The organism is Peribacillus sp. TH27 (assembly GCF_016650915.1).
Taxonomy (GTDB): domain Bacteria; phylum Bacillota; class Bacilli; order Bacillales; family DSM-1321; genus Peribacillus; species Peribacillus butanolivorans.
Genome location: NZ_JAEKEV010000002.1, coordinates 1903158 through 1960651, shown reverse-complemented (window position 1 = coordinate 1960651; position 57494 = coordinate 1903158). Strand labels below are relative to the sequence as shown.

The following is a 57494-nucleotide window of genomic DNA, read 5'->3' as shown; positions in this document are numbered from 1 at the left end:
ATTGTGAATCTACCTATGTCACGATGGAAAACATATTCGGCCCAACAGCTTGCCGTAGCATTTTATATTGCAAAGCATGTAAAAATCCGTTCGAAGCGATGAAACCTATGATAAAAACTATCTAAATATGGAGGTATTCAAATGGTAAAGTTAATAGCCCTATACAAACAGCCTGAAAATAAGGAAGCGTTTGATGAGCACTATTTCAATGTACACGGTCCAATCACGGAAAAAATCCCTGGTCTTCAAAAAATGGAAGTCACTAAAATAGTCGGAACTCCAATGGGCAAAGACTCTGAATATCACATTCTATGTGAAATGTATTATGAAGACCATGAAGCACTTCAACAAGGAATGCGTTCTCCTGAAGGAAAAGCATCAGGAAAAGACTTAATGGGCTTTGCAGGGAAACTTGTAACGATGATGATTGGTGAAGAAGTAAAATGAATGCGCTTCAATTTATTGAAACGTCAATTGAGGACGGAATTGGCTATATCTTTTTAAATCGCCCGAAGCAATTGAATGCATTGAATCGACAAATGGTCAGCGAAATTGTTTCTTCTATGGAAGCATTTGACCGCGATTCCCAAGTGAAGGTGATTTTGCTGACGGGCAATGGAAAAGCATTCTCTGCTGGAGCAGACATTGATGAGATGGTGAATGACAATCCAATCAGTATGGAGTTAACTAATCAATTTGCTGATTGGGACCGAATGGGTCTAGTTAAAAAGCCCGTGATTGGTGCGGTAAAAAGTTTTGTATTCGGCGGCGGTTTTGAACTTGCTTTATCCTGTGACTTTTTGATCGCCGCTAGTGACACACAGTTTTCCTTTCCTGAAGTTACTCTTGGAGTCATGCCTGGTGCAGGCGGAACACAAAGACTAACGAAATTGGTAGGCAAAACGAAGGCACTTGAATGGATATTGACTGCCGAAAGGATCAATGCAAAAACAGCATTACAATACGGCTTTATTAATAAAATTGTTGCACCAGAATTGTTGATGGAGGAAACGGTTGATTTTGCTAGAAAGATAGCCAAACAACCCCCGCTAGCAGTTAGGATGATTAAAGAATCCGTAAATAAAGCCGTTGATTATTCCTTATATGAGGGAATGCAATATGAACGGAAGAACTTCTATATTCTTTTTGCATCAGAGGACCAAAAAGAAGGAATGAAAGCATTTGTTGAAAAAAGAAAGCCTAATTTTACAGGCGAATAAGGAGTGCTCTATGTACGAAACAATCACATATAGGGTTGAAAACGGAGTGGCATGGCTTACTTTAAACCGTCCTGATAAACTAAATGCCTTTACGTCCCAAATGAATAGGGAGATACAAAAAGCGATCAAAACATCGGCGAGCTCTGATGAAGTACGTGCCATTATCATTACTGGTGAAGGCAGAGCCTTTTGTTCAGGACAAGATTTATCTGAAGTGGATGAAGGTGTAAATTTAGGGCAAATGCTCCGGGAAGATTACAGCCCGATGATGCAGCAACTAGCAAGCTGTGAAAAACCAATTATTGCAGCCGTAAATGGAGTGGCTGCAGGGGCTGGCTTCAGTCTGGCACTGGCATGTGATTTCCGTCTTGTTTCCGAGAAAGCCAGTTTTTTAAATGCTTTTGTCAACATTGGTTTGATTCCTGATTCAGGAAATCTATATTACCTTTCGCGAATTGTTGGTCATGCAAAAGCATTGGAATTATCCGTATTTGGAGAAAAGGTACCTGCAGCTGAGGCGAAAAACATGGGTCTAGCTACAAAAGTAATCAGTGTGGAAGAATGGAACGAGCAAGTGAAAGCCTTTGCAGAAAACATCGCAAGCAAACCTACGAAAGCAATTGGATTAATCAAAAGATACTTAGAGGCATCTTATCACCTTTCATTAGAAGAGTATTTAAAAGAAGAAGCAGAAGGTCAGCGAATTGCTGGCTTAACGATAGATTATTCTGAAGGTGTAACAGCCTTTGCAGAGAAAAGAAAAGCTCAATTTATTGGGAAATAATAAAAAGGGGAGTGGGATTACATGGTTAAAGTTCAAGAAACAGTATTTGAAAAAGCAGAAACGAAGCGTGATTATTACCACCTAATTATTAACGGCGAAAGAGTGGAAAGTTCTAACGGAGCTACTATTGATGCCATTAATCCTGCGACTGGTGAAATCATTGCCAAGGTTGCAAAGGCTACTAAGGAAGATGCAGAAAAGGCAGTACAAGCTGCACGTGAAGCATTTGATAATGGCAAATGGAAAAAAACACCGATCAATAAGCGGTCTCGTGTATTAAACAAAATTGCGGCTATTATGCGTTCACGCTTCAATGAATTAGTAGAATTAGAGGTTTTGAACAGTGGAAAATCCATTTCTGCAGCGCAAGGTCAAGTTATGCAGGCGATAGAAGACTTCGAGTTTTATGCGGGAGCGTTAGTTGGACATCGTGGATCAGTCAATAATGTTCCAGGACAATTCCATAACTATACGGAAAAAGAACCTGTGGGAGTATGTGCGCAAATCATTCCTTGGAACTATCCAATGATGATGGCAGCTTGGAAAATTGCACCGGCCATTGCAGTGGGCTGTTCTGTCATTGTTAAGCCAGCATCTTTAACTCCACTTACTGCCATTGTATTAGGTGAAATTTGTATGGAAGCAGGCGTTCCTTCTGGGGTAGTCAATATCATTCCTGGTCCTGGATCTGATGTAGGGAATTATCTTGTTGAACATCCGAAAGTGAATAAAGTAGCTTTCACAGGATCTACGCCAATCGGAAGAGACCTTATGGGCAAAGCCTCGCAGACATTAAAAAGGGTAACATTGGAGCTTGGCGGAAAATCTCCTAATATTGTCTTTGAAGACGCGGACATTGAAGCAGCTATTGATGGATCCCTATATGGTATTTTCTACAATACAGGTCAATCTTGTGAGGCGAGATCACGTTTATACGTACATGAAGATATTTACGATGAGTTTGTCACTAGATTCGTAGAAAAAACGAAAAAACTGAAATTAGGCAATCCATTAGATAAAGAAACGCATGTAGGTGCAGTCATTGATCAGGGACAATTGGATGTTATCGAAAAATATGTTCAATCTGCTATTGCTGATGGAGCAGAAATCCTAGCGGGTGGAAAACAAGCTGTTATTGAAGGCTTTGAAAGTGGTTATTGGTATGAGCCGACAGTCATTGCGAATGTTAATCATGACATGGATGTCGTTAAAGAAGAAATATTTGGTCCAGTTGTCGTTATCATGAAGTTCAAAGATGAAAAAGAAGCCATTAGACTAGCGAATGATACGGAATTTGGTTTGGGCTCTGCCCTTTGGACAAAGGATGGCGGCCGCGCAACTCGTGTGGCAAATCAAATCGAAGCAGGGATTGTCATGGTCAACTGTCCATTCTCAGCTTTTCCAGGAACACCTTTCGGCGGCTATAAACAATCAGGATTCGGCCGAGAACTTTGTATTGAGACATTGGATCTTTATACAGAAACAAAAAGTATCATTTCCTATCATGGAAGCCGTCCATTAAATCCTTTTGGTATTAAATAAAAACATTGAATAGGAAGCTGGCTGAATAATCTGTCAGAAAAGTAATTCAGGTATAGTTGAATGCTGATCTGATTCATTGCAGCCAGCTTTATCTATTTTAAAGGAGAATGATCGAATGATTAGAAATATAGTGGTTGTAGGTTCTGGAGTTATGGGCAGAGGTATAGCCTATGTAGGGGCAACGGGAGGCTTTGACGTAATATTGGTAGATGTGAATCCAAATGCATTGGAAAGTGCAAAGAAAGAGATTGAAACGATTTTCGAAAAAGGTGTGCGCTACAAGAAAATTACCCAAGAAGAAGCGGCTGCAGCAAAAAACAGATTTTTATATTCTTCCAATTTAGAAGAAGCGGCTGCAAAAGCTGATCTAATTATAGAGGCAGTTCCAGAACAGACAGAAATTAAGAAATCCGTTTTTGAAACAATCGAAGAACATGCACAAGAAAACTGCTATTTTGCTACTAATACTTCCACTATGAGCCCGACTGAAATTGGTTCTTATGGAAAGCGTCCTGAAAAAACGATAGCGATGCATTTTTTCAATCCTGTACAAAAAATGCCATTAGTAGAAATTGTTCGTGGACTTGAAACCAGTGATGAAACGGCAGCGGTAATAAAAGAGGTTGCTGAGAAAATGGGGAAAGAGACAGTAGTCATTAACGAATTCCCTGGTTTTGTAACAAGCAGAATTAGCTGCCTGGTTGGAAATGAAGCGTTCTATATGCTTCAAGAAGGATTAGGTACACCTGAAGAAATCGATAAGGCAATAAAACTTGGACTGAATTATCCAATGGGACCATTTGAACTTGGGGATTTAGTGGGACTGGATGCCCGTTTAAATAATTTAAGATATTTACATAGTAAACTTGGTGAGAAATATCGTCCGGCACCGCTCCTTGAACAGTATGTAAAAGCAGGCCGGCTCGGTCGCAAGTCTGGTAAAGGTGTATACGACTATACTAAAAATGAAGAGGCGGTGGAAAAATGAGAGAAGTTGTGATTATAGATGCTGTTAGAACGCCTATTGGTAGATATAAAGGGGCCTTAAAAAGCGTACGTCCGGATGATCTTGGTGCAATTGTAATAAAGGCGCTAACAGAGCGGAATCCTGGTCTGCCGCCGGAACAAATTGAAGATGTCATTTTCGGAAATGCAAATCAGGCAGGAGAGGACAACCGTGATGTGGCGAGAATGTCTGCACTTTTAGCAGGTCTTCCAGTGAACGTAGCAGGAACAACCATTAATCGTTTGTGTGGCTCCGGACTTGATGCTGTTATGTATGCTGCACGCTCGATAGCAGTCGGGGAAGGGGATATTTACGTCGCAGGTGGGACTGAGAGCATGACTAGGGCGCCGTATGTCATGGCCAAACCTGAGAGTGATTTCCCGCGTGGGTCGATGGAGCTTCAAGATACAACGATCGGCTGGCGTTTTACGAATAAAAAGCTTGAGGAAATGTATGGTGCAGATTCCATGCCGCAAACAGCAGAAAATGTAGCCCAACGCTTTAAGGTTTCAAGGAAGGAACAAGATCAATTCGCGTTTCAAAGTCAGCAAAGAGCGAAAAAGGCAGTGGAAAATGAGCGTTTTGTTAATGAAATTGTACCTGTTCGATATACGGATCGGAAAGGGAATGAGGTCATCATCGATAAAGATGAACATCCGCGTCCAGACACGACAATTGAAAAGCTAGAAAAACTCAATCCAATTTTTAAAGATGGTACTGTAACGGCTGGTAATGCTTCAGGTGTAAATGATGGAGCTTCAGCATTACTATTAATGAGTGCAGAAAAAGCTAGGGAACTTGGGTTAAAACCTCTGGCGAAATATGTTGTAGGTGCAGTAGCGGGCTTAGAGCCGTCGGTTATGGGCCTTGGTCCTATTTATGCAACAAAAAAAGCGTTGGATAGAGCAAATTTATCTATTGAAGACATCGGGCTAGTTGAATTAAACGAAGCCTTCGCTTCTCAATCTGTTGAATGTATTCGCCAATTAAAATTGGATCAGGAAAAAGTGAATGTAAACGGAGGAGCGATAGCGTTTGGTCATCCACTTGGAGCGAGCGGCGCACGTATATTAACAACACTGGTACACGAGATGAAAAAGCGAAAGGTCCGATTCGGGCTTGCTACGATGTGTGTCGGTGTAGGCCAGGGGATATCCGCTATTATAGAAAATATTGAGAATGATTAATAGAAAGCCCTTATTAGCTAGTCTACATAAGGGATAATTTTAAAATAAAGGGGGAGAGAACGTATGTCTAATGTTATTTATAAAGTGGAAAATCATATCGGCTATATTACAGTGAATCGTCCAGACGTATTGAATTGTTTTGACTATGTGACCCTTATTGAGTTGCAGGAAGTCATAAATAAGGTATATGCAGACGGGGATATCCGCGTTGTTATTTTCACAGGTGCAGGAGAAAAAGCATTCAGTGCAGGAGCGGATCTAAAAGAAAGAAAGACTTTAAATGAAGCAGAAGTACGAAGAAACGTTAAAGCAATTCGCGATGTATTTAATAGTATCGCAGGTCTTCCTCAGCCAACTATAGCTGCCGTAAATGGATATGCATTGGGGGGAGGGTTTGAATGGTTGCTGTCGTGTGACTTTGCCATTGCATCCGAAGGTGTATCGTTGGGACTTACTGAAACAAGTTGGGCAATTATCCCTGGAGCAGGTGGTACACAGCGTTTGCCGAGATTAATTGGTGAAATGAAAGCGAAGGAATTAATTTTCACTGCTAAAAAATTGACAGCAGAAGAGGCTTATGAATTAGGGATTCTTTTGAAAGTGGTGCCGCGTAACCTCCTGATATCTGTTTGTGAAGAATTTGCAGCAGATATTATGAAGAACGGGCCGGTCGCAGTCAAACAAGCAAAGTATGCTATCACTCAAGGGATGAATACAGACTTACAAACAGGGATGGCCATCGAGGGAAAAGCATATGAATTAACGATTCCAACTGAAGACAGATTGGAAGCTCTCCAAGCATTTAGCGAACGGAGAAAAACACAATTTACAGGTAAATGATATTGCGGTTTCATTTTAAAAAGATATAATAATAATTATGTGTTCCGTGTGAAATCGGTAATAATGCTTAATGGATGAGGTGAGAAATATAGGTACAAATACACAATCCATGATTTTTACGATATACGGAGACTATATCCGTAATTATGGAAGTAAAATCTGGATAGGTAGTTTAATACGTTTATTAAAAGAATTCGGTCATAATGAGCAGGGTGTACGTGTAGCCGTTTCGCGAATGGTAAAGCAAGGTTGGATTCAGTCCGAAAAGCAAGGAAATAAAAGTTATTACTTTTTGACTGATCGCGGCGTGAAGCGAATGGAAGAAGCGGCAAATCGTATTTATAAGATGAAACCAAATGAATGGGACGGTAAATGGCGTATTTTAATGTATACGATACCTGAAGATAAACGGCAATTACGCGATGATCTTCGTAAGGAATTATTATGGAGCGGATTTGGCAGTTTTTCTAACGGTTGCTGGATTTCACCTAATAATTTGGAGAAAGAAATAAATCTTTTAATCGAGAAATATGACATCGGTGAATATGTGGATTTTTTCATTTCAGAATATAAGGGTCCACAGGAAAATCAGTCGCTTGTCGAGAAAAGCTGGCCATTAGCTGAGATTGAAAGTAAATATGAAGATTTCATTGAGAAATACAGTAAACAATTCATCGTTCATCAAAGCATCATTAGCAGAGGAGAAATGTCAGATGCGGATTGCTTTGTAGAACGAACAAATTTAGTTCATGAGTATCGTAAGTTTTTATTTATCGATCCGGGTCTTCCTAAAGAACTTTTGCCTTCAAAGTGGAACGGTAATCATGCAGCATTATTATTTAGTCAGTACTATCAAGTCTTGGCTGAACCAGCAAGCCGTTTCTTTGAAAGCGTATTTCAGGAAAACAATGATTTATGTAGGAAAGATGAAACCTATGATGCAAAGGATCATCCTCTTATTATTAAGTGAAAAAGAGCTGCAGAAAGTCACTAATGACAACTTACTGCAGCTCTTTTTTGTAATATAGTCTTTAAAGTAAATGGAGAAATCTCAGAGAATGTGGCAGCGCATACAATTAATCAAGAATTTCTTTAAAATCCTTTCCTTTTTGTACATATGTATCAATGGAAAGTTGAATTAATTCTAGATCTTTATCATTCAATTTGCGAACCACTTTCCCTGGAGAACCGATAACAAGCGAACGTGGAGGTATACTTTTACCAGCGGCAATCAATGTATTTGCCCCAATAATACATTCTTCGCCAATTTCGACATTATCCAAAATTGTAGATCCCATACCGATAATAGAACGTCTACCCACTTTACAGCCATGTAAAATAACGTTATGACCGACTGTTACTTCGTCTTCAATAACAACAGGACAACCTTCAAATAAATGAATGGTGGAGTTATCTTGAATACTGCACTTTTCTCCTATGGTAATTGAATCTTCATCGCCACGCAGTACAGAGTTAAACCAAATAGTAGATTCTTTCCCAATCGTAATATCACCAATTAAATGAGCACTAGGCGCTACAAAAACAGTTTCGTCAAATGAAGGCTTTTTATTGTTGTATGGAATAATCATATTATCGCTCCTTGTGAAAAGTCAGAATTGTTTTTCTATTAAATATAGTATAACATTAAATAGATAGGGAGGGTTAAAAGTGAAACATATTTGTGAGTTTTTTTCTATAAAATATCCAATAATACAAGGTGGTATGGGGAATATTAGCAACGCAAGTCTTGCGGCTGCTGTTTCTAATGCTGGGGGTCTAGGCACAATAGGGTGCGGTACAATGAATCCTGAACAGGTAGAAACTATTATTCTTGAAACAAAAGAAAAAACTAATAACACTTTTGCGTTGAACATCCCGATAAATGTTAGTCCATATACAGATGAGTTAATCAATCTTGTTTTTAAGCATGATATACCTATAGTATCTTTATCAGCAGGAAATCCTGCTCCTTTCATACCACTTTTACATAAAAAGAATATAAAAGTGATTGCTATTGTTGCGTCGGTCAAACATGCTCAAAAAGCGCAAGCCGCAGGGGCAGATGTATTAGTTGCGGAGGGGTTTGAAGCTGCCGGAATTAACTCTAATCTAGAATTAACAACATTTACACTTATCCCGCAAATTAGCAAGAATGTTACGGTACCGGTTTTTGCTGCAGGAGGAATTGGCAATGGACAGGGGTTAGCTGCTGCATTAATGCTTGGAGCTTCAGGCGTCCAGTTAGGAACCAGATTGATTGCTACAAAGGAAGCACCGTTTCATCCATCATATAAACAGAAACTACTCAAAGCAATTGATAATGACACGTGCATATTGGGACGATCCGTTGGTCAGGTTAGAAGAGTATTGAAGGACCCATACACAGTGAAAGTTTTAGATTTGGAGAAAAAAGGTCTGTCACCTGTGGATTATCGTGAAATGACATCAGAGGAACATCATATTAATGGTGCAATACACGGAGATGTTAAAAATGGTTTTATGAACAGCGGACAGGTGGCAGGATTGATTGATGATATTCCCACGGTTAAGGAATTACTTGATGGGATGATGAATGATGCGAAAAAACAAATGGAGGACAAGTTGAATAGTCTTTCCATGACCTTTACTCAAATGTAAAGCCATAGAAATCTAGCGGATGGATACCATCATTGCTAGTGGTTGATGTCTCGAGTAACTAGAAGTAAAGGGGAGAAGATTCCTATAAACGACGTATTGATATCACAGGGGAAAATCAAGGCGGAATTGCACTGATTGTCAACTGGTTCATTATGAAGACATGGAAACAAAAAGTAAATCAATAACAAAAAAGGCGCCGTAAGCAGGCGCCTTTTTATTATTATTTATTATCAGAATCCACCGAATCCCCAACTGCAGCCAATGATGATTAACAGGATAAATAACACAATCAGTAATGCAAATCCGTTATCGAAACCGCCACCATCGTCACAACATTCATTTCTGTGTCCACCCATTTAATTGTTCCTCCTCATACATATTATGAATTACATACCTAGTAAAACATCTTTACTGGGAATACTTCATACTATGTATTCTAGGCCGAAGTGTTTGCTTATTCATTGAAAATAGGCGTTGGCGTATGAAAGGAATAAGCCCGAATATTTTTTTGATGGCGTTTGAAATGTTATAATATACCATGTAGATTTTAAGAGAAGGGAGCTGAACTTAGTCATGAAAGTTGCCATTATAACGGATGTACATGGTAATGCTTCAGCGTTAAAAGCCGTTCTTAGGGTTATTGATGAAAGGGATGAGATTGATCATATCTATTGTTTAGGAGATATGGTTGGGATAGGTCCTGATACAAATGAAGTCCTGGATCTTTTATTTTCAAGAAATGATTTATCAATGATAACCGGAAATCATGATGAAGCAGTCCTGGCCATCATTAAAGGGGAACCGCATCCAGATGGTCACATTCATGTCAAAGAGCATCATGAATGGATAGCGGAAAGAATGAATCAAACTTTTATATCCAAACTGGAAAAATTGCCTCGCACCATACAACATATGATTAACAATTACTCCTTTTTCTTCACTCATTATCATATGGACCCGAAGAAACTAGATGAACACATAAGTCAAAATCCATTTAGTAAAATCGTTGAACCGAATCTAAATAACTTAGAAAGACTATTTAAGAATCAGTTTCACCATTTAATTGGATTTGGACATCATCATCCCATACATCATTTTAGAAATGACCAAACTATATACTTAAACCCAGGTTCACTCGGATGTAATAGTGAACCAGTTGCACCTTATGCCATTGTTTCGATTGAAGACAGCGGTATTCAGGTGAATCTTGAAAAAGTCACATATGATAACTCATTGTTTTTATTATCGTATAAGAACTTACAAGTTCCTGAACACGAATTCATTATACGTGCTTTCCATGGGAATCAGAGAGTTTAGGACGTTAATAAATTATAAAAAATGGGAGGATATTCAGCATAAAGGTACATGCATGGGGATACGATAATAGGCAAAACATGATTCTTTTGGAGGTAAGGCTATGAAAGAAAAAGTACGAGATATAAATCTTCAGGGACAAGAAGAGATAGAACAACACAGTCTTGTCTGTAATAATGAACTGTTTAATAAGGACCTTCTAGCCATTGTAGATGATACAATGCAAGAGGAAGGATGACGGGGCGGAACACGCTGAAGGAATTTAGTTTGCAACGTTTATTTAGCTTTAAAATGGCGAAGACCAACTGCATTTCGAAATCAAATAATCTCTCGGATTTTTTCATGCACTATCTCCATAATTGTACAGCAGAAAATGAGAAAGTGAATCATTTGAAACCATTCTGAATTTATCCCATACTATATATAAGCTTTAAATCCGAGAGGAGGGATAGCATGGGACATCAGCATGGTCACTCTCATGATCATGGACATCACCATCATCATTCTGAAAATAAAAAAGCTTTGTTGGCATCTTTTTTACTGATTTCCACATTTATGGTCGTCGAAGTAATAGGAGGATTTATGACAAATAGTCTGGCTTTATTGTCAGATGCAGGTCATATGCTAAGTGATGCGGCTGCACTAGGCCTAAGCTATACAGCGATAAGATTGGGTGAAAAAAAAGCAACACAGACTAAATCTTATGGATATAAGCGATTTGAAATCATTGCTGCATGTTTGAATGGTTTGACCTTGATTGTTATATCAGTATTTATTTTCATCGAGGCGATTAGAAGGTTTGTGAATCCTCCTGAGGTGCAAAGTCTAGGAATGTTAATGATTTCAATCATTGGCTTACTGGTGAATATCATTGCAGCATGGATTTTAATGAGCGGAGATAAAGACGATAACTTGAATGTACGGAGTGCCTTTTTACATGTAATTGGCGATATGCTTGGTTCAGTGGGTGCAATTGCGGCAGCACTCTTGATTTATTTCTTCGATTGGGGAATCGCAGACCCGATTGCAAGTGTTGTTGTAGCGATTTTAATTATTATCAGCGGCTTTAGAGTAGTGAGGGATTCTTTCCATATCTTGATGGAGGGGACACCCGATCAAGTAGATATGGAAGAAGTGAAAACTTCATTGAAAGAATTGCCGAATGTGTCCGATGTCCATGATCTCCATATCTGGACGATTACATCTGGGTTTTTGACGATGAGCTGTCATGCTGTTATTGATGAAAACGGCAATCACGATACAGTTTTAGCAGAAGCGCAAAAGCTTCTTCATGATCAATTTGGTATTGAACACAGTACAATTCAAGTGGAAAGACAGGAAGTGGGCTGTCCAAATCCCCACGAGACATGTAATTGAAAAGAGGTTGGCTCAAGTGTCAGAGCCAACCTCTTTAAGGTGTTAGTAAAAGGGAAATCCTCAGAAAGCACAAGCAACAATTTTATTTCTCAGTGTTAGACTAGAGAGAACGTTTAAAAAAAAGGAAGAGGAGCAGAGGTAATAGAAATACTATGTAGAAAAAGCATCCGCGAATTTTACTGCGAACATAATCCTGACACATTAAAAGGGTATGATGGAGAAAAAATGCCTTGCTGACTTGAATGGTTGGCGAATGCAAAATGATTCCACTATAATTCAGGAAGGAGGAATCCCTTAATGAAGAAAATTCTTGTCGTTGAAGATGAAATTGCCATTTCTATGGTATTGAAAGCATATTTAGAGCGTGAGGGTTTTGATGTAGTCCAAGTATATGATGGGCTAAAGGCTGTTCCTATTTTTGAAGAAACGAACCCAGACCTTGTGCTACTTGATGTAATGCTACCTGGTAAGGAAGGTTGGGACATCTTGAAGGAAATTCGGGAGAACGATATGTGCCCGGTTATTATGTTGACTGCGCTGAACGATGTTGATTACCGATTATCTGGATTTAAGTCAGGCGCAGATGATTATATCTCTAAACCTTTTGTTGCCGATGAAGTCGTGGCCAGGGTACATGCCGTTTTAAGAAGATCCTCGACGATTGTTGGTGAAGAAAATCATATACATCAGTTTGGTAGTTTATCCATTGATGATCAATCCTATATGGTGAAATTAAAAGGGGAAGAGATAAACTTGACGCCTCGTGATTTGTCGCTGCTCATTTTTTTCGCTAAGCATCCGAATCAGATTTTTACTAGAGAGCAGCTACTCGATCAAGTATGGGGCATGGATTATGATGGAAGTGACCGCGCCGTGGACCTGGCGATCAAACGAATAAGAAAGGCAATCGATTCATGGCCTTCTTGTGAAGGGGAAATTAAAACATTGCGTGGATTGGGGTATCAATTTAGTGTCTATGAAAACTAGAAAAAGAACCACTTTGCAGCGCTATTGGACGAAGAGATACGTATTGACCCTGATTTCGGGATTGGTATTATTATCTATTTTTTCATTGTGGTGGATGGAAAAAACCGCATTAGAATATAGGTTAAGCCTCCTTAAGTACTTAGCTGATGAAACATCTGACCGTGCGATAAAGGCAAATGGCCAGATTGTCGTTGGGCCTATCCTTTCGGAAATCGTTGAGGAAAGGGAAAAAATCCTTCACTTGAACCAGCAGCCAATTATCTATATCGTCGATCCCGATGGCAGCATCATTTATACGATGCCTCAATTATATATCGATGCAGATGAAAATAAGCTTCCTAACGTTATTATGAAAAATGCTGAATTAATTCAGAAGGTCAAAATTTCGGACAACAAAGTATATGTCGTCAAATCTCCTATTACCTTTAATGATGAGACTAAGGGGTGGGTAGTCATTGCCCAGGAAGAAGGGGCATTAAAAGAAATCAACCAGGACCATGGCTTGTTGGCAATCATGATTGGAGGCCTCCTCGTGCTGGGCACAGGAGTCATTTATCTACTTTCGAGACAGATTTCGAGGCCAATCCAAGACGTCGCTAACGCTGCTGTTCAGGTTCGTGAGGGCAACTATGACATCCATTTCAAAGAGGAAGAGGAAATAAGGGAAGAAGAAATTTATGAACTAATAGAGTCATTTAAGGAAATGACCAATCGTTTAAAGGTCATGGAAAAATTAAGGGCGGAATTGCTTGCCGGTGTCACCCATGATTTGAAAACGCCGGTTACTTCCATTAGCGGACTAATCCAAGCAGTTAAGGATGAGGTTGTTACCGGAGAGCAAAGTAAGGAATTCTTGGATATTTCCTTAAAGGAAACACAACGCTTGCAAGGAATGATAGAGGATTTGCTTAATTATAATGCTATTTCGGCAGGTGCCTTTAAAATTCGAGTGCAAAAAGAAAATATTAATACATTCATCCAGGAAATCGCCTATCGTTGGCAAGTCACCCAGGATGATCAAGAGTTTAATCTGGACATAAAGGTTCCTGAAGAACCTATTTTTGGCCAAATTGATTCCTTGCGGATGCAGCAAATTGTCATTAACCTTTTAAATAATGCCAGGCATTCACTTGATGGCATAGGGAAACTAGAGATTAATCTTTATGAGAAGGAAGACAATAGGATATGTATTGATGTGCAGGACAGTGGCCGAGGAATTCCTGTACATGAACAACAGTATGTATTCGAACCGTTTTATCGAGGTGAAGACAAAAAGCTGAAGATACGTGGTTTAGGATTAGGACTGCCATTCAGCAAGATGCTTGCCAAAGCGCAAAAGGGAGATCTTGTGCTGAAAGAAAGTAATGAACAAGGGACGACGTTTACAATTATTGTAGAGAAAGCAAATCAGATATAAAAAAGGGTTGTCCGCTTTAATTGACAACCCTCTAATTAAGCACCGATGTGGGATGGTTGATAATCCAGTTGGCTGATTGCGCGCCATAATTGAACATGACGTACATTTCTAGGAAGGAAGCGTCCCATTTCTTCTTCGTTATAACCGGCATGTAAATTCTTATGGTCAAAAATAATTGGTCGGCGAAGTAAATCCGGGTTATCTTGAATAAGCTTACAAAGATCATTTAATGGTGTATTATTTATATCGATATTTAAGCTACTGAATTTTTTAGAACGGGTTGAGATGATTTCATCTGTACCGCCTTCTGTTTTACGTAAAACCTCTTTAATTTCTTCTATAGAAAGCGGTTGTGAATATAAATTACGTTCATTGTAGGGAATTTCGTTTTTCTTAAGCCAAGCTTTTGCTTTACGACAGGCTAAACTGCTTGGAGTAGTATAAATTGTTACCATTTAAAATCGACTCCTTCAAAGTGTTAAAGTTTATGGAATGAATTATTTTTGTATTTGTTATACTCTTACTTTAACGTTTCTTTGTGTCAGCAATATGTCAAGAAAATAAACTTAAAAGTTATTTTAATTCCTGTACATGAACAACAGTATGTGTTCGAACCATTTTATCGAGGTGAAAACAAAAAGCTGAAGATACGTGGTTTAGGTTTAGAGTCGCCATTCAGCAAGATGCTTGCCAAAGCGCAAAAGGGAGATCTTGTGCTGAAAGAAAGTAATGAACAAGGGACGACGTTTACAATTATTGTAGAGAAATCAAATTAGATATAGAAAAAAGGGTTGTCCGCTTTAATGGACAACCCTCTTATTATGCAACTGAATGTAGGATGGTTGATTAAGCCAATTGGCTGATTGCACGCCATAATTGAATATGACGTACTTTTCTAGGAAGGAAGCGCCCCATTTCTTCTTCGTTATAACCGGCATGCAAGTTCTTATGGTCGAAAATGATTGGTCGGCGAAGTAAATCCGGGTTATCTTGAATAAGCTTACAAAGATCATTAAGTGGTGTATTATTTATATCGATATTTAAGCTATTGAATTTTTTAGAACGGGTTGAGATGATTTCATCTGTACCGCCTTCTGTTTTACGTAAAATCTCTTTAATTTCTTCTATAGAAAGAGGTTGTGAATATAAATTACGTTCATTGTAGGAAATTTCGTTTTTCTTAAGCCAAGCTTTTGCTTTACGACAGGCTAAACTGCTTGGAGTAGTATAAATTGTTACCATTTAAAATCGACTCCTTCAAAGTGTTAAAAGTTTATGGAATGAAATTATTTTTGTTTTTGTGATACTCTTACTTTAACGTTTCTTTGTGTCAGCAATATGTCAAGAAAAATAAACTTAAAAGTTATTTTGAAAAGAAAGGGAGAAAATGAAATGCAATCTGCCTTTAATAAAGAAAACAATGATAGTACGCTGCCATATAATTTTGATTCTTTAGTGCGGCAACAGCAGCAAATTTTCAATGTTACACCGGTTAATTTGTTTAATTCAGCGGATGAATCTCCATTTAATTGCATAGTGAATGATTGGATCATTAACGACTGCATTGATTTTATAGGCAATAAAACCATAATGGCATTACATAAGGATGAAGATAATAAGTCGAAAGCAGAGAAGACAGCTACGAGCAACACACCAAAAATTGTTAAAGCCGGGCAATATGTGATGGAATCGTTCGATTCAATGCAAGTAACGAACACAGTCCAAGATACGCTCGTTTTTTCTAAGGATGTGTGGATAGTATCATGACAGCAGATTTTTGGTCACCAGTCAGACTATCGATCCAGGTAGCGGGACTCGCAGGTATCATTGTTTTTATTTTAGGAATTTTCCTTGCACGAATAATGGCTAAAAAGCAATTCAGAGGAAAAATCCTATTGGAAACCGCATTTTTATTACCACTTGTTTTGCCTCCTTCTGTCGTCGGCTTTTTATTGATTGTGATTTTTGGGAAAAACGGAAAGCTGGGTGAATTCATTGAAAGGGTTTTTAATCAGCCCTTAATGTTCACATGGTGGGCAGCGGTTATTGCATCTACCGTTGTCGCTTTTCCACTTATGTACCAATCCGCTAAAACAGGTTTTGAAGGTATAGATGAAGAAATCGAGAATGCAGCAAGAGTTGATGGGGCAGGCGAGTGGAAGTTGTTTCTGCTAGTATCCCTTCCATTGGCGGTTAAATCAATCGTCACAGGTGCCATATTGAGTTCTGCACGGGCTTTGGGTGAATTCGGGGCGACGCTTATGTTTGCCGGAAATATTCCCGGACAGACACAGACAATTCCTACCGCTATTTATATCGCCATGGACTCCGGAAATATGACATTAGCCTGGCTATGGGTCGGTGTAATCATTGCTATTTCATTCATCATGCTCTTTGTCGTGACGTTCATTAAATGAATGATTTTTTTCATATAGGCTAATAAAAAAATGAGGTGCGGCTTCTACATCTTTTGTATGCGTGAAGCCGTTTTTTTCGTACAGTTTTCTTGCAGGCAGGTTCATTTTACCGGTAGAAACGGATAGTTTTTCCCATTTACAAGTAAATTGAAGATGATTCAGCAGTGTTTCTGCTATTCCTTGTCGAAAATAATCTGGATGGACGACAATTCGGCAAATCTCCATATGCATAATTTCTTTTGTATAGGATATTGCTCCAGCTAATGTATCGGCCTTGAAAAAGCCGATAAACGTTTCATTACAATTTAAAAATTGGTCATAAGTTTCTAATAATGGGGGAATATCGGTAAATTCAATAATATCTGCTTCTATCTGATAGGCTTTTTTCTGAAGCATAAAAAGCTGTTGTCCATAATTAGAGTCTAGAACTTGAATTTTTTTTATCAAATAATCACATCCTTTAGTTACATTATAATAGATGATGACGAGGAAGATTATTGTTTCTAATCAGTCTATGTTATAATCGACAAACAATATGAACTAATGAAATGAGGAAGAAATTTGTTAACATTTGAAGAAAAATTGAGCATTATTGAAACTTTTCCTGAATTACAGAGGAAAGATGTTTCACTGGGCCGTGTGAATTTCCACTATCTAGAAAGTGTCCAAGAGAAAAAGATCGTCGTTCAGCACCTGCATCCAAATGGAAATGGATTCGTATACGCAGGGCATATGAGAAAGAAAGAAACTGACCGTAAAGGATTTATCAATATACGTGACTATACTGAAGAGGAATTAAAAGATTTGATTCAAAAAAGCATAGCTTATCTATCCGAACCTCCGATTGAAATCGAAGAAGAAGAAGTAAACGAGTTCGCTAGGTTGGAAGGAACATGGATTGGACTTGAAAAGCAGGAGCTTTCGCTTGTAAGAGAAGATCAACTCTGGAACGTATACTCTGGATCGAATTTGGAGGAGTGTTTCGAGAGCCCGATTGAGGCAGAGCGCTATTTACTGGACGAAGGTTTCCGCCAAAGCAAGAAGAGAAAAATGTAGAATTTTAGGATAATTTGTCGTTGGAATTACAGCGATAATCTTGTTTTTTTTTGATTTTCCATGATATAATATAAGTAATTATTTTTGTTCGGAATAAGTTTGATAGATGGATTTACCGTTATAGGATTCCTCTTGAAACATTATCCAGAACCAAAAATAGTAATAAAATGGATTTTTCCAAACACAGGAGGAACTATCATGGTACAAGGTAAAGTAAAATGGTTTAACGCAGAAAAAGGTTTCGGTTTCATCGAAGTTGAAGGCCAAGACGATGTATTCGTACATTTCTCAGCTATCCAAGGCGAAGGCTTCAAAACTCTTGAAGAAGGCCAAGAAGTTTCTTTCGAAATCGAGCAAGGCGCTCGTGGACCACAAGCAGCTAACGTTCAAAAATAATTGAACGCTTATAAAAAAAGACTCCGATTCTGGAGTCTTTTTATTTTTCCTCTGAAAAGAAAAAATTTTTAATCCCCTTTTCTGTTGGCTATTTCCTTAAGTAATTTATCCAATTTTTCTTTGATCCGTTTAGAACGATTAAAATGCTGGGACAGGTTAATTACTAAAAATATTAAGATTACTGCAAACAATAGCATAAAAAGTATGGGGAGTAACTGAGCGATAGTATCAGCCATAGGATTTCTCCTTTTTTCTTCATTATATACCATTATTATCCTTAGTATGATGCAGGGATTAAATGATGTTCATAATCACGATTCTGTTTTTTACTAATTAACGAATGAAAGGGATATGCATAATCGCATATCCCTTTCATTCAGTTCCTAAATAAAGAGGCGAACTTTTGAAGTCTTGGCAAGTCTGATTCTTGATACATTTGTTCGATTTTTAAAGTCACCAATAACTGGCTCTTTGCAAATAGCATGTCCCGAAAATGATCGACCGCTCCGCAAAAATGATTGTAATTGGTTTCTCCTGTCCCGAAGACGCCTGTCTTTAGATGAGAAATCGGTAATCGCTCTAGTTCCGCATAAAAGGCAGCTGTTTTGGCAGGAAGCTCTCCATTACCCCATGTATAGGTACCGATAATCAATGCATCGTATTCTGGCAATATACCGGTATCAAATTCGCTAGTTCGAAAAAGTTCTGCTTCTGGCAAAAGGGAAGCAAGGGCTTCAGCTAGAGCTTTTGTATTGCCGCCGGCCGAATGATAGACAATTGCAATTTTATAGCTCATCGAACCCATTGCTAGCATTTACTTGACTGTATGTTCTTGATTTTTGTTCAAAGAAATCAGTTTTGGTGAGGCCAATAGATTCGTCGTCGAATGTTTTAATCCATGGCATCGGGTTCTCACTATACTCTTGGTACAAGTTTTCAAGTCCTAGCATACGCAGTCGTTTGTTGGCGATGTACTCGATGTACTCGTTGAATTCTTCCAAGTCGAGATCTGCTTTGGTTTGGATATCCTCAAGCATATACTCAGACCATTCTTTTTCAAGTTCAACTGCTCTTTCAATCGTTGTATAGATGAACTTCGTGTTTTCTTCATTATTTAACTCCGGGTATTCATACATCAAGATTTGTACGAGCATTCCGATGAAATCGAAGTGAACCATTTCATCGCGATGTATATAGGAAATCATTGTAGCCGAACCAGTCATTAGGTTTTGACGCCCTAAGTTGTAATAGAAGGCGAATGCCAGGTAGAAATAAATACCTTCGAGGTTCGTGGAATGGATGAGTGCTTCAAATAAGTGTTGAGGACTAGGATCGTCCACAAACGTTTGATAGGCGTCCACAATCGGTTGATTCCGCTTTATCACTTCAGGGTGTTCTTTAATGCGGTCGAAAAGTTGTTTTTGCTTGCCTACCGGAATCAAGGAAGCAAGGATATAGGAATAAGATTCATTATGAATAGATTCCTGCTGGGCCATGTTGGCCAGGATCGCTTTTGCTGCCGGGTCTTTGATGTAACGAAGGATTTCCACTAAAGTCGGCGTTTGAAGGCTGTCCATTCCTGCAATCATTGTAAGGATATCAAGGAAAGCATCCTGGATATCTTCATCTAATTCGCCCCACTGCTTTTTATCCTGAATCATGTTCACGCTCGAAGGCTTCCAAAAGTTATTTATGAGTTGTGTATACGTATCATAGAATTTTTCATACTGAATATCGTTCCAAAGGAGAAAGCCTGAAGCTTCCCCTTTGAATACGCCCGTTGCTTTAGTTGGATGCGTAGGTTCGAGCATCCGGATTTTTTTGATATGATTGGTCATTCGTAAAACTCCTTTAAAAATAGATTACTGATTTGATCGTTAACTTGAGCAACTTTCGCAGGCATTATCATATTCAGATGAAGTGGAACGAACATAATATGTTGATTTCAATCCGCTTTCCCATGCTGTTAAATGGATATCCAATAGAACTTTAGCCTTGATTGTGTTGTGGACATACAGGTTAAAGCTGATAGCTTGGTCAATATGACGCTGACGGGCTGCATTTTGTCTGATGCTTTCCAGTTGGTCCAAGTTAAATCGTGTTTTTTTATAATACTCATACGTATTAGGCGTCAATCCGGGTGCTGTCACTTTGAATTTGAAGTTTTTCTTTTCTTCATAAAATTCAATTTCATATAAGGGATCGATTCCATCAGTGGAGTTACCGATTTTAGCCGTTGATGAATTAGGTGCAATGGCCATTAAATATCCATTACGGGTACCGTGTAGCTGCACATTTTCTTTTAAATCTATCCATTTTTCATCGGTATAGTCACGAAGTTCGAAATATTGGCCTGTATGCCAATCAGATCCTTCAAAATATGGGTACGTTCCTTTTTCCTTAGCCAATTCATTAGACGCTTTGATTGTTAAGTAAGCAATTTTTTCGTATAAAGTATCAGCATATTGAACGGCCTCATCTGATTCCCAATATATATTCTGGGTGGCAAGTAAATGATGCCATCCAAATGTTCCTAAGCCAATTGCCCGGTAACGCTTGTTTGAGATGGATGCTTGCTTGACCGGAAGACTGTTCACATCAATGACGTTATCGAGCATGCGGATCTGAATCGGAATCAATCTTTCTAATACATCGCTACTTACCGCGCGAGGCAGGTTAATGGAAGAAAGGTTACATACAACGAAATCGCCGCTTTTACGAACTACAACTACATCGCCATCTTCAGTTTCGTATTCATCCGTGATCGTTGAAGGGCTTAAGTTTTGAGCAATCTCTGTGCAAAGGTTGGAACAATAAATCATTCCTTTATGTTTATTAGGATTCTTACGGTTCACTTCATCACGGTAGAACATATACGGTACGCCTTCTTCTAGCTGAGAAATCATAATGCTCTTCATAATGTCCATCGCGTTGATTTTTTCAAAGCTATAGCTAGGAAGTGTGCCATTTTCCGCAGCCTCCACAGCGTGAGCGTAATGATTTCTGAAGCTTCCTTCGCCTTTTTTCTCGTCATAAAAATCTTCGAGTGAGAATCCAAGGGTTTGCTTTACGGTATGTGGGTCGAAAAGATACCATTCTTTCCGATCGCGTACGGCTTCCATGAACAGATCAGGAATACATACACCTGTAAAAATATCATGAGCTTTCAACCGGTCATCACCGTTTTGTGTCTTTAAGTCAAGGAAACTCATGATATCTTTATGCCAGGCATCCAAATAAATCGCGATTGCCCCTTTACGCTGGCCCAATTGATCGACGCTGACAGCAGTCTGGTTAAACAAACGGATCCAAGGGGTCGTGCCTGAACTGTTTCCAGAAAAACCACGGATATCAGAACCAAGTGAGCGGATTTTACCGACATAAAGTCCTACACCACCGCCGAATTTAGATACTTTAGCGGCATCGTAGTTGGATAGATAAATGCCATCAATAGAATCTTCAATCGCGTCAATAAAGCATGAACTTAACTGACCGTGAGTTTTTCCTGCGTTTGATAGGGTAGGTGTCGCGACGGTCATATACAGATTGGACATCGCCCAGTATGCCTCTTTGACAAGTTGCAGGCGGTGTTCTGTTTTTTCCATTCTCATAATTTCCATAGCGATGATCATGAAGCGCTCCTGAGGCAGTTCGTAGACCTTGTCTTTTTTCGGACGGGCTAGGTAGCGGTCGTTTAATAAGTAGATACCGATATAAGAAAATAGTTTATCTTTTTCCGGATCGATCACTAAGCCTAATTCTTCAATTTCTTCTTTGGAGTAAGAGTCGAGTAGTTCGGGTTTATAAATCGGGTAGCGTTCCCCCTCTTGCTGTTGAGAGAGTCCTGCGATTAATTCATAGAACGGTCCGTAGCTCACGCCCTCATAACCGCGATTCGCTTGTGCATCCCTGTACATCGTATTCAAAAGTTCTGCCGCAGCAACAAACGTCCAATCTGGAGCATCTATGTCTACACTTTCGAGAGCAAGCTGGATCAGTTTTTTTGAAGTTTGTTCTTCTGTTGAGTCACTTTTACGATCTAGCCATTTTGTAAAACGCTTTTTGAACTTTTCCATATCTAGCCGGCCTTCGAATTCCTTGGATAACATCTCAAGCTGGATAGAACTTGTTTCTGTGTCATTTTTCACTATAGTAGAGTTATATGTTTGAGTCATGAATAATCCTCCTTGTAAACTTCCATTAAATAAAAAAATCCGCCCAATAAATTGAGCGGATCAAACGATAGAATAAAAGAGCCATGAAAAAATAGCCGTTATACTATCGTTTCATCATCTCAATCCCCGAAGAATAAGAAACGTGAAAAATCCAGGCAGGTCTCCTGACTCATGATCATCCTACTTTGAGTTCTTCCCGTATAAAGAGCTATACAGTGGTTTTCTCATTTCGTCACATTTACAGTTGCGGGGACAGTTCCGGGTTTACACCGGATTCCCTTTTCAGCCATCACTGGCACCTTGGATTACAAATAATTCTATATATAGTTATGTGTGTTGTTTTTAATATCAATATCTAGTATTTCTGCTTATATTATCGTAATCCATATGAGACGATAATTCAACTAATATATTTGATAAAAACCAATCCTTATCTATTGACAAAGTGAGGGGAGAGGGAAAAAGAGTGAAAGAATTAATAGGAAAATGGGAAATTCAAACGCTGAATGTAAGAGATTTTATGTTAAAATAAAGTGTATAGTAAAGGTGGCTCTCCCTTATTGTAATGATGGGGGTTCCCGGAAAAATATTTATTAAAAAGGAGAAATAATCTTGGAAAAAGTATTAGTTTTTGGACATAAAAACCCAGATACAGACACAATTTGTTCAGCTATCGCTTATGCGGATCTGAAAAAACAACTAGGTATCAATGCTGAACCTGTTCGTCTTGGTGAAGTGAATGGTGAAACTCAATATGCATTAGACCAATTCAAATTCGAAGCTCCTCGTCTTGTAGAAAAAGTGGCAGGGGAAGCGGATGGTGTGATTTTAGTCGATCACAACGAACGCCAGCAAAGTGCAGAAGACATTGACCAAGTCCGTGTTTTAGAAGTTATCGACCACCACCGTATCGCTAACTTTGAAACAAGTGATCCTTTATATTACCGCGCAGAACCAGTTGGTTGCACGGCAACTATTTTAAATAAAATCTATAAAGAAAACGGTATTGAAGTGCCTAAAGCAATCGCAGGTCTAATGCTATCTGCCATCATTTCCGATTCTTTATTGTTCAAATCTCCAACCTGCACAGAGCAAGATGTTGCAGCAGCAATGGAATTAGCGGAGATTGCCGGAGTAAATGCTGAAACATATGGCTTAGAAATGTTAAAAGCAGGCGCTGACCTGAGCGACAAAACAATTGCCCAGCTAATTACTCTTGATGCAAAAGAATTCTCTATGGGAACTGCGAAAGTGGAGATTGCTCAAGTCAATGCTGTGGATCCGAATGAAGTTCTTGCAAAACAAGCTGAATTAGAAGCGGCTATTGAAGCTGTTATTGCTACGAAAGAATTAGATTTATTCTTATTCGTTGTAACGGATATTTTAACAAATGATTCTGTTGCCTTGGCTCTTGGGAAATCAACGGAAGCAGTTGAAAAAGCGTATAACGTTACATTGAGCAACAACATTGCCGTCTTAGAAGGCGTTGTATCACGTAAAAAACAAATCGTGCCGGTTTTAACGGACATATTCAGTAAATAAAGATGTGAAAAGGGTGCTCTGAATACTTCGAGCACCCTTTTTATGTAATATTGTGAGGGTCAACAAATTTCAATCATGTCTAAAAAAAAGGACTCAAACAAGCCATTTAAATGACGTTTGAGTCTTTTTTTTAATTCAAGGCTTCCTTCTCTTTTTCATAGGCGATAACAATTAGTTCTTTATTTGCGTCTTGGCCTAGCTTGCTTTCAAAGCTTTTTAGTTCATTCAGTAAATCTTGTGACAGGTTTGCTGCCGTATAATCCTGCTCGGATATCATACTTTTTGCTCCTTCCATCTAGATATATTTCATGTTATCTATTTTGTCGGTTTAAAAAGTTTCTATTCAGCAAAAATTAAACTTAAGATATTTTACCATCATAAGTGGCGAGCTTTTCAAGCAATTGGGAACTTTCATGATCGAGACCAAGCACTTGAACAGATTTACCATGTAGCCGATATTTAAGGACAACCTTATCAACTGCGCCGACTGCAGAAGCATCCCATATTTTTGAATGGGAAAAATCAATGGTGATAGAATCAGCCTTTTCATTTACATCGAACTTGGAAACAAAGTCCTGAACCGAGGCGAAAAATAATTGTCCGGTAATACGATAAATAATTTTCTTAGCCTGAATGTCCTCTGTTTTTTCAACCGACACTTTAGAAATTTTAGCCGAGAAGAAAATCATGCTCAAGAGAACGCCGGCAAATACGCCTTTTGATAAATCATGCGTATAAAGAACAATGATGACAGTTACAATCATCACAGCTGCATCCGTCTTAGGAGCTAGTCTGAGCCTCTTCAAGGAAGACCAGTCGAATGTTCCTATTGAAACCATAATCATGACTGCAACAAGGGCTGCCATTGGAATTTTAATAAGGATGTCATTCAGTATCACGATTAAAACCAACAAAAAAGCCCCGGCAACAAATGTTGAAAGCCGACCTCTGCCGCCAGACTTAATGTTAATTCCAGATTGACCAATCATTGCGCATCCTGCCATACCGCCGAAACACCCGGCGATAATATTCGCAATGCCCTGGCCTTTGGCTTCCCTATTTTTGTTGCTATCTGTATCGGTCATCTCATCGACAATTTGAGCCGTCAATAATGATTCAAGCAACCCGACAAATGCAAGTGCTATGGAATAAGGAAAAATGATAGCCAATGTTTCAAATGTAAAAGGAATATCTGGAAGCATGAACATTGGAAGTGCCTCAGTCAATTGCCCCATATCCCCAACAGTACGTACAGTGGCCCCTGTTGTAACTGCTACAATAGTCATGAATATGATAGCGACCAGTGGTGAAGGAATGATTTTGGTGATGCGTGGAAAAAGATAGATGATTGCAAGTGAAACTGCCGTCATGATATACATAATCCACGTTTCACCCACGAAATGAGTAAGTTGGGCAGTGAAAATCAAAATGGCTAGAGAATTCACAAAACCAGTCATAACAGGCTTCGGGATAAACTTCATTAACTTTCCAATTTTGAAGACCCCTAGTAAAACTTGCAGTATACCAGTTAAAATTGTTGCTGCAAGTAAATAGTTCAAGCCATGATCTTTTACAAGATCAACCATGACTAGCGCCATTGCCCCAGTAGCGGCTGAAATCATACCTGGTCTTCCGCCGACAAAAGAGATGACGATGGCGATACAGAAAGAGGCATATAACCCTACCATTGGGTCGACCCCGGCAATAATGGAAAAGGCAATTGCCTCAGGAATCAGTGCCAGTGCCACGACAATACCGGAAAGAACATCTCCGCGAACGTTGCCGAACCACTCCTGTTTTAATATAGATGTATTCAAAGAAACACTCCTTTTTTCATTATATATGTGTTTTAATTTGCTTTATTAACGCAATAAATTATAGCATGGCTTATTCATTCTATCTATGGATAATAGAAACCACTAAATATGGGCTATTCATTGATTAGCTTTTTACTTTTGAGACAAAAAGTCTGGATGTCTCACAGAAGGGGAAGAAATACTTTAAGTGAAATGTATCGATAAGGGGTATAGTTGTCACATGCTTGATAGGGGATCTAGGGCATTTTTTCGACTTTGGTGAGGTATGAATCATTGGGTTTAAATGTTTGAATTTCCAAAGACTTCTGTTTACCTTTTGCGATATGTTACTATTAATATACTGATTTTTCTGTATTTACTGTGGGTTATTCTTCAACAATGGATAAGAACAGGGGATGCTCCTATGAATAAAAGTGAGAAGAGAACGAAATTAGTAGAAAAAATTGAAACGCATTTAAGATTGACTGCAAGAAATTTAGTGAAATTCGATACAATTCAAGAAACATTAGATTTTACGGTAGAATCATTTCAACTGGAGTTTTCATGGGATTTCGTGGCAATCGTTTTAAGAGAAGATGATATCTTATATCCAAAAGTCTGGAAAGGAGGTTCGCCGCATTTTGCAGATTCCTTTCCAATTCATCTAAGTGAATGCTCTCCGGAGATTCTCGAAGAAGGATGGGATATTAGGAAAGAAGAAAGCAGCCTCAATTGCAAATTTTATAAGTTAATGAAAAATGAAAGAATTTCAACCTGGTTTACTGTACCTTTAAAAGATGATGGAATCAGCTATGGGTTCTGTATTATTGGTTTTCATAATTTCGTTCCTTTAATTTCTGAAGTTGAGCAAATTTTTGTTGAATTTGGAAAAGATGTCGCAGTTGCTATGCAGCTTGCAAAGGAGAAGGAATTTGAGAAACGAAAGTTAAGCAGCATAAGATGGGTCAATGAAAATGTGACCCCGGGTTCATCGATGGAAGAGTTAGTGCAAAAGGTGCTAGAGCTATCATGCCAAGGTACGATGGCAGAGGACGCCTCCATCTATTTGTTCGATGAATCGGAAAACTGTTTTTATTTGCAAAGCCCTTTGATAGGCTCTCCTAAACTGGAAGAAAATATTAGGGTTATAGGAGAGAATGAATTAAGTACATACTTTCCATTTTTTGAAAAATCGGGTGGCTTTCAGTTGTCGGTTCCGTTGGTGGTAAATCTTAAGACTGTGGGAATGATTCATTTAGCCAATAAGGCAATGGGCGCATTCACAGTGGGGGACCTTGAGCTTCTAAAATTTTTATCAAACCATGTGGCCGCATTATTTGAAAACGCTAGATTATATTTAAATGAAATTCATTTAAAGCAGCGGTTACAAAAGATTATGGGCTATCAACAGGAACTGGTCAAAGAGACATTGTACGGGGAAGATTTTGATGTCATCACGGATACCCTCAGCGGGTTGTTGTCCTGTTCAATCATTCTTTTTGATAGATTCTTCAGGTACATCTCTATTCATCTAGAAAACGAGGATGAATATTCACTTCCCGATATATATAGTCTTATTGAGAAAGAGAAAGCGAAAATCGGTAAGGGAAAACGGGGAATATGGCTCGGAGATTATAAAAAGGACTCTACTGCTATTGGTTTTTGGCCTGTAATAGGAAGTGGGGAATTATTAGGCTATTTAGCGATCATCACAAATAAGAATGCTGTGGATGAGGTTACGAATTTAACAATTGGACATGCGCTAAATGTATATGCCATTCAGTTCATCAAACAAAAACTGATCATAGAAACTAAAGAGCAGGTGAAGGACAGTTATATAACTAAACTGTTTGAAGAGAAGATAGAGGATAAGGCTAAAATAGTGGAATACGCGACGCTAATGAACATAGATTTATATCGGCCACACCGGATTGCTGCATTAAAACTGGAAGAGGAATCTTTACTTTCCCATTCGAACCTGATCGAGAGAGAAGCAGAAAAAGCCTCTGAATGGGATCATATGAAAGAACAGCTGTATCTTAAATACAAAGAAATCATCGTGACTAAAAGAGATGATATGATGATTCTCATGATTCCAGTAGAAAGAGAAAAAGACCTGGCTTCCTCTTATTGGGGAGAGTTATATCAATATCTTAGAGAGCAACCGATTTTCAAAAAGCTTTCCTTGACGATTTATATGGGAGTGGGAGGGGCGACAGATAAGCTGGAGGATTATTATTATGCCTACAAACAGGCCATGCATGCTTATAATGTTAGCCGAAATGGCTTCCCGAAAAATGGTCTAGCTATATTTGATGAATTGGGTTCGTATTCTCTTTTAAATAACCTGAAAGACCCTGCACTTGCCGATTTATTTCTGAAAAAGTATTTAGCTCCGTTGATGGAATATGCAAAGGGAAGTGGAGCAGATCTTATGAATACGCTAAGAGCCTATTTATTTAATAACGGAAATCTGAAAAATACCATGGATGTACTTTTCATACACCGCAGTACTCTGCGCTACAGGTTGGAAAGAATTCGTGACATTCTAGACATGGATCTAGAAGACGCAGAAACGCGATTAAATCTGATGATTGCTTATAAACTTCATGATTTATATCAATCCAGCCAGTTATAGACTGACAAAATGTGTCCTCCTCAACATAATCAATGATAAAAGGCCTTGAAGGGGGCTTTTTTTTGTGAAAAATTTTATCTGAGATTCATTAGTAATAGAAGAGTTTATAAGATTCAAGTAGCCTTTTGTGTACTTGCACAAGCTTTCTCTCTTCATCTTACATGATATATGGTGGGATCAAGCAAGCTTTAGAAGAAAGAAGGAAAGAAAGCCAGTGCAGAGGAAAAAGCTACGTGTGAGCGCTTCTGTATCGAAATGATAGGGTGAATAGAATTTAGGTCTATGATCCAAGAAAGAGCAAGCAAGTCTACTCAAAAGTAAGCCCAGAAACTATTCTTTATAAATAATGCTTGATTTACATTCGGGACATGTTACTTCTTTATAATGCTTGAAGCTGATCTTTCTAAGATCCCTTCTGGTTAACATAGTGAATACATTATATCTTGCGCCGCATGCACAAGTATATTTGTCTTTAACTATGTGTCTCTCATCTGTATTAGCTGAATAAATAGTAGGAAAAAACATATAAAACCCTCTTTTATCTAATTTTAGGCAAATTAAAAAGGGGGCAAGAAATAAATAATTAATTAATCTAATCAAGATATATCTTGGCAACCCGGCTGCCATGACAACTAAATTGTTGGTTTAGGCCCGTGGCTTTGCGTCTTTTACTTTCATAAAATTTGCCTAAAATAATCTTAACATAAAAATTAACTCGTTTTGGAAGTCCAGAAAAAATACTTATCTATTAAATGGGAAGAACTAATGAGGGAAAGAACAAGTGATAAGCGAACTTTCCTTTGGTGTGGTTCTTCTCGAAGGGGTTTTATTCCAAGATGTAACTGCCAATTAGGAAAAGATAGATATATATTAATTTTATCAGGTAATGGTTCTCTAAATAAGAGTTAGTATTTCCTAGTACAAGGTATTAGTCAGGCTGAATTATGATCATTGGATAAATGGGAAAGCGGCTGCTCAAATATATTAAATGAGGGTTATTCAAACTGAGGATATGATACACAGTTGGTTTACACTCTGGATCTCGATTGGTACAAAATGTACGAATTAAAGGGATCTGTTTAGTACGCTATGTACCTATAACTGGTTAATATATGGAGATATAATGACAATTATTAGATAATAAATAAAAATTCAGTCAATTAGGAGGGCACCTATGGATTTCAACTTAACAGATGATCAGCAAGCGATTGTTTCGATGGCAAGGGATGTAGTGAATGCTGAAATCATTCCACTAGCAAGAGAGTTCGACGAAAGAGAGGCTTTCCCGGTAGAAATCATGGACAAGTTGAGGGAATGTGGACTATTCAATCTATCTATTCCTGAGGAATACGGAGGTCCTGGAATTGATAAATTATCACATGCCTTAATCGTGGAAGAAATAGCAAGAGGCTGTGCTGGCATAGCAACTTCATTGGAAGCTAATTCACTTTCATCTTATCCAATTTTAGTTGGTGGGGATGAATCACTTAAGCAAAAATATTTGAAACGTTTAACCGAAGAAGGGCAATATGCTTCTTTTGCCTTAACAGAACCGGGCGCGGGCAGTGATGTATCTGGCATGTCATCAACTATTGTAAGAAAAGATGGCGGTTACATATTAAATGGGGAAAAGTGTTTTATCACCAACGCAAGTTATGCTCATTTCTATGTAGTACTCGCCAAACAGACGCTTGAAAATGGGGAAAATTCTTTTACGGCTTTAGTTGTCGAAAGAGATTCTGAAGGTATTACGGTTGGTGAAAAGGAAAAGAAAATGGGGCTTAGAGCTTCTAACACAGCTTCGGTTATCTTCGATGATGTCTTTGTACCCCTTGAAAATCGAATTGGAGAAGAAGGAAAAGGTTTTAAGATTTTTATGAAAGCACTTTCTTTTGCGAGGCCGATGGTTGGAGCACAGGCGGTAGGAATTGCACAGGGAGCATATGAAAGCGCTTTAAATTATGCGAAGGAAAGAAAACAATTTAAAAAGCCAATCGCTAATTTCCAATCCATCCAATTCATGCTGGCTGATATGGCGATGACCATTGAAGCATCAAGGTTATTGGTTCATAAGTCTGTCTTTCTCTTGGAACAGGGTACGCCTTCAGCGAAGCATGCTTCTTTCGCTAAATGTTTCGCTGCTGATACCGCAATGAAAGTAGCCGAAGATGCGGTGCAAATTCACGGAGGTTACGGATTCATTCGGGAATATCCAGTTGAGAAGTATTTCCGTGATGCTAAAATCATGCAAATTTACGAAGGTACAAATCAAATACAACGTGTCGTCATTGCAAAAGAGATATTGAGTTAACTAAAAAGGAGGAAATGAAAATGGCAGAGACAATTATCGGGGTCGTAGGATCAGGAACAATGGGGGGAGGAATCGCTCATCAAGCAGCGTTATCCGGTTTCAAAGTAATTTTATGTGATGTAGAAGATCGATTTTTAGATAATGCGATTAATAGAATGGAAACGTTCATGGATAAAAGCGTAGCAAGAGGCAAGATGAAGGAAGAGCAAAAGCCTGAGGTGCTGGGAAGAATCACAACAACGACTAATTTGGAAGATTTAAAGGAAGCCAACTTTGTTATCGAAGCAATCATCGAGAACTTGGAAGCGAAGAAAGCGATATTTTCCCAGTTAGATAACGTTCTTGGCGAAGAAGCGATAATTGCTACCAATACTTCATCGATGTCGATCACAGTCATTGCAGGAGCGACCAAGCGGCCTGAGAAGGTAGCGGGTATGCATTTCTTTAACCCGGCGCAAATCATGAAATTAGTGGAAGTGGTCCGTGGTTATAATACAAGCGATGATACCGTATCAAAATTAATGGAGCTTTCAAGGGCATTTGGCAAAGAACCAATCGAAGTCAAAAAAGACTCGCCTGGATTTATCGTGAACAGAATCATGATTCCGCAATTCATTGAAGCCATCAGATTGGCTGAAGAAGGGGTAGCTTCTTATGAAGATATTGATAAAGCCGTTAAATTGGGATTGAATTATCCAATGGGTCCTTTTGAATTGCAGGACTTTGCAGGTGTCGATATTGGTTTGCACGTCATGGATTATTTTTATGATGAATTTAAAGACGGTCGTTTTGCAGCTCCTCAACTTATCCGCCAAATCGTAAATGCAGGACGTACAGGTAAAAAGGCAGGTGCAGGATTTTATGACCACGACAAAAAATGAGGGGGCAATAAAAGTGGAATTAGAAGTGTTGAAATATGAAATTGAGCAAGGGGTAGCAACTGTTTATTTGAATAGACCCCCTCACAATCCATTAAACTGGCAGTCTTTTAAAGAACTTTCTATGCTTATGGATCAATTGGACCGTGACAGCAGGGTAAGAGCAGTGATCATTACGGGCAGTGGCGATCGATCATTTGCAGCCGGCGCAGACATAAAAGAGATGATGAACCTGACGGAAATGGAGATTCTGCAGAATAATGAAATTTCCCGAGGAGCTTTTGAAAAAATGGAACGGCTGTCAAAACCTATAATTGCAGCTGTAAATGGTCTTGCTTTAGGCGGCGGTGCGGAGCTTGCCCTTGCTTGTGATTTGATTATTTGTTCTGAACGCACGAAATTCGGATTTCCGGAAATTAATCTGGGGATTATTCCAGGAGGCGGAGGAACTCAGCGTTTTCAGCGTTTAGTTGGCCAAAAAGCGGCTAAGGAAATTCTGTATTTTGGAGAAATGTTCTCAGGTGAAAGAGCCTATGAACTTGGTGTTGTTAATAAAGTCGTTCCTGCAGATCAACTGTTGACTGAAGCGAAAGAATGGGCAGTAAAATTGGCAGGTAAATCTTCGATGGCAATGAAGATGATGAAAAAGGCAGTTAATGCAGGCGCCAATACAGACTTAGATACGGCACTGGATATTGAAATGGCTTGTTTTGGTAACACGTTTGCCTCTTCTGACCGTAAGGAAGGCATGCAGGCCTTCGTAGAAAAAAGAAAAGCTATTTTTAAATAACAAAATGGGGGCGCCAGCGTCCCCTTATAAAAGGGAGGATACAAAACATGGCGGGAAACGATATTGTTTTAATAGAGGGAGCAAGAACGGCATTTACTGAATTCGGGGGATCTTTCAAAGATGTTTCAGCTATTGACCTCGGTGTAATAGCTTCTAAGGAAGCAATGACCCGTTCAGGGATAAAACCAGAAGAAGTAGATCAAGTAGTGATGGGGAATGTTATTCAATCAAGCGGCGACGCTGTGTTCCTAGGTAGGCATATTGGATTGAAATCTGGTATCCCGCAGTCAGCACCAGGGCTTACCGTCAATCGTTTATGCGGTTCTGGATTGCAGGCCATTGTATCGGCAGCCCAATCCATCAGACTTGGTGAATCACAAGTTGCCCTTGCTGGTGGAGCGGAAAATATGAGCCAAATCCCTCATGTTATTCGTGGAGCACGTTTTGGAATTCCTCTTGGGCAAGCACCAATGGCCGATTTTCTATGGGAATCCCTATATGATCCATATGGAGATTGCACGATGTCCATCACGGCAGAAAATATTGCCGCAGAGTATGGTATCACCCGAGAAAGCTGCGATGAGTTCGCAGTAAGAAGTAATGAGCGGGCACTAGCCGCCATTGAAAAAGGTTACTTTGGCAAAGAAATTACCCCGGTAGCTATTAAAACAAGAAAAGGCGAAGTGAATATTGATCGGGACGAACATCCTCGTGCTTCAACGTATGAGAAAATCTCCAAGTTAAAAGCACGGTTTAAAGATAATGGGGTCGTTACAGCAGCCAATGCAAGTGGTATCAATGATGGAGCGGCAGCGGTCATTCTAACATCTTCAGATTATGCTGAAAAAAATAACATTAAACCGTTAGCCCGTCTCGTTTCCTATGGAATCTCCGGCGTTGATCCAAAATTAATGGGATTAGGTCCAGTTACGGCTATTCAGCAAGCGCTTTCAAGGGCAGGGATGGATATTAAGGATCTCGATCTTGTTGAAATAAATGAAGCATTTGCTGCTCAATATCTTGGGTGCCAAAAACTGCTTGATTTTGATCCTGAAATTGGAAATGTCAACGGAGGCGCAGTGGCTTTAGGGCATCCGTTAGGCGCAAGTGGTGCACGTATTTCACTTTCCTTAATTTATGAATTGCAAAGACGCGGGAAAAAGTATGGCGTATCTTCGCTTTGTATCGGTGGAGGTCAAGGGATTGCTGCAATTTGGGAAGCAATTTAATGAATCGTTTTAGTTAGTAAAGGAGGTAAGGTATTTGATAGCCAATCATACTGGGACGAATTCTTATACAGTATCACAGGTCTTTAAACATGCGGTTTTAACAACACCGGAAAAAGAAGCAATATTTGATGGGGAAAATCGTCTTACCTATGGTGAAATTGATGTAGAGGCTGATTTATTAGCCTCTGGATTAGTTCAGCTAGGTATTGAAAAAGGCGATCGGGTCGCGGTCTGTTTACCAAATTGGAATGAATTTATGGTTATTTTTATGGCGCTATCTAAAGTAGGTGCGATACTTATTCCTTTAAATATAGATTTCCGCAAAAATGAAATCATTTATATTTTAGAAAATTCGGGTGCTAAAGCTGTTTTTTTCTCAAACACTTTTGGTAAAGTCGATCAATTCCCACAATTGATGGAAGCCCAAAAAAGCATTTCCACATTAATACATCTCATCTCCGTCCGTTTTCAACATGATTCCATTAACAATTATGATCGTTTAATTCAATTAGGAAGAAATCACAAAATATTAAAGACACCTAAAGTGGAAAATGATGATATCTGTGTGATCCTCTATACTTCTGGGACGACAGGCAATCCAAAGGGAGTCATGCTCGCCAACGAGAACGTGGTGAGTATATCAAGAACAGCAGCTTATAAAATGGATTGTAGTCCTAACGATGTATTTTTAATCCCTGTTCCTTTATTTCATATCATGGGCTTGATGTTCATGTTGCGCTCCATTTCCTGTCAGGGAAGACTCGTTTTAATGGAAAAATTCAAAGCGGAAAAGGCATTGGAATTAATTCAGCATGAAAAGGTGACCATTCATCCGGGAGTGCCGACCATGTTTATCCTAGAATTGAATCACCCTAACTTTTCTACATATGATCTATCGAGCTTACGAACCGGGGAAATGGCTGCAGCACCTTGTCCGATTGAAATTCTTCGTCGGATTAAGAATGAGATGAAATGCAATATCCTAGTGGCCTATGGTATGACGGAAACATCTGCAAGTTTATCGATGACGAATTTCGAGGATGATGACCATCTAAGGGCTGAAACGGTAGGCAGAGCGATGCCGGGCGCAGAAGTGAAAATTGTGGATGATAGCCGGGAAGCAGTTCCGCCAGGTGTAGTCGGAGAACTTGCCTGCAAAAGTGCAGGCCTGATGAAGGGGTATTTCCAGATGGAAGAAGAAACAAAAAAGGCTACGGATGAACATGGGTGGTTTTATTCTGGAGATCTGGCCACGATGGATGAAGCAGGATATATCCGGATTGTCGGCCGTAAAAAGGAATTGATCATCCGCGGGGGGTACAATATCTATCCTCGTGAGGTAGAGGATGTCTATTATCAACACCCGAGCGTAATGGAAGCAGCTATCATTGGCTTACCGGATACGGTACTCGGAGAAATCACTTGTGCTGTAATCCGTTTGAGGCCAGGTAAGCAAGCTTCCGAGCAGGAACTTAAAAAATTTGCCGAACAAAGACTCGTGTCATATAAAGTTCCAAACAAATTTGTCTTTATGGATGAACTCCCTATGACATCATCAGGGAAAATATTGAAACGAGAACTAACAAAGCGAATAGAATCAGAGCTCAAAGGAGAATTGCGGTAATAAGGAAGGGGGAGGAAAAATGAGGGAGAATGAGCACAAGTTTATGATTGAATTCGGGGAGACAGATGGAGCGGGTATTGTTTATTTTCCTAATTATTTGAAGTGGTTTGATAATGCAACACATCACTTTTTTCGGTCCATGAATTTGCCCTTAGCGCAATTAAAAGAAAAGAATATTATTTTGCCTTTGATTGATGTGCGCTGTACGTTCGAAAAGCCGCTTCATGAGGATCAATGGATAGTCATTAAGACCACAGTTGGGAAAATGAGTACAAAAACCATTCAATTCATACATGAAATATTTTTGAATGGCGAGAGGGTCAGTTATGGGTATGAACTTCGTGGATGGGTTTTAAAAGGAGAAAATGGGATAGCGGCTCAGCCGATTCCAGAGGAAATAAGGGAACTAATGACGTGTGATGATGTAGTAAATAAGAAAGAAGTGTTAAGTAGATAAAAGTTGGAAGAGGTCGATCATGGGTATGAATTCTATTCAAAAGCAAGGTGTCATTTCAAAGCAAGGTTGGATTATGATTATCCTTTTGTTTTTCTTGACTGTCATTAGTAACGTGGACAAAGCCATCATTGGATTTGCTTCCGTCCAAATTATGGATGAGCTAAACATCACACCCACGCAATGGGGATTAGTGGGCAGTGTGTTCTTTTGGTTATATTCTTTATCAGCTATTTTAATGGGGGCTTTATCCGATAAAATTGGGACCAAACGGGTCATTACCATCATTGCCATCATATGGGCTGTGGTTCAGTTTTCTACTTTTTTTGTTTATAGTTTTCCATTATTATTGGCAACAAGACTTATTTTAGGTGCTGGAGAAGGGCCTGCCTATTCGTTGGCCATGACTTCTGTTTCTAAATGGCTACCTAAACAAAAGCTTAGTTTTGGATTGACGCTTGTTTCGATAGGAGGACCTTTAGGTGTAGCCATTTCTGCTCCTATCTTGATGTATATTATGCAGAGCTTTGGATGGCGAAGCGGTTTTATAGCAACAGCTGTTGTAGGTGTAATTTGGGTTCTCATTTGGTTGAAATTCAGCAAAGAACAACCAGAAGAAAAGGCTTCAACTATATCCACACCGATAGAAATGGACATGGAGGAAAGAGAAAAGGAAACAAAATTCACAACTTCCCTATTTTCGAAAAACTTCCTTTTAATTGCACTTTGTGGATTTGCAACATACTGGTCTTATACATTTGGCCTTAATTGGTTGCCTAATTATTTGGCTAATGTCCGGCAAATCAGTGAGACCCAATTAAGCTTTGCCGTTACAGTTCCATGGATCTTAATTACTCTTTCACAATTATTCTTCTCTTTCTTGTCTGATCGGTTATACAGTAAGACGAATAGTATCATCCGTTCCAGAGTTTTTGTACTCGGTCCTGTCATGATATTAGGATCTGTATGCTATATCCTGGGGACCATGGTTTCTTCTGATATCCTGGCAGTTGGGTTGCTTTCATTAGGGTTAACCTTTGGTTGTATAACTCTTATTCTTGGACCGACGTTGTTAGTAAACCTTATCTCCAAAAGGCATCAGGGTAAAATCCAAGGATGGTTTATGGCGATTGCCTCATTAGGTGGGATTGTGGGTCCTTATATTACAGGACTTTTTGTGGAAAATTCTGTGTCAGCGACGACGGGATTTCAATATTCCTTTTTCACCTGTGCAGGGCTCTTATTCGTTTTTGGAGTCACGGCCTGTATCGGAATACGTCAAAAAAAGAGTCCGGTTTCTGAGGTATCTACCAATACGGCTATATAAGGGGTTTTGTATGAACATTGTGTAAATATACATTTTACAGAAAATATAAAGAATCCATTTTGAAAAAGTTTGATCAAAATGGATTCTTTTTGTTTAAATAGGACTTTCACTTTTATAAAAACGTTGATTAAAATTCGATTTTTCTTCTTAAAGGATATTTAAAAACTTTCAATTTTAAAGCTTCTTAAGTGTTAAATAAAACCTCATATGAAGGAAAGATTGTATTTTGTATCCCATGATCAAGCATTCATAAATAATGCAGAGCAGATTTACAGTATGATATTTATGATAAAAAATTGCATCAAATGTAATATAAATTTGTTTTCAAAAGCAAAAACGGATGGTATGGTAATTGTGGTAATAATAACCATATCACATTATCCTAATCAGAAATAAATTATACTATTTGGAGAGTGAATTATGTTAGACTTCGATGCGCTGTGGGATTACAATCAACCTGAAGAAACCGAGCAGAAATTTATCAGTTTGCTAATGCAAGCAGAGGGCTCCGGAAACATTGGATACTTAGCTGAACTTTTGACTCAAATTGCACGTTCTCAGGGATTGCAGGCAAAATGCAGAATAGCGCATGAGACGCTGGATCGCGCAGAGAGATTATTGAAAGAGGATTTAGTTGTGGCGCGAATTAGATATTTTCTGGAACGAGGCAGAGTTTTTAATTCCTCATCTCGATCAATGGACGCTATTCCGCTATTTCTCAATGCATGGGAATTAGGAATCCAGTCCAGTGAGGATTATTACGCTGTTGATGCAGCGCATATGTTGGGAATTGCTGAATCGACTCCGGAGAAACGTATGGAATGGAATTTGAAGGCGCTAGACTATGCCGAAAAGAGTCCTAAAGCCAGCCGTTGGTTAGGTTCGTTATATAATAATATCGGTTGGGCACAAGTTGAGAATGGAAAACTTGAGGAAGCACTTGAATTGTTCAAGCGAGCGTTGGAATTCCGCAAGTTGCAAGGCACCCCAAATTCGGTGTTTATTGCAAAATGGAGCGTAGCAAAGGTACTGCGGTTAATGGGACAAGTTGACGAGTCTTTTGCAATACAGATGGAATTACTTGCTGAAACCGAACAAAACAGCGAACCCGATGGATATGTTTATGAGGAGGTCGCGGAGTGTCTTCTTTTGCTTAAAAGAAGCGAGGAAGCACGACAATACTTTTCTTTTTGCTATGACCGCTTAATACTCGATAACTTTCTTGCAACAAAGGATCCGGAGCGCATCGAACGCATTAAGGAATTAGCAGGACGATCAGTCTAGAGGAGAAATGTTAAATACGTTAAAACTACTACACAATTTGGAACGATATTTATATAGGGATTTATATTTTTCTTGAAAATTAATAGAGAAGTATATCCTAGTTTGTTAATCCAATAACCGTACCAGACGATTTGAAATTGTGTAGATAAAGCAATTATATCTTTTATAGAGATTGGCAATAATATTCTGATTGAATAAAGAAAAGCACTGGATTCTTCAAAAATCCAGTGCTTTTTTCTATGAACGTATCAAATATTTGATGCAGTTATAACCGAATTGCAAATGATGAATTCGGTTTACTTTTAGGTATTGAGGAGACCAATCGGTTAAAGCTTTGCTCATTTTCAATACTTCTTATAGAACTAACATACTACCCATAAGTTAAGTAAGAAAGGAGTTAATTAACTCCATTTTTAGAATCCCATACCCCTTGTGCTTTTCTTATTTCCACGATTTGTCCGATATGATATGCATTATGAATATTTATATTAGCAATAACTGACGACCAAGGTGCATCAGATTCCTTATATGCAGCACTATGAAATTTTTCTTCATCGCAGTCTTTAATAGCATCAGCCCAATCAGACATTACTCTAAGTAACTGCAATACTACGGATTGCCATTCTTCATTTGTTTCATTCGGATTCGTATTATCAAACGTAGCGTTATTGTTGACTTCTTCTTGGGAAAGTGGAAGACCTTTGAATCGGTTCAGATACCGTTCATTCCAAAAAATTAAATGGTTAACTATCTGCCAGATGGAATTGCTGTCCCCTGATTTCCAAGAAGCTTGTTCTGCTGAGAGTCCATCTATTGCGATGTTAAGAGGTACAAACCAGTTCTTTTGTTCATAACAAGCACCCATTTGTTCTAATAATACAGCTTTTAGATTCATTCTAAAGCCCCCTTGAAGTAAATGGTTATTATTAATTATTTTAATAAATAGCCCTACAATTCCTTAATTTCGTTATACTGGTCCGTTACTTCAACAAGCTTACCTGGATAGTTCCATAAGAAAAACAGCTGCCGAAGCAACCTCCATTATTGAGGTAAAGCACCCGTTAGCTAAATTTCTCAGAAATTCAATATTTTCTAAGAATAAATAATATTATAAGTTGGTTTTACTACTCCGTTCGTATATTGTTTCATATCAACTAATTCCAAGGTCAAACGAGGTTTAACACTGCCGAATAGAGGAATACCTTCACCAATCATTACTGGATTGACCTTTAACACTAATTGATCAATGAGTTTATGCTTGATTAACGTACCACCTAGCTGGCCACCCCCGCATAGCCACAACTTACCGGATTCAGTAATTTTGAGATTATGTATATAATCTACTGCGTTGCTTTTTATTAGTTCCACTTCATTGTTGGATTCAAACTGTATGGTGTTTGAGAAAATATAATGCTTCAATCCCTTATAAGCACTAGGTTCGCCTGGCTTAAGACCAAATTGAAAGCCGTATTCGTACGTTTTTCCGCCCATTAAGACCGCATCATATTGCTGTATATCGGATATGAAATCTGTAACGTGCTCTCCTTCGGATAAAAAGATTGAATCGTCAGCTACCCCATTTAAATCTGCAATAAAGTTGTCAAGTGTAGTTGCAACATGATAAATCAATTTTGCCATTGAGACATCCCTCCATGAAAACAAACTTCCTTATTAATTCTATAAAATAGTTTAATTTCCTTTAATTGTTATTATGCTAATCTGGTACGGTTAGTTTAATAAGAAAAAATCCTTCATTATCAAAACATGCTCTAAAAATATTCAATTGAATTATTCATATTATATGAAGACACGTTTTAATCATTTATCTATCATTTAAAAGGTGTTTTCTGCTAGTAGAATAAAACAGCCTGCTCCAAATTGGAAGCAGGCTGTTTTGCGGAAATGTGATTAATGTGATCTGGCTAACTCTGGATTGCGGTGCATCGCGGCATAAAGGACAAGTCCGGCGATGAGAAGCAAGGTGCTGGTCGTGATGAAAACAGCTGAGAATCCATAGAAGCCAGCGACCATTCCGCCCATAGCAGGTCCGATGATATTGCCTAAAAAGCGTAGACTCGTATTGTAACCAAGTACTTCCCCCTGCATTGAAACGGGCGCTTCTTGGCGAATGTAGGCAATTCTTACAGGGATGATGCCACCTATGGCCATGCCTAGTATGAAACGTACAAAAACAAGCTGCCAAAAATGATTAATAAAGGCACCAGGCAAGTAGACAAGTGCAGTCAGAAAAAGGAGCAGCACAAGAATCTTCACATGTCCATGCCGATCACCTATCTTGCCCCAGTGCCGTGCCATCAATAAATTCCCAAGGCCTGCTGCAGAAAAGGCGATACCTGAATAAAATCCAAGATTGGAAGTTCCATGCAATTCGCCAACGTATAAAGAAAGAATAGGCTGGATGCTAAAGTGGGCAACTTGAACAAGTGTCGAAATGAGCATGACATTCACTAGGATGGGATTCCGTAAGATATGCGAGAGAACCTCCCTGCTTGTATAGCTCGTCTTTGTTCCTTTTTGTCGTTCCACTTGGTATTCTCTGGTCGCAAAAACGAGAAGTCCAGATATGAAAATCGTAATAGAGGTGAATTTAAAGGCTGTTGAATAGCCGAGAGTGTCAGCAAGTATGCCGCCAATCAATGGCCCGAAGAGTGAGCCAGTTATATTCCCTGTTTGCAATGTTCCTAAAACGCGTCCGGCTATTTCCTTCGGTGTCTGGGTAGAAATGAAGGCCTGCGACATAGAAATGAAGCCAGTGAATATTCCCATGAACATTCTTAAGAGGAATAACTGCCATACATTTTGAACAAAGCCCATTAAGAAAATAGACAACCCCATTCCAAAAGCACAGGCAATCAAGATTTTCTTTCTCCCGTACCTGTCTCCAATCCGCCCCCAAATAGGTGAAAATAAAAAGGCAGTCACAAAAGTAATTCCAAATGTCCATCCGGACCAATGCTGGATATATTGAGTAGAATAATTGCCGAATGTACCAATGTATAAAGATATGAATGGAAGAACCATTGTCATGCTTCCACCAATGAAGAAGTTGGCGAACCACATAATGAATAAATTCCGTTTAGCTAATTTATGATCATTCATTTACAAGCAACACTTCTTTCCTCCGAAATAAACTTCGGGTTCCTAAATAATAGTATACAGAATTATACTAATTTATTAAACGAATTTGATTTTGAATGAGTTTTTGGGATACATGGTTGTACGAGTTTGAAAAACTTGTTTTTTAATGAATGCACCAATGATATAATGAGAAAATATTGATTTTTCAGAAAAATAAGAAAAATGAAAGGAGTCTGTAGATTGCATTAAAAAGAAGTACGTTTACTTTTCAAATTAAAGGAGATTTTCACATGTTATCAATTCTAGGGTTTTGCATGATTTTAACGTTTCTTGTCTTAGTCATCACAAAGCGTCTATCCGTAGTTGTCGCTTTCATCTTCACTGCTATAGCTTTTGGCTTGATTGGTGGGTTTGCTTCCGAAATGGGAGAAATGATGGTGGCAGGTATTTTAAAGGTAACACCAACAGCAGTCATGATTGTTTTTGCTATTTTATATTTTGGTTTGATGATTGACGTTGGTTTATTTGAACCTATGATCGCAAAAATACTGAGTTTTGTAAAAGGCGACCCGCTAAAAATTGTCATGGCTACTGCCATTATAACGATGTTAGTAGGTTTAGATGGAGACGGTTCTTCCACATTTATGATCACCGTTTCAGCAATGCTACCGCTTTATATGAAGTTAGGGATGAACAGGCTTGTATTGGCCAGTGTCGTTGGTTTAGCTGCAGGTGTCATGAATATTATTCCTTGGGGAGGTCCGTTAGTAAGAGCGGCCGCCAGTCTTCAAGTGGAAGTATCAGATTTATTCATCCCACTTATACCTGTTATGATTTGCGGTCTGTTATGGACACTGTTTGCGGCTTATATACTTGGCAAAAGGGAGAGAGAGAGATTAGGTGTTAGTCCGATGGAGACTGCTATGCCTCCTGGAATGAGCGAGCAAGCTGCGGCTGTTGAAGCTTCTTATGGAACATCCAAGTTATTTTGGTTTAATTGGTTCTTAACAATTTTACTTATGGTGTTGTTGGTGATGGAAGTGCTGCCAATCCAAATCTTATTTGCTGCTGCTTTTGCGATAGCTTTATTTGTTAACTTTCCAAATCCACAAGAACAGCAGGAAAGAATTCTAAGTCATGCCAATAGTTTTGTCATGATTTGTACATTAATTTTCGCGGCCGGAATTTTTACGGGTGTATTCACGGAAACAAAAATGATGGATTCGATGGCAGCTTCTATCGTAACGGTTATTCCAGATTGGCTTGGTGCACATCTACCTTTAGTGGTAGCACTTACGAGCATTCCGATGGGCTTCATTTTTTCACCTGATGCCTACTACTTTGGAATTCTTCCTATTATAAGTGAAACAGCATCGAACTTTGGAATTACTCCTGTAGAAATAGGCAGGGCAGCTTTGTTAGGTCATTCAACAATAGGATTTCCCTTATCCCCATTGGTACCTGCGACATTCATTTTGATTGGCCTTGTCGGTGTGGATTTTGGAGACCATCAAAAATTTCTTTTTAAATGGGCGTTTGGGACAACAATCGTCATGACGATAGCAGCCATTACTTTCGGCGTTATCTCATTGTAAAATGTGAGTCTATTAAGCTACAATAAAAAATCTTTGACTGTGAAATTAGTAAGGTGTTTCCTCTCACTAGTGTAATCTATTTACCTATTTATCCTAATCTCTGTTTATTCTTCCATAATAGTGGAAAGTATGTAAGAAGAATATACATAAAAGAGAGAGGGAATGTAGGATGAATTATAAACAAAAACTGATGCTGCCTATGTGTGCTGCCCTTTTACTGTATGGATGTAATTCAGAGGATAATTCAAATGGTGCCGACAAAAATGCTGAAGATGCAAAAACAGTGAGTCAAGATTCGCCAACGGAGGTAGATCCGCAGGTAAAGGCAGAAGTCAAAGATGTAGAGGGGAAAACATTAGGTACTGTCAACTTTTCCGCTGATGAGAATTCTGTAGTGATTGAGACTGCTTTGGAAGGCTTAGAGCCAGGCTATCATGGGTTCCATGTTCACGAAAACGCAGCATGTGACGCGGATGCAAAGGAAGGCCCTTTTACTACAGCAGGAGGCCACTTCAATCCAACTGAAGAAACACACTCCAGTCATGCAGGGGATATGCCCCCTCTTTATGTAAAAGCAGATGGGACTGCAAAATATACGGCAACATTAGATAGCATAACGGTAGACCAACTCAAGAAAGAAGAGTTGGCTGTCATCGTTCATGCAAACCCGGACAATTTTGCTAATATCCCTGACCGATATGGAGCTAATGGAGAAAAGGGACCAGATGAAGATACCTTGAAAACAGGTGATGCAGGTGACAGACAAGCTTGTGGAATTGTTGTAAGTGAAGAGGGGAAATAAGTAATTAGTATGAGCGATTCTTCTAAGGAGGAATCGCTTTTTACATGAAGATAAAACTAAGAGAGATGATAATTAGTAAGAATAGATGCACCCAGACAAAAGATTTAATGATAAGCACAGCCCAAAGGTTCCTTCGCAAGCCAAAGTATAGAGTGGTACAGAAAAGTAATAGACTGATACTTCCACGAAGAATCGGGTAACTTGAATTATTATCCACCAAAAATAGAAAGACATTGACTAACGCTGTTATGATAAATAAAAAGATGTAGGCCTTAAATATCCTTTCTTTTCGTTGAAATTCATGTTGAAATTGGTACATTGGGTTATCCTCCATTTTAATCCTTTTGTTAAAATATAACATACACGTAGTTTACGTTTCCCACTGGATTCTACAAGTCTTCCTGAAACAAGAATCATCCATTAAATCTAAATATGAGTCATCAAGGGAATGAATTCTATCAAATTCTATTGCAAGGTGATTCAATATGAAGTAAATTTTAAGAATATTCAAAATGTAAAATAGCTCGAAAAGATATATTATCTAGCTTTTCTCTATAAAACTCATTATTTTGAGAAACAAATACGAGCATTTGGTTGAATTTTTGAAGTTGAGTATCAGACAAGTTAGTATGTAATCCGGGTTGCTGTTGACTTGCTACCATGAAAAATTCCTCCTTTTTGGTTTTCACTATATTTACAGGGTTAACATTAATTGGTTATAAAATTATGATAATTCTTTCTATAGTTCTAGGATAGTCCTTGATTCCTCTAGATTGAAAAGTCCTAAACAATATTAAAAGTTTATGAAAAGAAGAAAATTGTACTATAACAAAAAAGTCTTTTTTGCTCTTCTTGATTTAAATTATTATTTTTGATTTTTAAAAAGGTTTTTTCTATTTAGATATAGAAGTAAGATTAGGTATAGAAGTACAAGAAGTGATTGCATTTTCGGATAGTTAGTTTAGAAGTTTATTGAATGCCAAAGCAGTAGGGGGAATTTCAAGATGTAGATTTACATCTTGAAAAAAATTTCTGAAGATTAAATAGGAGGATAAAAAAAACCCGAATAGGGACAATCATCCACTGATTCGGGTCTGCTTGATTATTCAGCCGTAACGGCTTCTTCAATTTGCTGTAGTCTTTCTGCTACTTCTTCTTTAGATAAGTTATGCTCAACTATATAGCGGTTACGCGGATGCACCCGGCATTCGTGAGTACAGCTGCGCATATGTTTGTGTTCGTTTTCTTCACTGCAAAGGATTTTTTTGTTGCACTCAGGGTTAGCGCAATTGACATAGCGTTCACATGGTTCGCCAGAGAAAATATCGCGACCGACAATGACATGTTCTTTTTGATTGATCGGAACAGCAATTCTTTCATCGAATACATACATTTGACCATCCCAAAGGTCGCCTTGAACTTCCGGGTCTTTCCCGTAGGTTGCGATGCCGCCGTGAAGCTGACTAACATCCTCATAGCCTTCTTTGACAAGCCAGCCGGAGAATTTCTCGCAGCGGATTCCACCTGTGCAATACGTAAGGATTTTTTTACCTTCAAACATCTGCTTGTTTTCTCGTACCCAATCCGGAAGGTCACGGAAATTTGTGATATCTGGCTTGACTGCGCCTCTGAAATGACCTATTTCATATTCGTAGTCATTTCTGGCATCAAGGACGACTGTATTTTCATCTTGCATTTGCTCGAAAAATTCCTTCGGGCTCAAGTAGTTGCCTGTTGTCTGATTAGGATTGATGTCATCTTCCAATCGAAGCGTGACAAGTTCGTTTTTAGGACGAACATGCATTTTTTTGAAGGCATGGCCATCTGCTTCATCTATTTTAAACACGATATCAGCAAAGCGGGAATCGCTTCTCATCATGTCCATATATTGGTTTGTTTGTTCAATCGTACCTGAAACAGTTCCGTTGATTCCTTCTGATGCCACTAGGATTCGGCCTTTTAATTCAAGCTCTTTACAGGCCGCAAGATGCTCGGCTGCGAATTCCTCGTGGTTCTCGATTGGTACATATAAATAGTACAGTAAAACTCTATAGGGCTTTGTTTCCATTTTTGATTTACCACCTATGTTTTATATTTGCAAGATATAAAGGGTGATCATTAAGACACTTTTCTCTTACAGACAATCATTATACCAAGAAAACGTAAAAATGATAAGAGCATGAAGAAAAATGAAAAGGAGTTGTATCGAATGTTCAAAGATTTAGTGGGATATCCTATCATTCAAGCACCGATGGCAGGAGGCGCTTCCACTCCAAAGCTTGCGGCTGCGGTATCTAATGCAGGGGGATTAGGCTTTCTCGCGGCTGGCTATAAGACGGCGGAAGCCATGAAAAAAGAAATAGAGGAGACCCGCCAATTGACGGATCACCCATTTGGGGTGAATGTCTTTGTGCCAAATCAAGAGGTTGTTGACGAAGAGATACTATCTGCCTATCGTGAAAAAATAGAAAAAGAGGCGGAGAGTGTAGGGGTTTTGATTGGGGAAGGAATCAGCGATGATGATGATTGGGTAAATAAATTAGCCGTATTAAAAGAGTTGCGTGCTGATGTTGTTAGTTTTACGTTTGGATGCCCTAAGACAGATGTAATTAGGGAGCTCCAAAGCGTAGGCTCCATTATTGTCGTAACAGTAACCAACCTTCATGAAGCAAAAACGGCTGCAGGGGCAGGTGCGGATGTTCTATGTGTACAAGGTATTGAAGCAGGGGGGCATCGAGCCAGTTTTGAAAACCGTATAGAAGAAGATTATGGTCTTTTAGTGTTAATACGAATGATTAAAAATGAACTGGAGTTACCGATTATTGCGGCAGGCGGGCTGATGCACGGAATGGATATCGCTGCCGTCCTTGCAGCAGGGGCAACATCGGCACAGTTGGGTACTGCTTTTCTTCGCTGTCCCGAGAGTGGTGCAAGTCCCGTTCATAAGGCAGCTCTTAATGATGCGCGTTTTACTCAAACGGCGGTTACTCGAGCCTTCAGCGGACGCCGGGCACGCGGTTTGGTGAATCATTTTTTAACTGAGTATGATAATGATGCACCGGCGGCCTATCCTTATGTTCATCATATGACCAAGCAAATGCGAAAAGCAGCAGGACAAAAAAACAATCCTGAATTGATGGCTTTATGGGCAGGACAGGGATATAAACTGAGTAGGGAACTTCCAGCATCTGAATTGATATCACTGCTTGTTGAGGAACTAAAAGGAGAGCACTAATGGAGATAAGAAAATTATATCCAGATGAGTTACCTCCCATGCACTTGTTGCTATTAGCCGACCCTTCAAGGGATTTGGTCAATGCATACTTGGAAAAAGGGATGTGCTTTGTAGCTGAAATAGATGAGCAGATAATCGGAGTGTATGTTTTGTTAGAAATAAGACCTGAACTAATAGAGATAGTCAACATCGCAGTGGTAGAACAACTTCACGGAAGAGGGATTGGAAAACAACTAGTCATGCATGCTGTTCACTATGCTAAGTCACAAGGTTACAAAACTATTGAGATTGGTACTGGGAATTCAGGGATAGGGCAGCTTGCCCTTTATCAAAAATGTGGTTTTAGAATCACTGGGGTCGATCGTGATTTTTTTATTATGAACTATCCAGAGGCTATTTATGAAAATGGAATTCAATGTCTGGATATGATTCGTTTATCACAAAGTATTTGAAGGAACCCGGAGACTTTCTAACGATCATCAAATTGGACTGAAAAACTTTACAGACAACAGTGCGGGTTGACGCAGGGATTCAGATGGTTGGAAAACTAGTCGGAATGATTGGCTGGCCTCCATTTCATCGGGTGAAAGACTGCACTTGCTTAGGGGGAAGGAACGTGTTCTTTGGAGATATGATTTATCTTCTTTTTGCTTTATTAATGCCGCTTTTATTTGCAATTGTCGTGTTCATATTCATTCGATCAACGAAAAAGCAAAAGGATTCGTTAACGAAAATCGAGGGAAATCATAGAGAGTCATCTGAAAGATAGTAGCAGAATAAAAAGAGTGTCCATAACAAAAGGCACTCTTTTTATCTATTCTCATCTTTCCAAAAATGCTTCCAACTTTTGCTTCACAATAGGCCATTCGTGCTTGAGAATGCTGTAAATCATGGTATTTCTCCCCCGTCCATCTTTCAGTTTTTTCTCCATACGTAATAAGCCTTCTTCAACTGCGCCAAGCCTAATTATGGCCGCTCGTGAATTTATGTTCAATTCGTCAGTCCTAAATTCAACTCGATTCATTCGCAACTTTTCAAAGGCATGCTGTAAAAGGAGGTACTTACATTCTGTGTTAACGGCTGTCCGCCATTTGGTGGGGTGATACCAAGTTGAACCGATTTCTAGCGTCTGATTGTCAAATTGAATATTTCTTAGGCTAGTGCTGCCGATAATCGAATCATTAGCGTGATCGATAACAACAAATGGATAATGCAGTCCTTTTTCCCTTGTTCGAATCCCTTCCTTTACATAGGACACAGCCTCTTCATATGACAAAATCTTTGTGGCGCTCCATTCCCAAATTTCAGATGGCAGGGAAGCAGCATAAAGCGGTTCGATATGATTTTCCATCATTGGGGTGAGGGTCACATGTTTCCCGATTAGCTCAATGTAATCCATATTTTTCCTCCTATTGGTTGATATCTCAATTATAAAAATATTCTGGTCCTGTAATAAGAACCAAAACTGATATAATTTATAGAACCAGTTTTAAGGGAGGTCCAGATGTTTGAAATCACTCTAACTCTAGAAAAAACAAAAAAAGAGCCGTTATATCTTCAGTTGTATGAATATATTAAAGTGGAAATTCAGAATGGACAAATAAATGCTGGAATTAAATTACCTTCTAAACGAAAGCTTGCCGTTCATTTAGGAATAGGCTTGAATACAGTGGATGCAGCTTATCAGCAGTTAATAGCAGAAGGATATGTGGAAAGTCGTTTAAGGAAAGGTTATTACGTAGCTGATTTAGAACGGATACTACCTATAATGGAACAGTTGCCTGTTTCACAGGGAATGATATACCCTCAACGTGAAACGAGCAAGATAGATTTCAACCATGGACGGGTGGACATAGACTCTTTCCCGCATTCCGTGTGGAAAAAATGTTTAAATAATACGTTGTATCATCAGGAAAGAGAATTGTTTATAAGTGGTGATTCTCAAGGGGAAGTTGGTCTCCGAACTGAGATTGCTGCCTATCTTTTTCAATCAAGAGGAGTTCGCTGTGTTCCTGATCAAATCATAATCGGTGCAGGTACACAGTATTTAATCCATCTACTACGGTTACTTCTTGGAAATGAGCGGATCTTTGGGGTGGAAGACCCTTGCTTTCATCGGGTTAGGGAGGTATTGAGGTTGGGGGGAGCCCATATGACATTCATTCCGTTAGATGAAAGTGGAATGAGTGTTGACACTTTGAAAGAGAGTGCTGCGAATGTTGCCTATGTCACACCTTCCCATCAATTTCCTTCCGGCATGATCATGCCGATAACTAGAAGGGTGGAATTATTGAATTGGGCGGAGAAAAACAACGGCTATATTATTGAAGATGATTATGACGGGGAATTCCGTCATGCAGGCAAACCAATTCCTTCCTTACAAGGATTGGACATAAATGGAAGGGTTATCTACTTAGGTACGTTTTCAAAATCGTTGATTCCAACGATTAGAGTGGGCTATATGGTGTTACCAAAGGAGTTAGCTATTATTTATCATGAAAAGTTAAAAGGTTACAAACAGACCGTTTCTAGAATGATTCAAGAAACGCTCTGTCTTTTTATGAAAAATGGACATTGGGAACGCCATCTGAATAAAATGCGTACGATTTATCGTAAAAAAAATAAGGTGTTACTGAATGCAATTGAAGAGAATTTTAATGATCGTGTAACTGTAATTGGTGAAAAGTCAGGGTTACACGTTCTGTTAAAAGTGAAAAACAGCAGCACTGAGTCAGAGCTCATTCAAACGGCTGCTAGTGTCGGGGTGAAAGTCCATCCAACTTCGGTTTATCATTCAAAGAAGGTAAAAGAGCCGACTATTTTAATTGGGTATGGTGGTTTAACCGAAAGGGAAATCGAAGAAGGAATCCGACTTTTAAAAAAGGCATGGCTTTAGCTCGTTGCTTACTCAAAAGAGGTCAATGGAAAAGGCCATGACTATCACTTCTTTCACAATAATATAAGGCACCAATTCAGTTCCTTATATTATTGAGGATTTTAAGGACCGTCTGGAAAAATAAGTCCTGCTCTTCTTCAGTAATGCCATCCAGGGCTTTTCCTTCAATCTTTTCTGCAATCTTAAGGCATTTTGTATGTACTTCTTTGCCCTTGGGAGTCAGTTCGATTCGCTTTTCCTGTTCATCTTTTCCAGGGACCTGCTTAATCATATTATTCTGTTCCATGCTGTTGACCGAACGTGTGATGATAACACTATCTACATCCAAGTAATTGCAAATATCGGGGATGGTGGAATATCCACAGTTCTTTAAATAATTCAAGATTGTCCACTGATTATGATAAATTTCAAGGGTTGTAATTTGTTCATTCATTTTACTAACTAATGATCTGGATACTTGTAAATATTGATGAAATAATTGAGTAGGGTTCGTCATATGATTCTCCTTTATAATGGTTGACCAATCCATTATATTCTTTAATTCTTAAAAGTCTATTGTAAAGAATCATTCATTTCAGTCAATGTTTTTTTTGGAAGCGAGGGGAGGGAAGAGAAGTATAATAGTAAAGCCTCCCTAAATCATTTTAAATCAATCAAGAAGCAAATAAAAACTGACAGACGAATCCTTATAAAGAATGGCTTTTTTTATTTTTCCATGTAAATGTATACCGTTATTTTTAGATTGAATTTTGATGGACAATATACTTATTATCAAGACAAAAATAAAATTCGGGTAATAAAAAATGAGAATTGTGAAATGAAATGAAAAAACATGATATCTACATCTTGCCGCCAGAAAAGATAGCTGCCAATTGGGGTGACTTACAACATGATTTCTTAAAGAAAAAACCAGCCTTAGATTGGCTGGTTTTTTCTTTAAAATCTTTCGCTGGTGGAACGTTGTTTAGTTTCTTTTTTATTTCGTTCTTCTTCTCGTTCATATTTAATTTCATCAATTGGTAAATCTTCAATGGGCATGACAACTTGGTCACGCTCTAGCTGCTTTTCTTGATTCTCTTTGAATGCCTTAGATTTATTGTTACGCTCTTCAAGAAACTTTTCTTTATCTTTGTTATCCAATGTCAATCCCTCCTTTTCTTTGTTTCTCTTTTTCCCCTTATTGAGAAAATAAAACGTATAAGCGAAATATATGGGATATTGTCTCATAAATATAAGGAGAAACAAGAAAGTGCTAGGAGGGTTTATTTAGTGAATGTTGCTTTGTTTTTTCGCTGGTTTTGGAGGGGTGTTCTCTTATTAGTTATACTATTTTTAATTCCCTACTCATGGGCATTAATTTTGGCGTTACTAACAGCTATTCTTTTGGATGGATTAGTTCGCCTAATTAGTAAAACATTAAAACTACATCGCCTTTGGGCCGTTTTAATTTCTTTTATTTTGTATGTAGGCGGGCTCATGAGCATCACATATTTTTTGCTTTCAGTTTTAATCAAGAGAGTCATTGTCTATTCGGAGAAATTTCCTGGTTTTATTCGTGAGATGTATCTGACGGCTATTCTGCCGGTTATTAGGCAATGGGAGCAATATTCTCAAACATTGCCGCCAAACCTCATTCAGTCGATTGAAAATACGATGGAAAAAGGGGTCAAAGCGCTTGAAGGGTTTACAAAGGATTTTGTTCAGGATATGGTCCAATTTGTTACACTTGTTCCTGGATTTTTCATTGATTTTTTGATTTATTTAATCGCTTTGTTTTTGATCAGCCTAGAATTACCAAAGCTAAGAAAAAAGGCTTTCCTTTATTTAAAGACGTCCACATATCAAAAAATATCACTAGTTTATCAAGATTTAAGTATGGCAGCAATAGGCTTCATTAAGGCTCAAATCTTGTTAAGTTTATTCACGTTTATCATGGCTTATACGGGACTATGGTTGTTAAATGTGAAATATACGATGTTATTGGCACTACTAATAGTTGTAGTGGACATTCTTCCTATACTGGGGACAGGATCTGTACTTGTTCCTTGGGCCATTATTGTATGGGCACAAGGAAACCATCATCTTGGAATCGGCCTAATTATCTTATTCTTGGTCATAACTATCATAAGAAGAACGATTGAACCTAAGGTCTATTCAGCGAATATGGGATTAACTCCATTGGCCTCGTTAATCAGTCTTTATTTAGGGTTTAAGATGCTTGGTTTTATTGGGCTTTTCCTAGGGCCGGCAGTCCTTATCGTTTATAACACCTTAAAAAAATCAGGTGTTATCAAGCCTAACTTTAAAATTTGAAAGATTGTTAGAGGTTTTTTGCATGATTTCTTAAATTAGACATATCTTTTACCGCTTTTCCTTGTCCGTTACATTGATTGCAGTTCCGTGAAAAAAATTGTAGATAGCGGGTTTTCCCTTTCCCTTTGCAGTGCTGGCAAATGGTTATGAGTTTCATAAGTCCTCACTCCTTCATAAAATATAGCTTCTCTAACAGTATGAAACAATAAAGGTTGAACTATACTTAATGTTGTCAATCAAAATAATAAGCTGGGTTTTCTTATATAATATGTGAGATATTTGTTTGATGTACCTAAATCTAGAGGATAAAGTGTTGAGGGATTAAAATACCCCCCGCTCATTTAGAGCGGGGGGGCATTTTATCATGAAACAATTTCAGTTTGCGATATTATCGGAAATTCTTTTACTTCGCCCACGACTTTTGCTGGTTTATATATTTCAATATAGCAGATATGGTGGTCTTCCATTTCTTTTATTTTAAAGTGATAGGGACCATAAGTCAGGATATCACCTTGTTTGGCTTCGTAATTCTCAGTAAGAATCCATCCGCCCATGGTATCAATATCTTCATCGTTGATATCCAGTCCCAGTAAATCATTCACTTCACTTACTAATACCTTTGCATCGATAATATAATGATCTTCTTTTAATTTGCGAACATCCGGTACTTCATCCAAATCGAATTCATCTCGAATATCACCAACAATTTCCTCAAGAATATCTTCAACGGTTACCAAACCTGATGTGCCGCCGTATTCATCCATGAGGATAGCCATGTGAATACGTTCTTTTTGCATCTTTAAAAGTAAATCATGAATCGGAATACTGTCAATGACACGGATAATAGGGCGAACATATCTATTTATCGTTGTCGATGCCTGATTACTTTTATCTATCATTTCAGTGAATAGTTCTTTGATATTCACCATTCCAATAACATGATCTTTATCGCCGTCGATGACAGGATAGCGAGTAAAGTTCTCTTCAGTCATTATGGTGAAAAATTGTTGAATCGTATCATCTTTAGATATCGTAGCGATTTCTGTACGTGGAACCATGATTTCTTTTGCAATTCGATCATCGAATTCAAAAATTTTATTCACATATTTAAACTCTGATTGGTTAATTTCGCCACTTTTGTAGCTTTCGGAAACAATGATACGAAGCTCTTCCTCTGTATGAGCCAAATCATGTTCAGAAACTGCTTTTAATCCGAGCATTTTTGTTAGCGTCCTTGCAGAGCCATTTAGTACCCAGATGAAAGGATACATGACTTTATTGAATGCAATTAAAGGTTTAGCAACAAATAAAGTTACCTGCTCTGCTTTTTGAATCGCCAATGTTTTCGGTGCCAGTTCTCCAATAACTACATGTATGAAGGTAATAAAAGAAAAGGCAATCGCAACTGAGAGTGCATGTGAAGCTGATTCAGGAAGGTTTAATTGATTTAAAAGTGGCCGCAAAATGTGTTCAACTGTCGGTTCTCCAAGTACCCCAAGCCCTAAAGCAGTTATAGTAATTCCGAGCTGGCATGTTGATAAATATTCATCGAGGTTGGATGTGACCTGCCTTGCAGAAACAGCATTTGGCTTGCCTTCTTCAATTAGTTGATCGATCCTCGTGCTTCTCACTTTAACAATTGCAAACTCCGTAGCTACAAAAAATGCTGTTAAAGCAATTAAAATGGCAATAAGAACCAAGTTTATTATGTCCAAATAGTCTCCCTTAACTCGCCTCTGAGACGAATAAGGAGTCCACCTCCTACATTTTTAAAATATACAAGTATATTTTTTTTTGCTTGCTAAATACTGTCGGGAGTCACTTAACGAGCTGCAAGTTTTAAGAAAAGCTATATGTGTATCAGCTCGAATTCCCGTTTTTAAATGATGAAGAGAATACTAGTGTATGTGATTAGCGATGCGCAGACGGGAAAAAGAAGAATTTCTGCTTGAAGAAGTGCACAAGCTTTTCAAAAGTATGCCCTTGTTCGTCAGGCAAAGCAGCGTCCGTCCGTCAAAACGAACATTCTTTAATATCCCATCCAATCACCTCAGTTTAATAAATTTAAATACTTTCATTATAGAAAGAGTTAGTCATTCAGTCAAACAGCTTACGACTCCTTAAATCCGGTATATTCCTTGTAAAGGATCACTTTGATCTACTAATTAGCGATTTTTGACTATTTCCTCTGCTTTATCGCATTTATGATAGAATATTCAGAAAACAAAAGGGCTGTTCTCACAAAAATTGGTTAGTTTCATTATTTTTTAGATTGTATAAACATATTCTATAGAAACTGGACAGGTTTATGCATTTTAAAAGGAGGTGGGGGTCATGAAGATCATAGAAAAAATGACAGCGATTATTGCTGGAAGCATGCTAGTAGGGGTGGGAATCAATTTTTTTCTGATACCTTATCATTTATTAGATGGTGGCATGATAGGAATTGGGCTGATTTTTCATTATTATATAGGGCTTCCAACAGGGCTGGGTGTGATTTTGAGTAGTATTCCATTATATATATATGCATGGTATTTTGAAAAAAAACTATTTGTTAACAGCTTGCATGGCTTACTTTTTTCCTCCTTATGTATCGATATTTTTTCCGAGGCAGTCATTGAATGGAATCTTCCTGTTTATGTTAGTGCAATAATTGGAGGAGGATTGATTGGGCTTGGGATTGGACTCATGCTTCGGTATGGAACATCAACAGGTGGAACGGATATGTTGGCTCAAATCCTTTCAAGAAAGAGCGGGCTAAATGTTGGATTGTTAATTTTCTTTATTGATGGATGTGTTCTTCTTTTCGGACTAAGTGTGGTCGACATTTCTATCTTTATTTATTCATTTTTAACGATTATTGCTGTAGCTCTGCTGACTTCAGTGACCGTAATGCGGACTGCATGATGAAAAATTGTATAAAAATCTGAAATTAGGGAAGGATGGGCAATATGAAAAGGACAGATTTTGGGTCTAATAAATAGTAAAGGAACGTTATAATGAAAAAACTCTATGTGTGTACTGCGTTGTTATTTATGTTAGCCGGCTGTCAAGAGTCTGAAATGCCCGAGGATAAAGAAGTGAATACTGTTATTCCAGAATCAATGGAAGCATCAATCGTCATTAAAGGGAAATTGGTTCCTGGCAAAGAAGTAATCCTTGAAACAACAGTAAAACAAGGAAGTAATTTGGTAAATGAAGCTGGTGAGGTTCTGTTTGAAGTAAGAAAGTCGGGACAGGACAAACGGGAAATGCTGGAGGCGAAGAATACAGGAAGTGGTACATATCAAGTGATGCATACGTTTAATGAACAAGGGAAATATTATGTGGTTGCCCATGTAACAGCCAAAGGGCTGCATGTGATGCCGGAAAAAGAAGTTGTCGTTACGGATCATGAAAGTGAAGGCGCATCTGCTCATCCAAGTACGGATGTTTCAATTGATTTTCAAAGTAACCCTGTGAAGGCAGGAAGCAGTTCGAACTTTGAAACAACTGTAGAATTGAATGGAAAGCCTTTGACAAATGCAGATGTGAATTTTGAGGTGTGGAAAGAAGGTAGCGAAGAAAGCCATTTCACCAAAGCTAAAGAAGAGGAAAAAGGAAATTACCAAAATAAGGTATCTTTTGTTGAACCCGGCACCTATAAAGTTCAGGTTCATGTTGAAAAAGACGAAGTACACGAGCATCGATTGCAAACAATTCAAGTTAATTGACAAGTGTTAACATGACACTGTATGGTTTTTCAATTCAATTCTTTAAATAGGTTTTATATATTCGTTATTTGGGAAGTTAAAGGATAAAGATACAGCAGAAAGGGAGAGTAAGTATGACTAACGAAATAATCAAGAAGTATAAAAATCTCGGGATTCATATTGAAAAAACGAAATCTCGTCAGGAGATTTTCACTAATGTTTATCAAAATGACTCATCCTTACTCACCACAGCTGTTTTTTCTCAATTTCAACAAAAACGGGATCTAAAAGAATATTAATGCAATGAGACCGGAGATAATTCCAACTGGTCTTTTTTTTGTGCTTTCGGGAATGAATTCCTTAATGAAGAAGAGAATACTCCATGCAAAAAATCGAATAGAACGTTATGTGCTGCAATAGGATAGAAGGACAAACATTTTGAAATTAGCCTTAAGGGGAGTCCGATTGCATGATGTCACAGCTTATTATGACGATATTAAATTGGTTTGCAGGAATGGGGTATATAGGTGTTTTATTAGGTTTGATGGTCGAAATCATCCCGAGTGAGCTCGTTCTCGGATACGGAGGCTATTTAGTTGGTCAGGGTAAAATGAACTTTTGGGGGGCTGTCCTTGCAGGTGTAGTAGGAGGGGCGATAGCGCAATTATTTCTCTATTGGGCGGGTTATTTCGGAGGACGGCCATTTCTTTTAAAGTATGGGAAATATATTTTAATAAAAGAAAAACATATTGTAATGGCTGAAGAGTGGTTCCATCGTTATGGGGTTGGAGTGGTTTTTACGGCTCGTTTCATCCCGGTCGTCCGCCATGCTATTTCTATCCCTGCAGGAATTGCGAGAATGTCTGTTTGGAAGTTCATCTTTTATACGGTTGCTGCTGTAATACCTTGGACCATTTTATTTCTAACCTTAGGAAGGATTCTCGGGGAGAATTGGCAGCAGATTAGTGAGATTACTTCTCCCTATTTAATTCCTGTAGCTGGTTTTTCCTTTGTTCTTATCATTCTTTATATTATTTGGAAAAAAAAGAGTACACCTCCAATCGTAACGGTCAAGAAAATGGGCCGGTTTTCTGAAAAGTGATCACTATAAAAAACAGCCTCGTAAAATTTACTTTTACGAGGCTGTTTTTTATTCGTTATCCTTGAGGAAGGTCTTCTTCAAGAGGTAGCTGTTCGACCTTTTTTGTCACTTCAATATAACGAATGGCGTGATCTTCCATTTCAATCACCTTAAAGCAAAATCCGTCTTTTTCCATGATGTCGCCAACATTTACATCATAATTCTCCGTTAAAACCCATCCACCGATTGTATCAACATCATCTTCCTCTAAGTGAATGCCGAGTAAATCGTTCACTTCCTTTACAAGAAGTTTAGAGTCTAAAATATAGTGCCCATCCTTAATTTTTCGGATGGATGCGACTTCATCAATGTCGAATTCATCGCGAATTTCACCAACGATTTCCTCAAGGATATCTTCAACCGTGACAAGACCGGAAGTACCGCCGTATTCATCCATCAAGATAGCCATATGAATGCGTTCTTTTTGCATTTTCAGCAGTAAATCATGAATCGGAATATTTTCCATGACCCGAATAATTGGGCGAGTATAATT

Annotated in this window: 62 protein-coding genes and 2 riboswitches (2 of these 64 cut by a window edge); of the genes, 41 read left to right on the top strand and 21 right to left on the bottom strand. The window is 38.6% G+C overall.

Annotated features, from left to right (window positions below):
* The 9 genes from paaD to paaX form a co-directional block, all read left to right on the top strand.
* Window positions 1-125, top strand: partial view of a 1,2-phenylacetyl-CoA epoxidase subunit PaaD gene (gene paaD / locus JFU24_RS10865; RefSeq protein WP_201182238.1) — the 3' portion only. It extends 373 nt beyond the left edge of the window; the window shows 125 of its 498 coding nt (coding positions 374-498); its start codon lies off the left edge, out of view; the stop codon is at window positions 123-125.
* 16 nt (window positions 126-141) lie between these two features.
* Window positions 142-447, top strand: a complete 306-nt coding sequence (locus tag JFU24_RS10860; protein WP_053344772.1) for an EthD family reductase — start codon at window positions 142-144, stop codon at window positions 445-447.
* Window positions 444-1220 (top strand): enoyl-CoA hydratase/isomerase family protein, encoded by a 777-nt coding sequence (locus JFU24_RS10855; protein WP_098176530.1) that lies wholly within the window; start codon window positions 444-446, stop codon window positions 1218-1220. Before JFU24_RS10860 ends, JFU24_RS10855 begins: the two co-directional genes overlap by 4 nt.
* Before the next feature lie 10 nt (window positions 1221-1230).
* Window positions 1231-2004 (top strand): enoyl-CoA hydratase-related protein, encoded by a 774-nt coding sequence (locus JFU24_RS10850; protein ID WP_056531129.1) that lies wholly within the window; start codon window positions 1231-1233, stop codon window positions 2002-2004.
* A gap of 21 nt (window positions 2005-2025) precedes the next feature.
* A complete protein-coding gene (locus JFU24_RS10845; protein WP_201182236.1) occupies window positions 2026-3546 on the top strand; it encodes an aldehyde dehydrogenase family protein in 1521 nt (506 codons plus the stop codon).
* A gap of 115 nt (window positions 3547-3661) precedes the next feature.
* Complete coding sequence (locus JFU24_RS10840) at window positions 3662-4534, top strand: 3-hydroxyacyl-CoA dehydrogenase (protein WP_201182234.1); 873 nt, start codon at window positions 3662-3664, stop codon at window positions 4532-4534.
* On the top strand, window positions 4531-5739 hold the full coding sequence (locus JFU24_RS10835; protein WP_201221874.1) for an acetyl-CoA C-acyltransferase: 1209 nt from the start codon (window positions 4531-4533) through the stop codon (window positions 5737-5739). The genes JFU24_RS10840 and JFU24_RS10835 overlap by 4 nt, the downstream gene beginning before the upstream one ends.
* Window positions 5740-5802: 63 nt before the next feature.
* Window positions 5803-6579, top strand: a complete 777-nt coding sequence (locus JFU24_RS10830) for an enoyl-CoA hydratase-related protein (RefSeq protein ID WP_201182230.1) — start codon at window positions 5803-5805, stop codon at window positions 6577-6579.
* 70 nt (window positions 6580-6649) lie between these two features.
* Window positions 6650-7549 carry a phenylacetic acid degradation operon negative regulatory protein PaaX gene (gene paaX, locus JFU24_RS10825; protein ID WP_242485320.1) on the top strand — a complete coding sequence of 300 codons (900 nt, stop codon included), beginning with the start codon at window positions 6650-6652 and terminating at the stop codon, window positions 7547-7549.
* 106 nt (window positions 7550-7655) lie between these two features.
* Here paaX and JFU24_RS10820 read toward each other — a convergent pair whose 3' ends face one another.
* Window positions 7656-8168 carry a gamma carbonic anhydrase family protein gene (locus JFU24_RS10820; RefSeq protein ID WP_201182228.1) on the bottom strand — a complete coding sequence of 171 codons (513 nt, stop codon included), beginning with the start codon at window positions 8166-8168 and terminating at the stop codon, window positions 7656-7658.
* A 79-nt stretch (window positions 8169-8247) separates the two neighbouring features.
* Here JFU24_RS10820 and JFU24_RS10815 point away from each other — a divergent pair, with 79 nt between their 5' ends.
* Complete coding sequence (locus JFU24_RS10815; RefSeq protein ID WP_201182226.1) at window positions 8248-9216, top strand: NAD(P)H-dependent flavin oxidoreductase; 969 nt, start codon at window positions 8248-8250, stop codon at window positions 9214-9216.
* A 230-nt stretch (window positions 9217-9446) separates the two neighbouring features.
* Here JFU24_RS10815 and JFU24_RS10810 read toward each other — a convergent pair whose 3' ends face one another.
* Window positions 9447-9572 (bottom strand): YjcZ family sporulation protein, encoded by a 126-nt coding sequence (locus JFU24_RS10810; RefSeq protein WP_201182224.1) that lies wholly within the window; start codon window positions 9570-9572, stop codon window positions 9447-9449.
* A 217-nt stretch (window positions 9573-9789) separates the two neighbouring features.
* Here JFU24_RS10810 and JFU24_RS10805 point away from each other — a divergent pair, with 217 nt between their 5' ends.
* The 5 genes from JFU24_RS10805 (at window position 9790) to JFU24_RS10790 (ending at window position 14311) form a co-directional block, all read left to right on the top strand.
* Complete coding sequence (locus tag JFU24_RS10805) at window positions 9790-10533, top strand: metallophosphoesterase family protein (RefSeq protein ID WP_201221872.1); 744 nt, start codon at window positions 9790-9792, stop codon at window positions 10531-10533.
* A 100-nt stretch (window positions 10534-10633) separates the two neighbouring features.
* Window positions 10634-10768 carry a hypothetical protein gene (locus JFU24_RS30730; RefSeq protein WP_274606912.1) on the top strand — a complete coding sequence of 45 codons (135 nt, stop codon included), beginning with the start codon at window positions 10634-10636 and terminating at the stop codon, window positions 10766-10768.
* A gap of 215 nt (window positions 10769-10983) precedes the next feature.
* Window positions 10984-11907 (top strand): cation diffusion facilitator family transporter, encoded by a 924-nt coding sequence (locus JFU24_RS10800; protein ID WP_201221870.1) that lies wholly within the window; start codon window positions 10984-10986, stop codon window positions 11905-11907.
* A 297-nt stretch (window positions 11908-12204) separates the two neighbouring features.
* Window positions 12205-12894, top strand: a complete 690-nt coding sequence (locus JFU24_RS10795; RefSeq protein WP_201182220.1) for a response regulator transcription factor — start codon at window positions 12205-12207, stop codon at window positions 12892-12894.
* Window positions 12884-14311 carry a HAMP domain-containing sensor histidine kinase gene (locus JFU24_RS10790; RefSeq protein WP_207203243.1) on the top strand — a complete coding sequence of 476 codons (1428 nt, stop codon included), beginning with the start codon at window positions 12884-12886 and terminating at the stop codon, window positions 14309-14311. Before JFU24_RS10795 ends, JFU24_RS10790 begins: the two co-directional genes overlap by 11 nt.
* 35 nt (window positions 14312-14346) lie before the next feature.
* Here the strand turns inward: JFU24_RS10790 and spx (JFU24_RS10785) are convergent, their stop codons facing one another.
* A complete protein-coding gene (gene spx / locus JFU24_RS10785; RefSeq protein WP_201182216.1) occupies window positions 14347-14766 on the bottom strand; it encodes a transcriptional regulator Spx in 420 nt (139 codons plus the stop codon).
* Between the two features lie 48 nt (window positions 14767-14814).
* Here spx (JFU24_RS10785) and JFU24_RS10780 point away from each other — a divergent pair, with 48 nt between their 5' ends.
* Complete coding sequence (locus tag JFU24_RS10780; RefSeq protein ID WP_201249945.1) at window positions 14815-15087, top strand: ATP-binding protein; 273 nt, start codon at window positions 14815-14817, stop codon at window positions 15085-15087.
* Window positions 15088-15157: 70 nt separating this feature from the next.
* Here JFU24_RS10780 and spx (JFU24_RS10775) read toward each other — a convergent pair whose 3' ends face one another.
* Window positions 15158-15553, bottom strand: a complete 396-nt coding sequence (spx, locus tag JFU24_RS10775; RefSeq protein WP_201182212.1) for a transcriptional regulator Spx — start codon at window positions 15551-15553, stop codon at window positions 15158-15160.
* A 150-nt stretch (window positions 15554-15703) separates the two neighbouring features.
* Between spx (JFU24_RS10775) and JFU24_RS10770 the strand changes: the two genes are divergently transcribed.
* Together JFU24_RS10770 and modB are read left to right on the top strand one after the other, a co-directional pair.
* Window positions 15704-16078: a hypothetical protein gene (locus tag JFU24_RS10770; RefSeq protein WP_201221866.1), complete on the top strand. Its 375-nt coding sequence runs from the start codon at window positions 15704-15706 to the stop codon at window positions 16076-16078.
* Entirely contained in the window at window positions 16075-16728 is a 654-nt protein-coding gene (modB, locus tag JFU24_RS10765; protein ID WP_201221864.1) for a molybdate ABC transporter permease subunit, read from the top strand. The genes JFU24_RS10770 and modB overlap by 4 nt, the downstream gene beginning before the upstream one ends.
* On the opposite strand, the gene JFU24_RS10760 is transcribed toward modB, so the two are convergent.
* On the bottom strand, window positions 16690-17175 hold the full coding sequence (locus tag JFU24_RS10760) for a GNAT family N-acetyltransferase (RefSeq protein ID WP_201249944.1): 486 nt from the start codon (window positions 17173-17175) through the stop codon (window positions 16690-16692). The genes modB and JFU24_RS10760 overlap by 39 nt on opposite strands.
* Window positions 17176-17289: 114 nt before the next feature.
* Here JFU24_RS10760 and JFU24_RS10755 point away from each other — a divergent pair, with 114 nt between their 5' ends.
* Both JFU24_RS10755 and JFU24_RS10750 read left to right on the top strand, forming a co-directional pair.
* Window positions 17290-17784, top strand: a complete 495-nt coding sequence (locus JFU24_RS10755) for a hypothetical protein (RefSeq protein WP_201182198.1) — start codon at window positions 17290-17292, stop codon at window positions 17782-17784.
* A gap of 198 nt (window positions 17785-17982) precedes the next feature.
* Window positions 17983-18180 (top strand): cold-shock protein, encoded by a 198-nt coding sequence (locus JFU24_RS10750; protein WP_028393295.1) that lies wholly within the window; start codon window positions 17983-17985, stop codon window positions 18178-18180.
* Window positions 18181-18248: 68 nt separating this feature from the next.
* On the opposite strand, the gene JFU24_RS10745 is transcribed toward JFU24_RS10750, so the two are convergent.
* From JFU24_RS10745 to JFU24_RS10730, 4 genes are all read right to left on the bottom strand, one after another.
* Entirely contained in the window at window positions 18249-18416 is a 168-nt protein-coding gene (locus JFU24_RS10745; protein WP_201249943.1) for a hypothetical protein, read from the bottom strand.
* A gap of 140 nt (window positions 18417-18556) precedes the next feature.
* Window positions 18557-18976: a flavodoxin domain-containing protein gene (locus tag JFU24_RS10740; RefSeq protein WP_201249942.1), complete on the bottom strand. Its 420-nt coding sequence runs from the start codon at window positions 18974-18976 to the stop codon at window positions 18557-18559.
* Window positions 18966-20018: a ribonucleotide-diphosphate reductase subunit beta gene (locus JFU24_RS10735; protein WP_056531167.1), complete on the bottom strand. Its 1053-nt coding sequence runs from the start codon at window positions 20016-20018 to the stop codon at window positions 18966-18968. Before JFU24_RS10735 ends, JFU24_RS10740 begins: the two co-directional genes overlap by 11 nt.
* 39 nt (window positions 20019-20057) lie before the next feature.
* Window positions 20058-22355, bottom strand: coding sequence for a ribonucleoside-diphosphate reductase subunit alpha (locus JFU24_RS10730; protein WP_201249941.1), 2298 nt, complete (start codon window positions 22353-22355; stop codon window positions 20058-20060).
* 137 nt (window positions 22356-22492) lie between these two features.
* Window positions 22493-22673, bottom strand: a riboswitch (cobalamin riboswitch).
* A 294-nt stretch (window positions 22674-22967) separates the two neighbouring features.
* Between JFU24_RS10730 and JFU24_RS10725 the strand changes: the two genes are divergently transcribed.
* On the top strand, window positions 22968-23897 hold the full coding sequence (locus JFU24_RS10725) for a manganese-dependent inorganic pyrophosphatase (RefSeq protein ID WP_201182190.1): 930 nt from the start codon (window positions 22968-22970) through the stop codon (window positions 23895-23897).
* A gap of 130 nt (window positions 23898-24027) precedes the next feature.
* Here the strand turns inward: JFU24_RS10725 and JFU24_RS10720 are convergent, their stop codons facing one another.
* Together JFU24_RS10720 and JFU24_RS10715 are read right to left on the bottom strand one after the other, a co-directional pair.
* Entirely contained in the window at window positions 24028-24174 is a 147-nt protein-coding gene (locus JFU24_RS10720) for a hypothetical protein (protein ID WP_157444088.1), read from the bottom strand.
* Window positions 24175-24256: 82 nt separating this feature from the next.
* Window positions 24257-25714, bottom strand: a complete 1458-nt coding sequence (locus JFU24_RS10715) for a SulP family inorganic anion transporter (RefSeq protein WP_201249940.1) — start codon at window positions 25712-25714, stop codon at window positions 24257-24259.
* Window positions 25715-26117: 403 nt separating this feature from the next.
* Between JFU24_RS10715 and JFU24_RS10710 the strand changes: the two genes are divergently transcribed.
* The 9 genes from JFU24_RS10710 to JFU24_RS10670 all read left to right on the top strand — a co-directional run bounded on the left by JFU24_RS10710 (window position 26118) and on the right by JFU24_RS10670 (window position 38228).
* On the top strand, window positions 26118-28331 hold the full coding sequence (locus JFU24_RS10710; protein WP_201221854.1) for a helix-turn-helix domain-containing protein: 2214 nt from the start codon (window positions 26118-26120) through the stop codon (window positions 28329-28331).
* A 607-nt stretch (window positions 28332-28938) separates the two neighbouring features.
* A riboswitch (cyclic di-GMP riboswitch) is annotated at window positions 28939-29029 on the bottom strand.
* Between the two features lie 476 nt (window positions 29030-29505).
* Window positions 29506-30642, top strand: a complete 1137-nt coding sequence (locus tag JFU24_RS10705; RefSeq protein ID WP_053344797.1) for an acyl-CoA dehydrogenase family protein — start codon at window positions 29506-29508, stop codon at window positions 30640-30642.
* Between the two features lie 20 nt (window positions 30643-30662).
* Window positions 30663-31523 (top strand): 3-hydroxyacyl-CoA dehydrogenase family protein, encoded by an 861-nt coding sequence (locus tag JFU24_RS10700; protein WP_201221852.1) that lies wholly within the window; start codon window positions 30663-30665, stop codon window positions 31521-31523.
* Between the two features lie 13 nt (window positions 31524-31536).
* On the top strand, window positions 31537-32310 hold the full coding sequence (locus JFU24_RS10695; protein ID WP_379159096.1) for an enoyl-CoA hydratase/isomerase family protein: 774 nt from the start codon (window positions 31537-31539) through the stop codon (window positions 32308-32310).
* A 47-nt stretch (window positions 32311-32357) separates the two neighbouring features.
* Entirely contained in the window at window positions 32358-33539 is a 1182-nt protein-coding gene (locus tag JFU24_RS10690; RefSeq protein WP_201182176.1) for an acetyl-CoA C-acetyltransferase, read from the top strand.
* Window positions 33540-33573: 34 nt separating this feature from the next.
* Entirely contained in the window at window positions 33574-35163 is a 1590-nt protein-coding gene (locus JFU24_RS10685; RefSeq protein WP_207196264.1) for a class I adenylate-forming enzyme family protein, read from the top strand.
* Between the two features lie 19 nt (window positions 35164-35182).
* A complete protein-coding gene (locus JFU24_RS10680; protein WP_056531189.1) occupies window positions 35183-35620 on the top strand; it encodes an acyl-CoA thioesterase in 438 nt (145 codons plus the stop codon).
* A gap of 19 nt (window positions 35621-35639) precedes the next feature.
* A complete protein-coding gene (locus tag JFU24_RS10675) occupies window positions 35640-36944 on the top strand; it encodes an MFS transporter (protein WP_201249939.1) in 1305 nt (434 codons plus the stop codon).
* A gap of 420 nt (window positions 36945-37364) precedes the next feature.
* Entirely contained in the window at window positions 37365-38228 is an 864-nt protein-coding gene (locus JFU24_RS10670; protein ID WP_201221847.1) for a tetratricopeptide repeat protein, read from the top strand.
* 397 nt (window positions 38229-38625) lie between these two features.
* Here JFU24_RS10670 and JFU24_RS10665 read toward each other — a convergent pair whose 3' ends face one another.
* The 3 genes from JFU24_RS10665 to JFU24_RS10655 form a co-directional block, all read right to left on the bottom strand.
* The gene (locus tag JFU24_RS10665) at window positions 38626-39123 is read right to left on the bottom strand and encodes a DinB family protein (RefSeq protein ID WP_201221846.1); all 498 of its coding nucleotides are present in this window, start codon (window positions 39121-39123) and stop codon (window positions 38626-38628) included.
* Window positions 39124-39320: 197 nt separating this feature from the next.
* Window positions 39321-39866: a dihydrofolate reductase family protein gene (locus JFU24_RS10660; RefSeq protein ID WP_201221844.1), complete on the bottom strand. Its 546-nt coding sequence runs from the start codon at window positions 39864-39866 to the stop codon at window positions 39321-39323.
* A 270-nt stretch (window positions 39867-40136) separates the two neighbouring features.
* Window positions 40137-41348 (bottom strand): MFS transporter, encoded by a 1212-nt coding sequence (locus JFU24_RS10655; protein WP_201221842.1) that lies wholly within the window; start codon window positions 41346-41348, stop codon window positions 40137-40139.
* A 269-nt stretch (window positions 41349-41617) separates the two neighbouring features.
* Here JFU24_RS10655 and JFU24_RS10650 point away from each other — a divergent pair, with 269 nt between their 5' ends.
* Both JFU24_RS10650 and JFU24_RS10645 read left to right on the top strand, forming a co-directional pair.
* The gene (locus tag JFU24_RS10650; RefSeq protein ID WP_201221840.1) at window positions 41618-42922 is read left to right on the top strand and encodes a CitMHS family transporter; all 1305 of its coding nucleotides are present in this window, start codon (window positions 41618-41620) and stop codon (window positions 42920-42922) included.
* Between the two features lie 169 nt (window positions 42923-43091).
* Entirely contained in the window at window positions 43092-43724 is a 633-nt protein-coding gene (locus tag JFU24_RS10645; RefSeq protein WP_201221838.1) for a superoxide dismutase family protein, read from the top strand.
* Between the two features lie 497 nt (window positions 43725-44221).
* Here the strand turns inward: JFU24_RS10645 and JFU24_RS10640 are convergent, their stop codons facing one another.
* The gene (locus tag JFU24_RS10640) at window positions 44222-44386 is read right to left on the bottom strand and encodes a hypothetical protein (RefSeq protein ID WP_201221834.1); all 165 of its coding nucleotides are present in this window, start codon (window positions 44384-44386) and stop codon (window positions 44222-44224) included.
* Window positions 44387-44826: 440 nt separating this feature from the next.
* Window positions 44827-45792, bottom strand: a complete 966-nt coding sequence (gene trhO, locus JFU24_RS10635; protein WP_201249938.1) for an oxygen-dependent tRNA uridine(34) hydroxylase TrhO — start codon at window positions 45790-45792, stop codon at window positions 44827-44829.
* 141 nt (window positions 45793-45933) lie between these two features.
* On the opposite strand from trhO, the gene JFU24_RS10630 reads away from it, so the two are divergent.
* The 3 genes from JFU24_RS10630 (at window position 45934) to JFU24_RS10620 (ending at window position 47728) form a co-directional block, all read left to right on the top strand.
* The gene (locus tag JFU24_RS10630; RefSeq protein WP_201249937.1) at window positions 45934-46959 is read left to right on the top strand and encodes a nitronate monooxygenase; all 1026 of its coding nucleotides are present in this window, start codon (window positions 45934-45936) and stop codon (window positions 46957-46959) included.
* Window positions 46959-47411, top strand: a complete 453-nt coding sequence (locus tag JFU24_RS10625; RefSeq protein WP_201182159.1) for a GNAT family N-acetyltransferase — start codon at window positions 46959-46961, stop codon at window positions 47409-47411. Before JFU24_RS10630 ends, JFU24_RS10625 begins: the two co-directional genes overlap by 1 nt.
* Window positions 47412-47575: 164 nt before the next feature.
* Window positions 47576-47728, top strand: a complete 153-nt coding sequence (locus JFU24_RS10620) for a hypothetical protein (protein ID WP_201249936.1) — start codon at window positions 47576-47578, stop codon at window positions 47726-47728.
* A 51-nt stretch (window positions 47729-47779) separates the two neighbouring features.
* Here the strand turns inward: JFU24_RS10620 and JFU24_RS10615 are convergent, their stop codons facing one another.
* Entirely contained in the window at window positions 47780-48358 is a 579-nt protein-coding gene (locus JFU24_RS10615) for a GNAT family N-acetyltransferase (RefSeq protein ID WP_201249935.1), read from the bottom strand.
* A gap of 105 nt (window positions 48359-48463) precedes the next feature.
* On the opposite strand from JFU24_RS10615, the gene pdxR reads away from it, so the two are divergent.
* Window positions 48464-49855, top strand: coding sequence for a MocR-like pyridoxine biosynthesis transcription factor PdxR (gene pdxR, locus JFU24_RS10610; protein WP_201249934.1), 1392 nt, complete (start codon window positions 48464-48466; stop codon window positions 49853-49855).
* Window positions 49856-49931: 76 nt separating this feature from the next.
* Here the strand turns inward: pdxR and JFU24_RS10605 are convergent, their stop codons facing one another.
* On the bottom strand, window positions 49932-50351 hold the full coding sequence (locus JFU24_RS10605) for a MarR family winged helix-turn-helix transcriptional regulator (protein WP_201182153.1): 420 nt from the start codon (window positions 50349-50351) through the stop codon (window positions 49932-49934).
* Window positions 50352-50791: 440 nt separating this feature from the next.
* Entirely contained in the window at window positions 50792-50995 is a 204-nt protein-coding gene (locus JFU24_RS10600) for a hypothetical protein (RefSeq protein ID WP_053344821.1), read from the bottom strand.
* 129 nt (window positions 50996-51124) lie between these two features.
* Here JFU24_RS10600 and ytvI point away from each other — a divergent pair, with 129 nt between their 5' ends.
* Complete coding sequence (gene ytvI / locus JFU24_RS10595) at window positions 51125-52168, top strand: sporulation integral membrane protein YtvI (RefSeq protein WP_309558681.1); 1044 nt, start codon at window positions 51125-51127, stop codon at window positions 52166-52168.
* Window positions 52169-52530: 362 nt separating this feature from the next.
* On the opposite strand, the gene JFU24_RS10590 is transcribed toward ytvI, so the two are convergent.
* A complete protein-coding gene (locus tag JFU24_RS10590) occupies window positions 52531-53883 on the bottom strand; it encodes a hemolysin family protein (protein WP_201182151.1) in 1353 nt (450 codons plus the stop codon).
* Window positions 53884-54502: 619 nt separating this feature from the next.
* On the opposite strand from JFU24_RS10590, the gene JFU24_RS10585 reads away from it, so the two are divergent.
* The 4 genes from JFU24_RS10585 (at window position 54503) to JFU24_RS10570 (ending at window position 56962) form a co-directional block, all read left to right on the top strand.
* Window positions 54503-55075, top strand: coding sequence for a YitT family protein (locus JFU24_RS10585; protein ID WP_207196268.1), 573 nt, complete (start codon window positions 54503-54505; stop codon window positions 55073-55075).
* A gap of 92 nt (window positions 55076-55167) precedes the next feature.
* Window positions 55168-55881 carry a FixH family protein gene (locus JFU24_RS10580; RefSeq protein WP_201182149.1) on the top strand — a complete coding sequence of 238 codons (714 nt, stop codon included), beginning with the start codon at window positions 55168-55170 and terminating at the stop codon, window positions 55879-55881.
* 113 nt (window positions 55882-55994) lie between these two features.
* The gene (locus JFU24_RS10575) at window positions 55995-56159 is read left to right on the top strand and encodes an Lmo0850 family protein (protein ID WP_157443799.1); all 165 of its coding nucleotides are present in this window, start codon (window positions 55995-55997) and stop codon (window positions 56157-56159) included.
* A 173-nt stretch (window positions 56160-56332) separates the two neighbouring features.
* Window positions 56333-56962 carry a DedA family protein gene (locus JFU24_RS10570; RefSeq protein WP_201250902.1) on the top strand — a complete coding sequence of 210 codons (630 nt, stop codon included), beginning with the start codon at window positions 56333-56335 and terminating at the stop codon, window positions 56960-56962.
* Between the two features lie 55 nt (window positions 56963-57017).
* Here the strand turns inward: JFU24_RS10570 and JFU24_RS10565 are convergent, their stop codons facing one another.
* On the bottom strand, window positions 57018-57494 hold the final stretch of the coding sequence (locus JFU24_RS10565) for a hemolysin family protein (protein ID WP_201182147.1). Its footprint extends 855 nt past the window's final position; 477 of the gene's 1332 nt are visible here — the last part of the coding sequence; its start codon lies beyond the right edge, outside the window; its stop codon occupies window positions 57018-57020.

Bases quoted from the DNA above. Each gene is read 5' to 3' on its own strand.
- JFU24_RS10740 (WP_201249942.1), bottom strand. From the start codon at position 18,976: ATGAGCTATAAAATTGCAATTGTCTATCATTCGGCCGGCGGCAATACA.
- JFU24_RS10710 (WP_201221854.1), top strand. From the start codon at position 26,118: ATGAATAAAAGTGAGAAGAGAACGAAATTAGTAGAAAAAATTGAAACG.
- spx (WP_201182216.1), bottom strand. From the start codon at position 14,766: ATGGTAACAATTTATACTACTCCAAGCAGTTTAGCCTGTCGTAAAGCA.
- JFU24_RS10700 (WP_201221852.1), top strand. From the start codon at position 30,663: ATGGCAGAGACAATTATCGGGGTCGTAGGATCAGGAACAATGGGGGGA.
- JFU24_RS10770 (WP_201221866.1), top strand. From the start codon at position 15,704: ATGCAATCTGCCTTTAATAAAGAAAACAATGATAGTACGCTGCCATAT.
- JFU24_RS10645 (WP_201221838.1), top strand. From the start codon at position 43,092: ATGAATTATAAACAAAAACTGATGCTGCCTATGTGTGCTGCCCTTTTA.
- JFU24_RS10580 (WP_201182149.1), top strand. From the start codon at position 55,168: ATGAAAAAACTCTATGTGTGTACTGCGTTGTTATTTATGTTAGCCGGC.
- JFU24_RS10745 (WP_201249943.1), bottom strand. From the start codon at position 18,416: ATGGCTGATACTATCGCTCAGTTACTCCCCATACTTTTTATGCTATTG.
- JFU24_RS10640 (WP_201221834.1), bottom strand. From the start codon at position 44,386: ATGGTAGCAAGTCAACAGCAACCCGGATTACATACTAACTTGTCTGAT.
- JFU24_RS10795 (WP_201182220.1), top strand. From the start codon at position 12,205: ATGAAGAAAATTCTTGTCGTTGAAGATGAAATTGCCATTTCTATGGTA.
- JFU24_RS10835 (WP_201221874.1), top strand. From the start codon at position 4,531: ATGAGAGAAGTTGTGATTATAGATGCTGTTAGAACGCCTATTGGTAGA.
- JFU24_RS10675 (WP_201249939.1), top strand. From the start codon at position 35,640: ATGGGTATGAATTCTATTCAAAAGCAAGGTGTCATTTCAAAGCAAGGT.
- JFU24_RS10845 (WP_201182236.1), top strand. From the start codon at position 2,026: ATGGTTAAAGTTCAAGAAACAGTATTTGAAAAAGCAGAAACGAAGCGT.
- JFU24_RS10660 (WP_201221844.1), bottom strand. From the start codon at position 39,866: ATGGCAAAATTGATTTATCATGTTGCAACTACACTTGACAACTTTATT.
- JFU24_RS10855 (WP_098176530.1), top strand. From the start codon at position 444: ATGAATGCGCTTCAATTTATTGAAACGTCAATTGAGGACGGAATTGGC.
- JFU24_RS10605 (WP_201182153.1), bottom strand. From the start codon at position 50,351: ATGACGAACCCTACTCAATTATTTCATCAATATTTACAAGTATCCAGA.
- JFU24_RS10670 (WP_201221847.1), top strand. From the start codon at position 37,365: ATGTTAGACTTCGATGCGCTGTGGGATTACAATCAACCTGAAGAAACC.
- JFU24_RS10665 (WP_201221846.1), bottom strand. From the start codon at position 39,123: ATGAATCTAAAAGCTGTATTATTAGAACAAATGGGTGCTTGTTATGAA.
- spx (WP_201182212.1), bottom strand. From the start codon at position 15,553: ATGGTAACAATTTATACTACTCCAAGCAGTTTAGCCTGTCGTAAAGCA.
- JFU24_RS10630 (WP_201249937.1), top strand. From the start codon at position 45,934: ATGTTCAAAGATTTAGTGGGATATCCTATCATTCAAGCACCGATGGCA.
- JFU24_RS10690 (WP_201182176.1), top strand. From the start codon at position 32,358: ATGGCGGGAAACGATATTGTTTTAATAGAGGGAGCAAGAACGGCATTT.
- JFU24_RS10625 (WP_201182159.1), top strand. From the start codon at position 46,959: ATGGAGATAAGAAAATTATATCCAGATGAGTTACCTCCCATGCACTTG.
- JFU24_RS10570 (WP_201250902.1), top strand. From the start codon at position 56,333: ATGTCACAGCTTATTATGACGATATTAAATTGGTTTGCAGGAATGGGG.
- JFU24_RS10805 (WP_201221872.1), top strand. From the start codon at position 9,790: ATGAAAGTTGCCATTATAACGGATGTACATGGTAATGCTTCAGCGTTA.
- JFU24_RS10840 (WP_201182234.1), top strand. From the start codon at position 3,662: ATGATTAGAAATATAGTGGTTGTAGGTTCTGGAGTTATGGGCAGAGGT.
- JFU24_RS10720 (WP_157444088.1), bottom strand. From the start codon at position 24,174: ATGATATCCGAGCAGGATTATACGGCAGCAAACCTGTCACAAGATTTA.
- JFU24_RS10860 (WP_053344772.1), top strand. From the start codon at position 142: ATGGTAAAGTTAATAGCCCTATACAAACAGCCTGAAAATAAGGAAGCG.
- JFU24_RS10820 (WP_201182228.1), bottom strand. From the start codon at position 8,168: ATGATTATTCCATACAACAATAAAAAGCCTTCATTTGACGAAACTGTT.
- trhO (WP_201249938.1), bottom strand. From the start codon at position 45,792: ATGGAAACAAAGCCCTATAGAGTTTTACTGTACTATTTATATGTACCA.
- JFU24_RS10705 (WP_053344797.1), top strand. From the start codon at position 29,506: ATGGATTTCAACTTAACAGATGATCAGCAAGCGATTGTTTCGATGGCA.
- JFU24_RS10850 (WP_056531129.1), top strand. From the start codon at position 1,231: ATGTACGAAACAATCACATATAGGGTTGAAAACGGAGTGGCATGGCTT.
- JFU24_RS10730 (WP_201249941.1), bottom strand. From the start codon at position 22,355: ATGACTCAAACATATAACTCTACTATAGTGAAAAATGACACAGAAACA.
- JFU24_RS30730 (WP_274606912.1), top strand. From the start codon at position 10,634: ATGAAAGAAAAAGTACGAGATATAAATCTTCAGGGACAAGAAGAGATA.
- JFU24_RS10830 (WP_201182230.1), top strand. From the start codon at position 5,803: ATGTCTAATGTTATTTATAAAGTGGAAAATCATATCGGCTATATTACA.
- JFU24_RS10655 (WP_201221842.1), bottom strand. From the start codon at position 41,348: ATGAATGATCATAAATTAGCTAAACGGAATTTATTCATTATGTGGTTC.
- JFU24_RS10810 (WP_201182224.1), bottom strand. From the start codon at position 9,572: ATGGGTGGACACAGAAATGAATGTTGTGACGATGGTGGCGGTTTCGAT.
- pdxR (WP_201249934.1), top strand. From the start codon at position 48,464: ATGTTTGAAATCACTCTAACTCTAGAAAAAACAAAAAAAGAGCCGTTA.
- JFU24_RS10735 (WP_056531167.1), bottom strand. From the start codon at position 20,018: ATGACCAATCATATCAAAAAAATCCGGATGCTCGAACCTACGCATCCA.
- JFU24_RS10680 (WP_056531189.1), top strand. From the start codon at position 35,183: ATGAGGGAGAATGAGCACAAGTTTATGATTGAATTCGGGGAGACAGAT.
- paaX (WP_242485320.1), top strand. From the start codon at position 6,650: ATGGATGAGGTGAGAAATATAGGTACAAATACACAATCCATGATTTTT.
- JFU24_RS10790 (WP_207203243.1), top strand. From the start codon at position 12,884: ATGAAAACTAGAAAAAGAACCACTTTGCAGCGCTATTGGACGAAGAGA.
- JFU24_RS10585 (WP_207196268.1), top strand. From the start codon at position 54,503: ATGAAGATCATAGAAAAAATGACAGCGATTATTGCTGGAAGCATGCTA.
- modB (WP_201221864.1), top strand. From the start codon at position 16,075: ATGACAGCAGATTTTTGGTCACCAGTCAGACTATCGATCCAGGTAGCG.
- JFU24_RS10800 (WP_201221870.1), top strand. From the start codon at position 10,984: ATGGGACATCAGCATGGTCACTCTCATGATCATGGACATCACCATCAT.
- JFU24_RS10575 (WP_157443799.1), top strand. From the start codon at position 55,995: ATGACTAACGAAATAATCAAGAAGTATAAAAATCTCGGGATTCATATT.
- JFU24_RS10650 (WP_201221840.1), top strand. From the start codon at position 41,618: ATGTTATCAATTCTAGGGTTTTGCATGATTTTAACGTTTCTTGTCTTA.
- JFU24_RS10750 (WP_028393295.1), top strand. From the start codon at position 17,983: ATGGTACAAGGTAAAGTAAAATGGTTTAACGCAGAAAAAGGTTTCGGT.
- JFU24_RS10615 (WP_201249935.1), bottom strand. From the start codon at position 48,358: ATGGATTACATTGAGCTAATCGGGAAACATGTGACCCTCACCCCAATG.